The 57,671-nt window shown below is 52.1% G+C and carries 51 protein-coding genes and 1 riboswitch (1 of these 52 running past the window's edge); of the genes, 17 read left to right on the plus strand and 34 right to left on the minus strand.

Annotated elements, in window-relative coordinates:
* Positions 1-88 precede the first annotated feature (88 nt).
* The gene (gene trpS / locus ACI1P2_RS26165; RefSeq protein ID WP_355325090.1) at positions 89-1,078 is read left to right on the plus strand and encodes a tryptophan--tRNA ligase; all 990 of its coding nucleotides are present in this window, start codon (positions 89-91) and stop codon (positions 1,076-1,078) included.
* 414 nt (positions 1,079-1,492) lie between these two features.
* Here the strand turns inward: trpS and ACI1P2_RS26170 are convergent, their stop codons facing one another.
* The 3 genes from ACI1P2_RS26170 to ACI1P2_RS26180 form a co-directional block, all read right to left on the minus strand.
* Entirely contained in the window at positions 1,493-2,386 is an 894-nt protein-coding gene (locus tag ACI1P2_RS26170; protein WP_355325093.1) for a class I SAM-dependent methyltransferase, read from the minus strand.
* Between the two features lie 93 nt (positions 2,387-2,479).
* Positions 2,480-2,881, minus strand: coding sequence for an RrF2 family transcriptional regulator (locus ACI1P2_RS26175; protein ID WP_355325096.1), 402 nt, complete (start codon positions 2,879-2,881; stop codon positions 2,480-2,482).
* Positions 2,882-2,967: 86 nt separating this feature from the next.
* Positions 2,968-3,840 (minus strand): LysR family transcriptional regulator, encoded by an 873-nt coding sequence (locus ACI1P2_RS26180; protein ID WP_355325099.1) that lies wholly within the window; start codon positions 3,838-3,840, stop codon positions 2,968-2,970.
* A gap of 188 nt (positions 3,841-4,028) precedes the next feature.
* Between ACI1P2_RS26180 and ACI1P2_RS26185 the strand changes: the two genes are divergently transcribed.
* A complete protein-coding gene (locus ACI1P2_RS26185) occupies positions 4,029-5,426 on the plus strand; it encodes an MFS transporter (RefSeq protein WP_408976355.1) in 1,398 nt (465 codons plus the stop codon).
* A gap of 225 nt (positions 5,427-5,651) precedes the next feature.
* A complete protein-coding gene (locus tag ACI1P2_RS26190) occupies positions 5,652-7,685 on the plus strand; it encodes a Na+/H+ antiporter (protein ID WP_355325102.1) in 2,034 nt (677 codons plus the stop codon).
* Positions 7,686-7,788: 103 nt separating this feature from the next.
* Here ACI1P2_RS26190 and ACI1P2_RS26195 read toward each other — a convergent pair whose 3' ends face one another.
* The 15 genes from ACI1P2_RS26195 to ACI1P2_RS26265 all read right to left on the minus strand — a co-directional run bounded on the left by ACI1P2_RS26195 (position 7,789) and on the right by ACI1P2_RS26265 (position 24,159).
* The gene (locus ACI1P2_RS26195) at positions 7,789-8,181 is read right to left on the minus strand and encodes a sensory rhodopsin transducer (protein WP_355325105.1); all 393 of its coding nucleotides are present in this window, start codon (positions 8,179-8,181) and stop codon (positions 7,789-7,791) included.
* Between the two features lie 37 nt (positions 8,182-8,218).
* Entirely contained in the window at positions 8,219-9,253 is a 1,035-nt protein-coding gene (locus tag ACI1P2_RS26200; RefSeq protein ID WP_355325249.1) for a glycoside hydrolase family 88/105 protein, read from the minus strand.
* Positions 9,254-9,303: 50 nt separating this feature from the next.
* Complete coding sequence (locus ACI1P2_RS26205) at positions 9,304-10,566, minus strand: rhamnogalacturonan acetylesterase (protein WP_355325108.1); 1,263 nt, start codon at positions 10,564-10,566, stop codon at positions 9,304-9,306.
* 52 nt (positions 10,567-10,618) lie between these two features.
* Positions 10,619-11,458 carry a carbohydrate ABC transporter permease gene (locus tag ACI1P2_RS26210; protein ID WP_355325111.1) on the minus strand — a complete coding sequence of 280 codons (840 nt, stop codon included), beginning with the start codon at positions 11,456-11,458 and terminating at the stop codon, positions 10,619-10,621.
* 3 nt (positions 11,459-11,461) lie between these two features.
* A complete protein-coding gene (locus ACI1P2_RS26215) occupies positions 11,462-12,364 on the minus strand; it encodes a carbohydrate ABC transporter permease (RefSeq protein ID WP_355325114.1) in 903 nt (300 codons plus the stop codon).
* A 158-nt stretch (positions 12,365-12,522) separates the two neighbouring features.
* Entirely contained in the window at positions 12,523-13,815 is a 1,293-nt protein-coding gene (locus ACI1P2_RS26220; RefSeq protein ID WP_355325117.1) for an ABC transporter substrate-binding protein, read from the minus strand.
* A gap of 414 nt (positions 13,816-14,229) precedes the next feature.
* Positions 14,230-15,255 carry a polysaccharide pyruvyl transferase family protein gene (locus ACI1P2_RS26225; protein ID WP_355325119.1) on the minus strand — a complete coding sequence of 342 codons (1,026 nt, stop codon included), beginning with the start codon at positions 15,253-15,255 and terminating at the stop codon, positions 14,230-14,232.
* 240 nt (positions 15,256-15,495) lie between these two features.
* A complete protein-coding gene (locus ACI1P2_RS26230) occupies positions 15,496-17,049 on the minus strand; it encodes a response regulator (RefSeq protein ID WP_355325121.1) in 1,554 nt (517 codons plus the stop codon).
* Positions 17,027-18,805, minus strand: coding sequence for a sensor histidine kinase (locus ACI1P2_RS26235; protein WP_355325124.1), 1,779 nt, complete (start codon positions 18,803-18,805; stop codon positions 17,027-17,029). Before ACI1P2_RS26235 ends, ACI1P2_RS26230 begins: the two co-directional genes overlap by 23 nt.
* Before the next feature lie 132 nt (positions 18,806-18,937).
* Entirely contained in the window at positions 18,938-19,195 is a 258-nt protein-coding gene (locus tag ACI1P2_RS26240; protein WP_355325127.1) for a hypothetical protein, read from the minus strand.
* Positions 19,196-19,281: 86 nt separating this feature from the next.
* Positions 19,282-20,148, minus strand: a complete 867-nt coding sequence (locus tag ACI1P2_RS26245) for an inositol monophosphatase family protein (protein ID WP_355325129.1) — start codon at positions 20,146-20,148, stop codon at positions 19,282-19,284.
* A gap of 115 nt (positions 20,149-20,263) precedes the next feature.
* Positions 20,264-21,265: a UV DNA damage repair endonuclease UvsE gene (gene uvsE / locus ACI1P2_RS26250; protein WP_355325132.1), complete on the minus strand. Its 1,002-nt coding sequence runs from the start codon at positions 21,263-21,265 to the stop codon at positions 20,264-20,266.
* 83 nt (positions 21,266-21,348) lie between these two features.
* A complete protein-coding gene (locus tag ACI1P2_RS26255; protein ID WP_355325252.1) occupies positions 21,349-21,672 on the minus strand; it encodes a hypothetical protein in 324 nt (107 codons plus the stop codon).
* Between the two features lie 338 nt (positions 21,673-22,010).
* Entirely contained in the window at positions 22,011-23,102 is a 1,092-nt protein-coding gene (locus tag ACI1P2_RS26260; protein ID WP_355325136.1) for a D-alanine--D-alanine ligase, read from the minus strand.
* 55 nt (positions 23,103-23,157) lie between these two features.
* Positions 23,158-24,159, minus strand: a complete 1,002-nt coding sequence (locus ACI1P2_RS26265; protein WP_355325139.1) for an amidase domain-containing protein — start codon at positions 24,157-24,159, stop codon at positions 23,158-23,160.
* 202 nt (positions 24,160-24,361) lie between these two features.
* Between ACI1P2_RS26265 and acnA the strand changes: the two genes are divergently transcribed.
* The 4 genes from acnA (at position 24,362) to ACI1P2_RS26285 (ending at position 29,430) form a co-directional block, all read left to right on the plus strand.
* A complete protein-coding gene (acnA, locus tag ACI1P2_RS26270; protein ID WP_355325142.1) occupies positions 24,362-27,079 on the plus strand; it encodes an aconitate hydratase AcnA in 2,718 nt (905 codons plus the stop codon).
* Positions 27,080-27,199: 120 nt separating this feature from the next.
* Complete coding sequence (locus ACI1P2_RS26275; protein ID WP_355325145.1) at positions 27,200-28,150, plus strand: helix-turn-helix transcriptional regulator; 951 nt, start codon at positions 27,200-27,202, stop codon at positions 28,148-28,150.
* Between the two features lie 72 nt (positions 28,151-28,222).
* Positions 28,223-29,005, plus strand: a complete 783-nt coding sequence (locus ACI1P2_RS26280) for an effector binding domain-containing protein (protein ID WP_355325148.1) — start codon at positions 28,223-28,225, stop codon at positions 29,003-29,005.
* A 278-nt stretch (positions 29,006-29,283) separates the two neighbouring features.
* Positions 29,284-29,430 carry a hypothetical protein gene (locus ACI1P2_RS26285; protein WP_355325151.1) on the plus strand — a complete coding sequence of 49 codons (147 nt, stop codon included), beginning with the start codon at positions 29,284-29,286 and terminating at the stop codon, positions 29,428-29,430.
* A gap of 60 nt (positions 29,431-29,490) precedes the next feature.
* On the opposite strand, the gene thiC is transcribed toward ACI1P2_RS26285, so the two are convergent.
* Both thiC and ACI1P2_RS26295 read right to left on the minus strand, forming a co-directional pair.
* A complete protein-coding gene (gene thiC / locus ACI1P2_RS26290) occupies positions 29,491-31,269 on the minus strand; it encodes a phosphomethylpyrimidine synthase ThiC (protein ID WP_355325154.1) in 1,779 nt (592 codons plus the stop codon).
* A gap of 248 nt (positions 31,270-31,517) precedes the next feature.
* Positions 31,518-31,630: riboswitch (TPP riboswitch) on the minus strand.
* Between the two features lie 96 nt (positions 31,631-31,726).
* Positions 31,727-32,470: an IclR family transcriptional regulator gene (locus tag ACI1P2_RS26295; protein ID WP_355325157.1), complete on the minus strand. Its 744-nt coding sequence runs from the start codon at positions 32,468-32,470 to the stop codon at positions 31,727-31,729.
* Positions 32,471-33,097: 627 nt separating this feature from the next.
* On the opposite strand from ACI1P2_RS26295, the gene ACI1P2_RS26300 reads away from it, so the two are divergent.
* From ACI1P2_RS26300 to ACI1P2_RS26320, 5 genes are all read left to right on the plus strand, one after another.
* Entirely contained in the window at positions 33,098-34,111 is a 1,014-nt protein-coding gene (locus ACI1P2_RS26300) for an alpha/beta hydrolase (RefSeq protein WP_355325160.1), read from the plus strand.
* A 179-nt stretch (positions 34,112-34,290) separates the two neighbouring features.
* A complete protein-coding gene (locus tag ACI1P2_RS26305) occupies positions 34,291-35,985 on the plus strand; it encodes a spore germination protein (protein ID WP_355325163.1) in 1,695 nt (564 codons plus the stop codon).
* Between the two features lie 20 nt (positions 35,986-36,005).
* The gene (locus ACI1P2_RS26310) at positions 36,006-37,106 is read left to right on the plus strand and encodes a GerAB/ArcD/ProY family transporter (protein ID WP_355325166.1); all 1,101 of its coding nucleotides are present in this window, start codon (positions 36,006-36,008) and stop codon (positions 37,104-37,106) included.
* On the plus strand, positions 37,099-38,304 hold the full coding sequence (locus ACI1P2_RS26315; protein ID WP_355325169.1) for a Ger(x)C family spore germination protein: 1,206 nt from the start codon (positions 37,099-37,101) through the stop codon (positions 38,302-38,304). Before ACI1P2_RS26310 ends, ACI1P2_RS26315 begins: the two co-directional genes overlap by 8 nt.
* A gap of 105 nt (positions 38,305-38,409) precedes the next feature.
* On the plus strand, positions 38,410-39,543 hold the full coding sequence (locus tag ACI1P2_RS26320) for a superoxide dismutase (RefSeq protein ID WP_355325172.1): 1,134 nt from the start codon (positions 38,410-38,412) through the stop codon (positions 39,541-39,543).
* 24 nt (positions 39,544-39,567) lie between these two features.
* Here the strand turns inward: ACI1P2_RS26320 and ACI1P2_RS26325 are convergent, their stop codons facing one another.
* The 6 genes from ACI1P2_RS26325 to ACI1P2_RS26350 all read right to left on the minus strand — a co-directional run bounded on the left by ACI1P2_RS26325 (position 39,568) and on the right by ACI1P2_RS26350 (position 45,133).
* Complete coding sequence (locus ACI1P2_RS26325) at positions 39,568-40,407, minus strand: lipoate--protein ligase family protein (RefSeq protein WP_408976356.1); 840 nt, start codon at positions 40,405-40,407, stop codon at positions 39,568-39,570.
* A gap of 239 nt (positions 40,408-40,646) precedes the next feature.
* Positions 40,647-41,240, minus strand: a complete 594-nt coding sequence (gene folE / locus ACI1P2_RS26330) for a GTP cyclohydrolase I FolE (RefSeq protein ID WP_355325175.1) — start codon at positions 41,238-41,240, stop codon at positions 40,647-40,649.
* Positions 41,241-41,288: 48 nt separating this feature from the next.
* Positions 41,289-41,546: a YneF family protein gene (locus ACI1P2_RS26335; protein WP_355325178.1), complete on the minus strand. Its 258-nt coding sequence runs from the start codon at positions 41,544-41,546 to the stop codon at positions 41,289-41,291.
* 112 nt (positions 41,547-41,658) lie between these two features.
* Complete coding sequence (locus ACI1P2_RS26340) at positions 41,659-42,687, minus strand: HD-GYP domain-containing protein (RefSeq protein ID WP_355325181.1); 1,029 nt, start codon at positions 42,685-42,687, stop codon at positions 41,659-41,661.
* A gap of 79 nt (positions 42,688-42,766) precedes the next feature.
* On the minus strand, positions 42,767-44,533 hold the full coding sequence (gene queG / locus ACI1P2_RS26345; protein WP_355325184.1) for a tRNA epoxyqueuosine(34) reductase QueG: 1,767 nt from the start codon (positions 44,531-44,533) through the stop codon (positions 42,767-42,769).
* 174 nt (positions 44,534-44,707) lie between these two features.
* Positions 44,708-45,133, minus strand: coding sequence for a GNAT family N-acetyltransferase (locus tag ACI1P2_RS26350; protein ID WP_355325187.1), 426 nt, complete (start codon positions 45,131-45,133; stop codon positions 44,708-44,710).
* A gap of 645 nt (positions 45,134-45,778) precedes the next feature.
* On the opposite strand from ACI1P2_RS26350, the gene ACI1P2_RS26355 reads away from it, so the two are divergent.
* The gene (locus tag ACI1P2_RS26355) at positions 45,779-46,390 is read left to right on the plus strand and encodes a superoxide dismutase (RefSeq protein WP_355325189.1); all 612 of its coding nucleotides are present in this window, start codon (positions 45,779-45,781) and stop codon (positions 46,388-46,390) included.
* A gap of 114 nt (positions 46,391-46,504) precedes the next feature.
* Here the strand turns inward: ACI1P2_RS26355 and ACI1P2_RS26360 are convergent, their stop codons facing one another.
* Together ACI1P2_RS26360 and ACI1P2_RS26365 are read right to left on the minus strand one after the other, a co-directional pair.
* Complete coding sequence (locus ACI1P2_RS26360; RefSeq protein WP_355325192.1) at positions 46,505-46,915, minus strand: hypothetical protein; 411 nt, start codon at positions 46,913-46,915, stop codon at positions 46,505-46,507.
* A gap of 10 nt (positions 46,916-46,925) precedes the next feature.
* Positions 46,926-47,474 (minus strand): NAD(P)H-dependent oxidoreductase, encoded by a 549-nt coding sequence (locus ACI1P2_RS26365; RefSeq protein WP_355325257.1) that lies wholly within the window; start codon positions 47,472-47,474, stop codon positions 46,926-46,928.
* A gap of 196 nt (positions 47,475-47,670) precedes the next feature.
* On the opposite strand from ACI1P2_RS26365, the gene ACI1P2_RS26370 reads away from it, so the two are divergent.
* Both ACI1P2_RS26370 and ACI1P2_RS26375 read left to right on the plus strand, forming a co-directional pair.
* Positions 47,671-48,306, plus strand: coding sequence for an HlyD family efflux transporter periplasmic adaptor subunit (locus tag ACI1P2_RS26370; RefSeq protein ID WP_355325195.1), 636 nt, complete (start codon positions 47,671-47,673; stop codon positions 48,304-48,306).
* 10 nt (positions 48,307-48,316) lie between these two features.
* Positions 48,317-49,846: a DHA2 family efflux MFS transporter permease subunit gene (locus ACI1P2_RS26375; RefSeq protein WP_355325198.1), complete on the plus strand. Its 1,530-nt coding sequence runs from the start codon at positions 48,317-48,319 to the stop codon at positions 49,844-49,846.
* Positions 49,847-50,251: 405 nt separating this feature from the next.
* On the opposite strand, the gene mutY is transcribed toward ACI1P2_RS26375, so the two are convergent.
* From mutY to ACI1P2_RS26400, 5 genes are all read right to left on the minus strand, one after another.
* Positions 50,252-51,430 (minus strand): A/G-specific adenine glycosylase, encoded by a 1,179-nt coding sequence (gene mutY / locus ACI1P2_RS26380; RefSeq protein ID WP_355325201.1) that lies wholly within the window; start codon positions 51,428-51,430, stop codon positions 50,252-50,254.
* Between the two features lie 26 nt (positions 51,431-51,456).
* Positions 51,457-51,855: a holo-ACP synthase gene (gene acpS, locus ACI1P2_RS26385; RefSeq protein WP_355325204.1), complete on the minus strand. Its 399-nt coding sequence runs from the start codon at positions 51,853-51,855 to the stop codon at positions 51,457-51,459.
* Positions 51,856-52,133: 278 nt separating this feature from the next.
* Positions 52,134-52,943, minus strand: a complete 810-nt coding sequence (gene nadE / locus ACI1P2_RS26390; protein ID WP_355325207.1) for an ammonia-dependent NAD(+) synthetase — start codon at positions 52,941-52,943, stop codon at positions 52,134-52,136.
* Between the two features lie 148 nt (positions 52,944-53,091).
* Complete coding sequence (locus ACI1P2_RS26395; protein ID WP_355325210.1) at positions 53,092-53,526, minus strand: BrxA/BrxB family bacilliredoxin; 435 nt, start codon at positions 53,524-53,526, stop codon at positions 53,092-53,094.
* A 152-nt stretch (positions 53,527-53,678) separates the two neighbouring features.
* Positions 53,679-55,403: a two-component system sensor histidine kinase NtrB gene (locus ACI1P2_RS26400; RefSeq protein ID WP_355325213.1), complete on the minus strand. Its 1,725-nt coding sequence runs from the start codon at positions 55,401-55,403 to the stop codon at positions 53,679-53,681.
* Positions 55,404-55,570: 167 nt separating this feature from the next.
* Here ACI1P2_RS26400 and ACI1P2_RS26405 point away from each other — a divergent pair, with 167 nt between their 5' ends.
* Positions 55,571-56,824 carry a BaiN/RdsA family NAD(P)/FAD-dependent oxidoreductase gene (locus tag ACI1P2_RS26405; protein WP_355325216.1) on the plus strand — a complete coding sequence of 418 codons (1,254 nt, stop codon included), beginning with the start codon at positions 55,571-55,573 and terminating at the stop codon, positions 56,822-56,824.
* A gap of 99 nt (positions 56,825-56,923) precedes the next feature.
* On the opposite strand, the gene ACI1P2_RS26410 is transcribed toward ACI1P2_RS26405, so the two are convergent.
* The gene (locus ACI1P2_RS26410) at positions 56,924-57,334 is read right to left on the minus strand and encodes a hypothetical protein (RefSeq protein WP_355325219.1); all 411 of its coding nucleotides are present in this window, start codon (positions 57,332-57,334) and stop codon (positions 56,924-56,926) included.
* A 291-nt stretch (positions 57,335-57,625) separates the two neighbouring features.
* Between ACI1P2_RS26410 and ACI1P2_RS26415 the strand changes: the two genes are divergently transcribed.
* Positions 57,626-57,671, plus strand: the 5' end (the start) of a protein-coding gene (locus ACI1P2_RS26415) for a MarR family winged helix-turn-helix transcriptional regulator (protein ID WP_355325222.1). It continues 422 nt past the right edge of the window; only the first 46 of its 468 coding nucleotides appear in the window; it begins with the start codon at positions 57,626-57,628; its stop codon lies beyond the right edge, outside the window.

Genomic DNA, 57,671 nt, shown 5'->3' on the forward strand with positions numbered 1-57,671 from the left:
ATTTCAACTTATTCATTTTTCAAAGAGCAAAAGGAAAAGAGCAACCCCAAATCAGGAGATGCTCTTAACATACAAGGGAGGAATTGCAATGACAAGCGAAATTATTCTGACCGGAGACCGGACGACCGGCAAGCTTCACCTTGGCCACTATGTGGGAAGCCTGCGCAGCCGTGTCGAGCTCCAGCATGTGTACCCTACTTTCATTCTGCTCGCCGATGTGCAGGCGCTGACCACGCATTTTGAGCATCCCGGGCTGATTGCGGACAGTGTGAGACAGGTCGCACTCGACTATTTAGCCGTCGGGATTGATCCCGAGCGGGCCACCCTGTTCATCCAGTCCATGATTCCGGAAATTGCAGAGCTGACCCAATATTTCTCCATGTTCGTTACCGTCAATTCCTTGCGTCACAATCCGACGGTGAAGAGTGAAGCCAAGGAACGAGGCTATAATGACATGTATTACGGGTTTCTGGGCTATCCGGTGAGCCAGGCGGCAGACATCGCCTTCTGCAAGGCAACCCTTGTTCCGGCGGGGGAAGATCAGATTCCGCATATTGAGCAGGCTCGTAAAATAGTGCGCCGCTTCAACGAACTTTACCGACCTGTGTTCAAGGAGCCCCGCATCCTGACCGGCGGCAGGCTGACCGGCCTGGACGGAGGCAGCAAGATGAGCAAGAGCCTGGGCAACGCCCTGTACCTTGACTCTTCCCGTGAAGAGGTTGAGCTGAAGCTGGCCAAGGCCAAGACGGACCCGGCACGCGTTCGAATGGATGACCCGGGTCATCCGGATATTTGCCCTGCATATGAGTATCACCGGCACTTCAGACCGGAGCAATGCGCAGATATCCATGAGCTGTGCTCCAAAGGCGCGATCAGCTGCACGGACTGCAAAAAGCTTGCCTCCCAAGCGGTCAATGAGCTGCTGGAGCCCATCCGGGAGCGGCGCAGCAGCCTTGCCGGCAGAATGGAGCATATCAATGAAATCCTTGTGGAAGGCACACGCAAAGCACGCGCCGCTGCCCGTGAAACGATGCGCGAGGTGCGGGAGGCGATGGGGATCAATTATTTCGGGGATTGAAGCAACCTGGTTTGTTCGATGAAAAAATTCAAGGTCTGCCCCAAAAGTTATACAAGTACTTTTGGGGCAGACCTTTTTCGTCTACTTCCGCTGGCTGAGCATTAACTCTTGCACAAGATAACTTGTAACTCTGATTAATTCCAGGCTTTCCGCAACAGCCCGGATTTTCGAGCCATATTGCGCCCGCCAGAAATCTAACAGTTGTAGCAGCTGCTATTTTACGAAAATAGACCTGTTCTAAAATCTAACGGTTGTACACGCCGTTATTTGCCTTAATCCAGGCGAAAAATATCCGGGTTAAGGGCAATAAGCGCAATGGTGACCGTTATAATTTGAAATCAACGTTTTTGGAACCAATAGCGGACGTGGCAACCGTTAAAAACGTTTTGTGGTTAGAAATATCGCTTTGCCAACTTAGCCCCGCTTACTGTACATATTTTGATCACGGGTTTGAATAAGCACCTTGCCGAAACGCCCCCCCTGCTGGAAAACGACCTTGTTGTCCGGATAAGCCTGGTGCAGATAATCTGTAACGATACCCCGGGCACGTTGATCATTGGGCTGCTGGTGTACACGGAGCATGGCCATTGCCTCATAAATAGCCTCTTCTATGGACATTTCAACAGTTTTGGTTTCACGGGTAACAAGCGAGGTATAGGAATACCCCTTCAGATAAAGGAGCTGTAGCAGATAATACATCTCGGAATTCCCTTGCTCTCTTCTCCGGCCCGTAATAAGCGGTATGATTTCATCCAGAAGTCCATGCTCGGTGCCGCCTGCTGCCATGCTGATATAACAGAATCGGCTGGCACAGCTGATCAAGTTCTCTACTCTTTGCCAATCACCGGCGGCCGGGACCATGGAGGCAAACACGATATCAAATGCATTCCTCCAGCCCGCAGCTTCAAGATCAATCGCTTCAAAGGTGTCCCGCACCAAATTTACACTTCCGGATTCCAGCCTGCCCGCATTTTCCAGCAGTAAATCAGACAGCGGAATGTTGGGTTCCACAGCTGTAACTGTTGCACCGCGCTCGGCAAAAGGAATCGAGAAGCCGCCCGACGCCGCCCCTACATCCAGCACGGAAGCTCCCGCAAAATTGACACCCTGATTCTCCAGCCAACCGATAATCCTCTCTGTTCTCCGGATCCCCTCCTCGCTGAACACCTGCTTGTTAAATTCCTTGGCTTTGTGGTCAAAGCTGCGAGCGGGGTCCAACCCCGCTTTTTTCGTTCGATTGGCGAACGAGTTTGGATCGTTCTTCCATGCTTCTTCCCAGAATCGCGGGTCAAGTATATCCGTTGTCATAAAAATCATCCCTTCCTTATTTGAGTAAATCCCCATACATCACATCCATAAAAGATCGATTATATCCATGAAAAAATCAACAAAAGCGGCGGATTATGACTCCGCCTTGAATTGTACCGCCAAATCGGCGATTTTCTTGCTGCCCAAAAATTGCTCCAGCTGCTGCTCGGCCTCGGCCACAACCTGCTGAACGAGGCACTCGCTGCCATGATCCAGGCTACACTCAAACATGGAGGCTGTTCCTTCAATCGCGTGTATAACATCCAAAAAAGAGATATCATCCCAGTTGCTCCGCAGGCGATACCCGCCGTTTGCACCTGAAACGGATTGAATCAGCCCGGCCTTGACCAGCTTGGTGAGCATTTTGGACAGGTAAGTTTGGGAAACGCCCATCCTCTCGGCCAAAACAGCTACACCCACAGGTTTATCCGGCGCGGCCGCCACCAGATAGAGCATTACATGCAGCGCATAGTCGGTTGCTTGTGAGTATTTCATAGGTCACACCTTCAATAAAGACTTTATGAGTCTATAATAACTTCATTGTTCCTTATTTTCAAGTATCATGTTCAATAAGAGAGCATTTAATACTTTTTGTAATATTGAATCAAGAAGCGCCGAAACTCCCGGGCGGCGAGGGATAAGTAGCGGTTTTCGCATGAAGCTATAGTGAACGTTCGCTGCGAATCCGGTATCTGCAGCAATGCTACCGGCGATTCATCGCTTTTGCAGGCCGGGACCAAGGCAACACCCAGCCCTGCCTGCACCAGACTCATCAAAGCGGACGGCTCTTCCACCTCACAGACAATTTCCGGGCGTATTCCCGCCTTGCGGCGCAGCTCCTCATTCTTTTCCCTGAATGGATGGCCTTCCTTGTATTCGATGAACGATTCCTGTCCCGTCTCTTGCAGCGTGATGCTCTCTCTCCCTTCCAGCCGATGCCCCGGGGGAACGGCCAGATAGAGGTCGGCGTGCAGAACTGCTATTTCCTCTATACCAGGCTGGTTAAGCGCCGCTGCCGTAAAGCAGAGATCCACCTCGCCTTTATTCAGTAGATTCGCCATATCTGCAGTGGCCGAAGGGGCGATTTGCAAAATGCGAAAATTGACCTCCGGATGCTGCTCACGAAACCGCTTGATCGGACCGGTTAAACGGGGCAGTGCATTGGTTGCGACAGATATTTTCCCACGGTCCGCCCCCGCCAGATCGGATAGCTCTCTTTGGCCCTCCTCCAGCGCATAAAGCGCCTCATCTACCTTCATAAGAAACGATCTGCCATACTCATTTAATTGAATTTGCCGATTACGGCGGTCGAACAGCGGCATACCCAATTCTTCCTCCAGCTTGGCGATCGTCTTGCTCAGTGCCGGCTGGGCGATCCTTAGTTCCTCCGCAGCTTTAGTCATGTGTTCCATCCTGGCTACTTTTTGAAAATACCTCAGCTGCAGCAGTTCCATTCGACAGCCCTCCAATATCGATATACTAAAGGTTATGAATATATACATTAATATATATTTTTAATTATGTAAATTCAATTGTAATATAAGTGGCAGCAGAGCGAAAGATGCGATTTCACTTTTTTAAGTAGGAGATGTTTCAATATGCCTCAGTTCGAAAAAAAGAGGGTTGAATGGAGGACGATTCAATGAATACTATGGAAGCAGATATACAGGCAGGAATCAGATTAATGCGCGTTCTCGCCTTTACTTTGGTCATTTCGGTTATGAACGCGACCATGTTCAATATCGTACTGCCGCAAATGAAAGAGGAGCTGGGGATATCGGTGACGCAGGTAAGCTGGGTGTTCTCCTTTTACACGCTTTTTTATGCCGTCGGGGTGGCGATTTTCGGAAAACTGGCCGATAAATACAGCCTCAAGTCGCTGCTCACCTTCGGCCTGACCGTGCTGGCTCTCGGGTCGCTGATCGGCTTGGCAGCGCAGGCCTTCTGGATGGTGATTGTCGGGCGGATTCTCCAGGCAGCCGGCGCTTCCATCATACCGGTCATGGCCATGCTGATCCCTATACGCTACTTCCCGCCGGAGAACCGGGGAAGAGCACTCGGGATATCGGCCACCGGACTCGCACTGGGCAACGCGGTAGGACCGGTCGTTTCTGCGCTGGTGGTCGGCGCCTTCCATTGGCGATGGTTGTTCGCCATACCGCTGCTAATGATATTCATGCTGCCTTTTTACCGTAAGTATCTGACAGATGAACAGCCCAAAGGCGGACGGGTGGATTGGCTTGGGGGAAGCCTGCTTGCAGTTTCAATCGCCTCCTGTGTTCTTGCAGTGACGCAAGGCAGCTGGGGATTAGGGGCAGGAAGCGCCTTGTTGCTGGTATGCTTTATCTTGCGCGTTCGGACAGCAGCGGAGCCTTTTATCCAGCTGGATCTGTTCCGCAACAAAAGTTATACGTTGGGGTTGATTACTGCCGTCATCGTGATGAGCATCGGTTTTTCCCTGCCCTATCTTACACCCCAGCTGTTAGCTGATGTACAGCAGCTTTCTCCGGCTTGGATCGGTTTTGCCATGGTGCCTGCGGCACTTGTTACCGCCCTCCTGGGAAGACAAGGCGGCAAGCTGGCGGATACGAAGGGCAATGCATTTTTATTTACCGCCGCATCGCTTCTTTTGCTGTCGTGTTTTGCGCTGCTGGCGTTATTTACGGGTGCGCCTGCGCTCCTGATCGCCTGCTTTCTGATCTTCGGCACGCTGGGGCAGGCTTTTATGCAAATCGCCTTGTCCAATACCATTTCCGGAACGCTCTCACGGGAAAGAGCCGGAGTCGGCATGGGCCTCCTGTCCATGATCAACTTTCTTTCCGGAACCATCTCAACGCTGATTTACAGTAAAGCACTTGACCATGGAGCCGGGACGGCCTGGAATCCGTTCAATTCTTTTACCGGCACATTTGTGTTCAGCAATATTTATCTCTCCTTATTCGCTCTGTATGTCGTGCTCCTCGTGGTCTATCGGCTTTATCTAAAAAGACATCTGATTGCCCCCGGACAGATGAAAGAAGGGACACTATCCAGGCCTTAGCCAGCGAGACGATCCGGTACAGATATCAGATTGAAAAATTTAGAGACCCTCGCAAATGAGGGTCTTTTTTATGGTTATAGAATTACCGGCCCTCATGTTCAGTTCATATTCAGTTCATAATAGTTCCCTATCCTTACCTCGTATAACAAAGATAAACTTCCATACAATAAAACTCCCACCAAATAAATTAAGATTTCCAAGAAGAATTCGCTTAGGAGGAACAACGTGGAAATATTAATGACCATCATGTTGCTGCTTGTGTGTTTGGTGATTTCAAATATCATCAGCCACTATGTGCCTTTCATACCTACCGCCTTGACTCAGATTGTCTTAGGCATCGTCATCGCACTCATACATCAAGATTTCCATCTTGAGATCGAAACCGAATGGTTCTTGCTGCTCTTCATTGCTCCGCTCGTGTATAACGACGGCAGACATTTTCCGAGAGACGAGCTGTGGAAAATGCGGGCGCCGATTTTCGGAAATGCCATCGTTCTGGTGCTGTTGACGACGATCTGCGGGGGATACTTTATTCATTGGATCATTCCCGGCATTCCAATTGCGGCAGCCTTTGCCTTAGCCGCCATTCTGTCCCCCACAGACCCTGTTGCGGTGAATGGCATCGCCAAGCGTGTTCATCTTCCAGGTGAAGTGTTGAATCTGGTGCGAGGAGAATCCCTCATCAACGATGCTTCCGGGCTTGTGGCTTTTAATTATGCGGTAGCTGCGGTTGTCACGGGTTATTTTTCGCTGCGTGAAGCGATTTTCAACTTTACATATATGTTTATCGCCGGGGCTTTCTTGGGCTTCGCGCTCAGCTTACTGATGACGTGGGTCCGGTATGCCTTGCGCAAAAACGGGATCAGCGATGTCACTTTGCATTCTTTACTTCAATTATTGACACCTTTCCTTATTTATATTGTTACTGATGAGATGCTGCACGCTTCCGGAGTCATTGCGGTCGTTGTAGGTGGGATTGTTCATTCTTTGCTCCGGGAGAGAGCGGAACCTATGCAAGCGGAGGAACAGGTTCTAACGGAAAATACATGGACAACGGTGTTGTTTATCTTGAATGGAGCGGTATTCCTATTGCTCGGCTTAATCATTCCTCCGTCTATTCGTTCAACATTCGAGAATCCAAACATTCATAATGTTCTTGCGATCGGGTATGTCCTGGCGATCGGGACAGCGATATTGGCCATCCGCTTCATCTGGTCGTACTTATTTTCTTGTTATGAGTATCGTTTCAAAAGAAAGGAACACGCAGCCAAACCAACGGTCAAAATGACACTATTGGTTAGTTTCACAGGTGTTCGAGGCGCTGTGACGATGGCCGCAGTATTGTCTATTCCGTTTATGATCGAAAGCGGGGAAGCATTCCCTGAACGGTCCCTGATCATCTTCTTGGCGGCAGGTGTTATTTTGTTTACTTTGATCGCAGCCACCGTGTTTCTCCCCTTGATAAGCAAAGGAGAGACATCCGAAGGGGAGTTATCCAATTATTTGGATATAAATGCAGCCAAGAGCAGACTGCTGCTGGCGGCGATGAAGAAGATCCGCTTAGAAACGAACGAAGACAATGAAACCGCGGCATATCAATTGATGGATGAGTATAAAAAGTCCTTCAAGCAAACGAGTTTCGAGCAAAATTCGAAGGATAAAGACAACAAAGAGTTTGTGCAAAAAATTATGGAAATCCGGTTGATGGCGCTAAAAGTAGAGAGAAAATACATTGAAGATGCGATGGCTAAAGGAGAAATGGACGAGGAGTTATTCCAATTCTTCATGAAAGCTTTCGAACTTCGTGGAGAGGCTCTTTCCAGAAATGCAAGATCAAGGTTTAGATTCCTCGTCGGGAACGTCTTCCGAGACTGGAAGCATTCGACCGGCAAGGATCGTCGAAATCGTGGTAAGGAACGAATGGCCCAACGTCTGGCAGGAAAGGAAATCCAATTAAGAGCCTCGCAAGCAGCTCTGGAGCATCTGGAAGTCATGGCGAAAGAACGCGAGGATGCCAATATCATTTATCCCGTCATTTTCGATTACAAGCAAATGATCGATCGTTTAAAAGGGCCATCCCAATTTAATGAAGCTGTTGAAGCGCAAAAAGAAGAACTGCGAATCGGTGTGATGGACGTGGAACGTGCGGAGATTCACCGCATGTACAAGGACGGGGAAATCAGCAACGAACAAGCAAAAGACTTGAGAAGAATGATAAATTATATCGAGAGCGCAACGCTTCACGAGCATGCGGAATAAGAAAATTTATCCATTCGTAACCGGCACGTCTCAAAACATACAGAGGAGCCCTAGGGCAGTAGGCCTCTCGGGGCTCCCCTCATGCTTTTGCAGCTATATGATTTCACTTGTCCGCCGGATAGGCCATCACGCTCATCAACGCCAGCTCCGGCTGGGTCGTGTCGAGCCTGCTGTACTGGACGAACACCGGCACGTCGCTCTCAACCGTGATCGCATAAGGCACTGCCTCCGGAATCCGTTCGCTGTTCTTTTCCAGCGAAGCGGTCCGGATATGGCGGGTCCGTCTTCCCTCGACTACCTCCTCAATCCCTTCCAGCGGCTCGCAGTCCTCGAAATATATATTAATTCTCAGCTGTGCCGCCTCATCCCCACAGTTCAGAACACAGATGCTCTCGTGGCTGACCAGCTCTCCGCTGCTGTCCGGCGGAATATAACCGTCAGGAATGACCCAGAAGCAGCTTCCCCTGTTATGCTTGTTTAACTCTCCAGCACTCATTGCCCAACCTCCTTTGCCTCACCAAAATACCCTTCCGTCATCCAAAAGGATTTTCTTTCGTGCGCAGCAGCTCAGCCAGGAATGCCAGCGTAAGCCCCTGTCCCCAGCCTTGAATCCGTTTGTAAGGTACTTCCCGGTAGCCATCGATATCGTTCATGACGGCCGTGCCTGCCGATACGCCTGTAACTGTACCGTCCTCCTTGATGGTGGACAAAATGCCGTCAATGGCCTTCTGCGAATATTTATTGTACAGTCTGCCCTGCATCAGCAGCGCCGTTGCAATGCCCGCCGAGCCCGACGTTTCCAGATAGGAGGTTTCGTCATCCAGAACCGTATGCCACAGACCTTCCGGCGACTGCAGACGGACAAGGGCGCTCATTTGATCGCGCAGAGACCCGGCGATGATCATATAGGACGGATGCTGCACCTCGATCAGCTTCAACGCTTTGGCCATCGTCAAGGCCGCCCAGGAATTGCCGCGCGCCCAATAGATGCCGGACATATGATTCTGGTTCACATGGTCCCAGCCGTGATAATACAGATTTGTATCCGGGTCCTGCAGAAATTCCTCGTGGCCGTGATACTGCTTCAAGCCATCGTCGAAGTACTCCTTACTCCCCAGCAGGTGACCGATTCTGAGCAGGTAATAGCCAGCCATAAACATCGTATCCACCCACGCCTGCTGTGGAAATACATCATGAAGCGAATTGACGGTATGCTGGAAAATGCCGTCCGCGAACCGCTCCGCCTTATGTGCCAGAAATTCGGCCATTTCCTTAGCAATATTCAGATACGTCTCGTCATTGGTCGCCTGATACAGCGTCAGCAGGCAGTGTCCGATGGACACTCCGTTCACCGACAGCTTCGGCAGCCCATCCTCGATATTTTCATCCACCCAAGCCTTCAGCTTGTGCAGATATTCCTCCTTCCCCGTGGCATCATATGCTTCGCACACCCCGTAAAATGCCACTCCACCGGGCCAGTCCCAGCTGAAATCCATATTAAAGGTTCTTTCAACTACCCGATCAATGACCTGTCTTACATGCTCCTCATCAAAAACAAGTGCCGGCATTTCCAACAGCTCCTCCCGTTCATTAATCTGCATCAGTGCATAACTCCCTGCTATCTCAAATACATCAGCAAAGGCTGAAGACGAAGCTCGCGCACGGCCTCCGCTACCAGCGCTGCAATCCTGACCGCACCCGTCTCCTGAAAATGGGTGTTATCCTCCGTCCCGGCGGGAAAATTCAAGTATTCTCCCGGCAGCGTCCACATAAACAACTCCTTGCTGCCCTCCGGTCCGGCTTGTTCCAGCAGGGCGCGTGTTTTCTCCGCCAGATCGATCAGCGGCACGCCGCATTCCGCGGCCAGGTCTCGCACAGCAGGTATGTACTCCCCATGTGTGTCCAGCAGACGTCCCTCTTCGTCAAAATATCTCCGCTGTACCGGCGTAATCAGCACCGGCTGGCCCTGCACAGCCCTGGCAGCGTCAATATACCTGCGTAAATATTCCTTATACGTCGTATGCGCATCCGTGCTCCGCTGCGGGTCGGCCTTCTCATCGTTATGCCCGAACTGGATCAGCAGAAAATCGCCCGCCTTCATGCGGGTCAGCAGCGCATCCAGCCGCCCTTCTTCAATAAAGCTGCGCGAGCTCCTGCCTGATACCGCGTGATTGTCCACACATACATCATGCTTGAACAGGGCGGGCAGCATCTGTCCCCAGCCTGCGTACGGATAGCCGGAAGCCGGCTGATCCGTGACGGTGGAGTCACCTGCCAGAAAGAGAGTCAGCGTCTGCGGGGCGGGCGTGATCTCCAGCGCATTCACACGTGGCGCCTTGCCCGAGAAGGCCAGCCGCAGCATGCCTCCATATACCGGAACGGAGAAGCGATGCTCCACGAACTGCCCTGCTGCCGTCCGGATGGGCGGAAGCATGCGCTTGCTTCCCCCCGCTTTGACCACCGTATGCGTATCTGCCAGCTCATCTCCGGTGAGCATGTTCACCATATAGGTGCCATCCGGCAGATCGGCACGGAAAACGGCGCCAAGCGGGATACAGAAGCTGCCCCGCAGACGTGTTGAAACGGCATCTCCTGCGGGGGCAGCAATACTGCCTGCTTCTCCCGTCTTCCCATCGTCTTCCTGCAGACGCCGATCCCGGCCATAGACACTGCCGCCGACTTCAAAGCCATACCCTTTATCTGCATCATACCGGCAATCCAAACCAACAGCCGTATAACCCTCTGCTGCATCCCCCGGCCCGAAATCGAATCTCCAGCCTTCTGCCCGGGCCAGCTCCTTATCCCTATCCACCTGCTTTCCAGCCTGCTGCGCCTGCCCGCTGTCCAATGCCGGCAGGCCTGCCGCTTCAGCATTTTTCATTTCTGCTCCCCTTCCTTCACCCATATTCCTTCCAGATTCAACCGTTTCCCTATTACCCCTTCAAGCCGCTGGTGCTCATTCCTTCAACAATCTGCTTTTGGAATAAGAAAAATACGACAATAACCGGAACCAGACTCACGATGGACATGGCGAACATCCCGCCCCAGTTGGAGGCAGCTTCACTGTCGAGGAACATTTTCAGTGCCATGGATACCGTATATTTTTCCGGAGAGTTCAAATAGAGCACCGGTCCCAGCAGATCCTCCCATCTCCAGTAGAAGGAGAAGATAGCCGCTGTGGCGAGCGATGATTTCAGCAGGGGCAAAATAATTTGCGCATACAGCCGGAATTTTCCACACCCGTCAATGGTGGCCGCTTCATCCAGCTCGCTTGGGATCGTACGGATAAACTGGATCATCAGGAAGATGAAGAACGGCATCCCGAAAAATGCGGGTACAACGATGGGCAGGATCGTATTCAGCCAACCCAGCTTGGAAAAGATGATATACTGCGGCACCAGTACCACGTCATGCGGCAGCATCAAAGTCACCATCATGAGCGCAAACCAGAAGTTTCGCCCCCGGAAGCGGAGACGGGCAAAACCGAATGCGATCAGTGAAGAGGATATGACCGCTCCGATGGTCGAAATGACAACAAGCACAAGCGAGTTATAAATATACTTGCCAAAGCTGTAACCGGAGACGCCCTGCCAGCCAACCGGGTAGTTCTCCCACTTCCATTCTGCGGGCCACAGCGTGCCTGCCGTAACGAAAATGGTACGGCTTTCCTTGAACGAACTGAACAGCATCCAGATCACCGGATAGAGCATCGCTATGGCCAGCGCGGCTACAAGCACATGGTAAAGAGGCCATTTGACCGTTTTCCAGACCATAATTTAGCGCCCCCTTTCCGCTTCGTAGAACACCCAGTATTTCGATGTCACAAACAGGACAGCCGTCAAAATCCCGATAATGATCAGCATCACCCAGGCCATGGCGGAGGCATAACCCATGTTGTTAAACATAAACGCCTGGCGGAACAGATACAACGAATAAAGCATCGTCCCATCCAGCGGACCGCCTTCGCCTTTGGAAATGATATATGCAGGCACAAAGGTCATGAAAGCGCTGATCGTCTGCATGATCAGATTGAACAGAATGATCGGGCTGAGCAAGGGCAGCGTGATGCTGAAAAACTTGCGCACCGGACTGGCACCGTCCACACTGGAGGCCTCGTACATCTCGTAAGGAATGTTTTTCAGACCTGCCAGAAAAATAAGCATGGAGGACCCAAACTGCCATACAGACAGCGCGATCAGCATGACCAGGGCGGCGTCAGGATCCCCGAACCAGCGCACAGGACCTGCACCGAACAGCCCCAGCAGCTTGTTGATAATACCCTCATTGCTGAAAATATTACGCCACATAATGGACACAGCCACGCTGCCCCCGATAATGGAAGGCAGATAATACATGGTCCGGTAGGCCCCTACCATACGGGATTTCGTATTCAGAATCATGGCGATGAATAAAGCAAATATCAGTCGTAATGGCACCCCGAGGAATACGTAAGTAAAAGTAACTCTAATAGAAGTCCAATACTTCGGATCGCCAGTAAACATTTTTTCGTAATTGTCCAGCCCTATCCAGCGGGGCGAGGTGAACAGATTGTAGCTCGTAAAGGAAAGATACAGTGAAATGAACATGGGAATGAACGTAAAAGCCAGAAAGCCGATGATGAACGGGCTGATAAAAGCGTACCCCGTCAAATCCGCCCTGAGCGTAGACTTGAGCCTCAAAAGGACCAACCTCCTTAAAATGCGTCCGGCTCCCCGCGTAAGCCGGGCACACGGTATATCACGCTGTTCGTACGGCGGGCGCATAAGGGACAGACAGCGGACGCCTGTCCCCAAAGCCTGCCCTTTATGCGGAGCCGTGCTGTTTTTTATCCGTCCGACTACATATTGTTGGCCAGGATGGCGTTCGCGTCCGCGCGGAACTTGGCTGCCGCATCCTCAGGCGTCATTTGTCCGAAATTGACCTGTTCCACATAGTCTGCCAGGGCTGCGATCACTTCAGGCGATCCGACCGGAGGCGGAGGGCTCATTGGCGAAGCCTTTGGTTCCATTGCGGCGACAAAGTCAAATACCTGCTGTGTCTGTTCACTCAGCTCAGGCGCGATTGCTTCCTTGATCTTGCTGGAGATCGGCACACCCCGCTCCCCCTTGATCAGCTTGTTGGCTTCCACGTCATTGATGAAGAAGTCGATAAACTTGGCCGCCTCTTCCTTCACTTTGGAGCTGGAGGCAATGGACCAGTACATCGACGGCTGCATGTAGATCCCTTTTTCCATATCCGGACCGAACATCGGAGCCAGCTCCATCGGTTTGTTGGCTACCTGCTGCAATGCCACATATTGGTTGGACCACTGCCATTCGCCGATGCCTTTGCCCTTCACAATCTGGTTCTCTTCCAGAATGCCTTTGGTCTGGCTTGTAATTTCCGGTGATGGTGTACCGCCGTTCTTAATGTTTTCAGCCATAGCCCCGAAGAATTCTACGAATAGCTGGTCGTCATCGTATCCCAGTGCGTTGCCTTTCGCGTTGTACAGTGACAGCCCTTTGGTACGGAGGAAGTAATTGAAGAAAATATCCGGCTGCATGCCGTTGTCGAAATATACACCTTTTGCCCCTGCCTGTTTGTTCAGCTCTTTGTACTGATCCCAGGTCCAGTTCTCCGGAATTTCCAGCCCGGTCTCCTTGAGCTTAGCCGGATCATATTGATAGCCAAGCACATTGACTCCGGTAGGAATTCCATACTGCTTGCCTTCGACGATACCTGTTTTCAGAACGTTTTCTGCTACATCTCCAAGCTGAACCGATTGGTTTACATAAGGTCCCAGATCCTCAAGCTGCCCGTTTTTCGCATACTGGGTGATATAAGACACGTCCATCTGGATGATGTCAGGCAGCTGATTGGCTGCCGCCTGCGGCGCGAGCTTTTTCCAGTAGTCGTCGAACAAGGCGTATTCCACGTCGATTTTCACGTTCGGATGCTTTTGCTTATACAGGTCGATGACCTGCTGTGTGTATTCATTTCGCTTATCCGACCCCCACCAGGCAATGCGCAGCGTAACCTGTCCATCACCTGAATTTTGCCCGGCATTATTGCCGCTTCCTCCCCCGCCACCGCAGGCTGCAGTCAGCATGAGCATGAGAACCATGACCGCCAAGAGACTCTTTTTCTTCATGTAGCTCTCCCCTTTTCGCCATAATTGTGGAGCCCAACCGATGTATCCAATAATTTATTGTTAACGCTTTCATTTGCTCCTGGGTGTATTGTCTCAAATCGTCCCGCTGTTTTGAATACACAAATCCGGCCTCGAATCTTCAAAAAACAGAGGAACCGCTGCTGCGGATCAAATGCTCCGCCGCTTCCAGCTCCCGTTCGCTTGGCTGCAAACGATCCACACAATGTACACGCTTTCAAAAGAAGGACTCCTCATAATCGAAGGCTTCCCCCTCGACATCCTGTTGTGGCAAAGGTATCCGCGAGGGAAGACGTATGACAGAGAAATTTTGGAGCAAGAACCCTTTCATGTTTGACAACACTCATCCGCATTTGTAAAATGCCCGCGCCTAGCGCACACATGCTTTGATTTATTTTAAGATTCAAAAGCATCTTTAAGAAATTGAAGTGAATTATTACGATATGCACTTGTTTTTGATTCGTCTATATGATGAAGAGTAACATCATCAATATTTGGAATATTTGATGTAGCATAAACATAGCAAGAAGATAAGTCAAACGCATCCAGCAGAGCTATCAGTCTTGAATCCATTGATTTGGGGTCATGTGGATTATCAGATACCGGGAAAACCAAAAATGGAACCTTATATAAAATGGCAAAAACAGCCCCATGAAAAGCACTAGTAATAAAATACTTAGCGTGTTTTATGTACCCTACAAATTCCTTCGGACCAACCGTAGCTGCTCCAGCAGTTGCAAGAGATATAATCTCGTATCCGTACTTTTGTGAAAGTGCTTCAGCATATTCCTGAACCCCTGTATCTCGTAAATCATAAGTGAGTATATAGGCTTTTTCTGGCGGAGTGGCAGCTATATCATCCCATTCGGATTTATCAAGAAGCATTACAGGATCCAATACATGAGTAACATCTCCATTTTTCATCGTTTTCACAAAAGGGATTGCACTTTTTTCACGAACAGAAACAAAGTCTAAGGAATTAACGTGTGGAGCAAGGATATTTTTTCGATGGGGCTCTATTTCTGCTCCTCCCATGCTTGCTGCGTATGCAATTTTCGTTTTTGATGCTGGAACAAAAGAAAGTGCCATACAGGGTAAATTGTCATCGGAAAGAACATGCGGAATACCCCATATTTGGTCGCTACCGCAAACAAAAATATCGTAATCATCAACACATTCTGCAATATCAGATACTGTATATAAACGTTCGCTGTGGGGAATGCTTTCGGAAAAAATCCTAAAATGTTCAGCACTTTTAGCACTTTCACATGCTTGTAAGTAGTATTCGTTTTGCCACTTGAATGTAATTTGCTCACAATGAAATCCTAACTTAGCTATAGCTTTTTGCAGTGCATAGGCTCCAAGTTGGCCACCGTAATTATAGTTTTTGTAATAAACAGTAATAATTCCAACTCTTTTCATAATAATCTCCATTCCGACTAAGTCGGCACAAACAGGAATGAAAGAAAAGTGCCGAAAAGTCTACATAAATTTGAATGCCAAAGCCCAAGCGAAGGCGCGGGAGGGGAACAAAGTTCCCTCCGTTATTCGCTTGTGGATACCAGGAGATACATCTCGTTGTATTTTAGGCTGCGAGTGTATTGTCTCGAATCTTCAAAAAACAGAGGAACCGCTCTTGCTTGAGACGGTTCCTCTGTTTTGCTAATCATGAGATTTAATGTATTCGGAAGGTGTCATGCCGGTCCATTTCTTGAACACCTGGCTGAAATACTGCGCATTGCCGCCAAACCCGAACATTTCGGCCAGCTCGAACACCTTCACATCTCCGCTGCTGCGGATGTACTCTGCTGCCCGTTCAATCCGGAAGCGGTTCACGTAGTGGGAGAAGGTCTCTCCCGTGACTTTTTTGAATATTTTGCCGAGATAATCGGAATTCATATACAGCATCTGGCTGGCGACCCCATTCAGCGAAAGCTCCGAATTGGCATAGTTCTCCTCGATAATGACGAGCATCTTCTCTACCGTGGAGGATTGGCGGTGAATGTTCCGCTTGTAGTACATGGACGTCAGCCTCTCCACCGCGTCTTTCACAAAATCCTGCAAAGCCGGCAGCGTGCCGATCTCCGCAAGCTCCGCCATTCGCGCCGTAAAGAGCGGACGTTCCTCCTCCGGACAAATGCGGATCATCGCCGCGTACAACTGCAGCACATAGGAACGGGTGACCATGATTTCATACCTCTGCTGCGCCATGATGGTGAACAGGCGCTCCACCTCGGCGGCTGCTTCCTCCACATTACCCGCCTTGACCAGCAGGCAAAATTTGTCCTCATCCATCTCAAAATCCGCATTCTCCCTGGCCTCCGCCGGGGCGATATCCTCCTTGGTGATCAGGCTGCCTTTGCCCGTATAAAAACGGTGATTCATACAGTGCAGCGTCTCCCTATACAATCGCCTCGCATGCTGCATTCGGTCCCCTTCGCTGACAGCGGCCGTCACCTCCAGCTTGTAAAACCTGCTGAATGTGGCCCTGACCGTCTCAATGTCCCGGATCAGCCCTGCCGAATCGTGCGGATTCTCCACGACGATCAGCAGCTGGCCTTCGATGCCAGTGCTGAACAGAACATCCTGCAGCAGATCGGCGGCAATATTCTGCAGCGCAAACAAATGCTCCGGCTCATGCGCTTCCTCCAGCCTGAGCAGCAGCATCCTGACCTCTCCCCCGCCCAGCTCAAGACCGAACAACTGCTGGTAATATTCCAGCTCGCGGCTGCCGTAGGTTTTATTAGTGACCAGCTCCCTGAGAAACTGCTCTTTGACATGTGGCAGCATTTTCCGAAAATCCTGCTTCATGCGGCTGACGAAGCTCGCCCGCTCTTGCTGCTCCTTCCGTTCTAACAGCAGCTCCGCCAGCGCTTCCTGAATCTGCTGCTCATTGCATGGCTTCAGCAGATAATGCTTGACACCGTATTGCATCGCCCGGCAGGCATAATCAAAATCCTTGTAGCCGGACAGCATGATAAACCGGATATCCGGGAATTGCTCATGCGTCTTGGCGACAAGACCGATGCCGTCCAGGCCGGGCATGGAAATATCGCTGATCACAATATCGGGCTGGACTGCACGGATCTGGTCAAAAGCCTCGATGCCGTTGCGGGCCGTTCCGACAAGCCGGGTGCCGGTCCCGCTCCAGTCCACGACCTGTGAAATGCCGTCCAGAATGACACGTTCATCATCAACCAGCAGCACTTTGTACATGCTGTTCTCCCCCTTCGATTAAAGGAATCCTTATCGTGACCGACGTTCCTTCATCCGGTCGGCTGTCAAGCTCAAGCCCCCACTGCGGTCCAAAGGTCAGATGGATGCGTTCCTGAATATTGTTCAGACCGATGCCCTGCCCGCGCGTCCGGACCTGTCCGCTGCGCAGCCTGGCAAGGAACTCGCCGCTCATGCCGGGGCCGTCATCCTGTACGCTGACGAGCAGCACACCATTTTCCTCATACGCAGTAATTGTGATGGTACATGGATCAATATTGGGCTCAAGCGCATAATGAATGGCATTTTCAACCAAAGGCTGCAGTGTCAGCTTGGGGATAAGAGCTTTATCCAGCCCTTCCGCGATATCCAGGCTGAAACGGAGACGTTCTTCAAACCGGGTCGTTTGGATCGTGACATAGCTGCGGACAATGTCCAGCTCCTTTTCAAGCGGGATCAGCTGCTCCCGGAAGCTTACGGCACTGCGCAGCAGAAAGCCGAGCGCCTCCACCATTTCCGATATTTTATGCTGCTTGTTCACCTTCGCCAGCCAATTGACCGATTCAAGTGTATTGTATAAAAAATGAGGGTTAATCTGCGCCTGAAGCGCTTTCAATTCCGTTTCCCGCAGCAGCAGCTGTTTGGCATAATTCTCGTTAATCAGCTCGCGAATGCGCCTGATCATCTTCCTGTAGGTCCGGTGCAGCAGCCGCACTTCGTCGTGAGAGGTTGAAGGAATCATCCCGAGGGCTTCTTCCTCAAGTCTGTCCAGGTCGCCCTTCTCAATATTGCGCATTTGCCCGATCAGCTGGTGAATCGGTCTCGTAATGCTGCCTGACAATCTTGCTGCCAGAGCCAGTGCAATAACAAGCAATAGAATAAAAATTACAGTAATCAACTGCTTAATGATTGAGATACTGCGAAACATATCGTCAAACGGGGTTGTATGCAGGTAAGTCCAGTTTGTGTAGGAAGAGCGTGCCTGTGCCGTAAAATACGTTCCTCCCGCATAAGTGCCGATTCCGTACGGCTGCTCCCTCTCCAGCTCGGCTTTGAGCTCGTCCGGGTGAAGCAGGGGTTTTTCCGGATAAATGATTTGCGTCCCGTCCGTGATGATGAGCTGACCGGTATCCTCATCATGCACACGGTCGTTGACGATCCGATCAATCCGGATGCGCACAACCAAAGTCCCCAGACCTTCCAGAGAAAAAGAGGAGTCCGTGAAGGATTTGATCTGCCGGACCGCAAACAATGAAGATTGCCCACTGGCATACCAGGCGTTGGAGCCGCTTTTTCCCTCCGCCAGCCTGGTCAGGTCTGACTGCAGCCGTTCGGACATGTCTTCCCGGTTCCCGGCAGACATGACATAACGCTGATTGTCGATCAGCATCATGGAATAGACATATTTCTCCGATCCTGCGAACGCAATCAGCCGGTTGGTAATCTTCTTGCGCAGCACCAGCTTCTCATAAGGAGACGTCTCTCTCTTCAGCTGCCGAAGATATTCCTGCAGGGGCTCATCGGACACCACCTTGAAGGTGAGCTGCTCCATGTCCTTGAGCTGATTCTCTATCCCGATGGAGGACATATTGAGCACTTCAGACGTCTTGAGATACATTTGTTCATCATAAATCCGAAACACATAACCCAGCACCGCCGCAAAAATAATAAAGCTGACGAGCATCAGCATTGAAATGAGCAGCATCATCTTGCGATGAATCCCAGCGTGTATGAAAGCGTTTTTAAATATATGCGCCATCATATCTCCTCCTTCACGTTTCGTGCGGTGCGGGGGCAGGAGCTTCGGATAACTTGAACATCCTGATCTTAAAAAAATACCCCATGCCCTGGACTTCGGCAAGAGGTATTTTCACAAAATGTACCATATTTTTCATTTTTGATCCCGCTCATCCACGGGCTTCGAGTGCTGCGCTCGTTTCATGTAATCATCGTAGCGGCCGTCCAGCTCCTTGGCCATGCTGCGGTACTTCAGCGTATGCTCAACAATCGGGTCAAGCCGGGTCTGGATGCGGACCTCGTACTTGGGCGAGAGCCTCGCCCGTTCCCGCTCTTTCTCATCCTCCGTGTGCATCTCGCCTTCTGTCAGCATATCGCGCAACCTGCGTTCCAGCTCTTCCGGGTTTTCCATAACTTCATTCCTCCTTCTGCCGCAGCCTGCGGCCGTGAATTCAGTATGGGCAGTTATTGCCGCAGCCATGTATCCGCCAGGCCGGATTACTCCTGCCCGGTTGCACCCGCTTCCTTCAGGACGGCAGCCAGCTCCTGGTGAATCGCGCCGTTGCTGGCAATTACATGCCGGACGCCGAGATCATAAGGCTGGCCCAGCGTATCGGTGACGGTGCCGCCCGCTTCCTGCACCAGCAGCGCGCCCGCGGCCAGATCCCAGGCGTTCAGGCCGACCTCCGTATACGCGCTGAGTCTTCCCGCCGCCACATATGCTAAGTGCAAGGCAGCGGACCCGACAGCGCGCAGGCTTCTGACCTGCGGAGCCAGGGCCTGAACGGCCCGCATGTTGACAGGCATGGCAAAGCCGGGGTCCGGCGGAAAACCGATAGCCACCAGACTGTCAGAGAGGCGGTCTTCGCCGGATACGGTCATGGGATTGCCATGAACATAGACGCCCTTGCCTTTCTCGGCCACAAACATCTCATCCCGCGAAGGGTCATAAATAACACCCACGATGACCTCACCCTTATGAGCCAGGGCGATCGATACGGAATAGAAGGGAAGTCCGTGCACAAAATTGGTTGTTCCGTCCACCGGATCGACAATCCAGAGATACTCCTCTTCAAGCGCGGCGGCAAGCGCTTTGGCAGACGCTTCTGCTCCAGGCTTCACACCTTCTTCACCGAGGATGGCATGATCCGGAAAATGGGTCAGGATCAGCCGGCGAATCATCTGCTCGGCCCCTTTATCCACCTCAGTTACAAGATCCTGCGGCGAATGCTTCGTGCTCAGCTGCTTGACGGTGCCCAGCCTGCTCTTGATCCATTCTCCCGCCTTGGAAGCGGCGTTGACCGCCACTGCAGTATAACTTTTGCTTGATACGACATAGGGAACCTTTTCTTCACCATTCTCCATCAAAACGCTCACTCTACTTTCTATATCAATCTATCGAGCAATACTATGATGCTTTAACAGGATACGCCATGCCCGATGCAAAGTTTCGCCTAAATCCGAATCCGATGTTCTTCGTCTATGGCTCAATGTCGACGGCTGCGCCGCCGGCCATGGTAACGCCGTCCCCTTCATACCTGGATAGCTTTCTCATTAGATTAAAGAGCGCTTCGTCCTTGCGCTTGGCCTCAATCATGACATCCAGGCAGGGAGTTGAACCCGCGACTGCCCGTAAAAACTCCAGCACCGGTCCGGGCTCCACGTCATCGGCATGTCCCCGCGGATCACGCTCGCTTTTTGGGCTGGAGATATGAATTTTGGGAGGCAGCGGCTGGTCAGCGGAAGATCCCGCCTGGGCAAGAGGGGATTTCCACGTCTCCTGAATAGCCGGCCACAGCTCCCACGGCCGCTCTCCGTCATTGTTCACCCATTGATGATGGAGATCGAGTACCATCGGCAACCCCGTATGCCTGCATACCTCCAGCGTTTCGACCGCATTAAAGGTTTTATCGTCGTTCTCAAGGGTGAGCCGTTCCTGTAAAGCCCGCTCCAATCCAGCAAAATGCTCCTCAAACCGTTCCGCTGAAGCACGCTTGTCCCCATATGCACCGCCAATATGAATGTTATTCTTCGCTGCAAAGCCAAGCCCCATGGCATTCAGCATTCTGCCGTGATGCTGAAGATCGCGGACCGAACTGGCCAGCACCTCCGGGCGTGGGGTACTCAGAACGGTAAAATGATCCGGATGAAATGATACCCTCATATGATGAGCCTTAACATAATCCCCCACCTCGGCGAATGCCGCACGGAGCGCCGTGAACGGGTCCCAGTCCTGCAGATCGGCATGCGTAGCCAACGGGATCAGCTTGGAGGAGAACCGGTATACCTCAATGCCGTTCGCCCTGTTATGCCTTAGCAGCCTAAGCGTGTTATGCAGATTCTCTTCCGCAATGCGCTCCAGCTTGCGGATGGCCGCTTCCCTGTCCGCAAGCTTGTTAAAACTCGTCAAGGTCATTGTTTTTGACGGCGAGGCATTTTCAATCACCATGGACATCGCCACATATCCGAACCGGACCCTCATACTGCTTCCTCCCGCTGTAGCTTTTAGCCGTGACTGGCTTCCTTACCAATCTTACCCGGAAAAAGCCGCTGCGATTCAACCCGTCAGGAGGATGCCTGCTCCCCGAAAAACATTTCATAAGCCAGGGCAGTCTGTACCCGCGACTCTTCTTCGTTCAGCTTGCGGACGAGCACCATCTCAACCTCCGTGACTTCCTCTCCCTGAAAATTGATCTCCGCTATGCAGCCCATAATTTTGACGATCGCCACCGCCGTATTATCCGGGCTGTACGCAATCACCTTCTGGCCGGTCGGAAATACGCGCAGACCGCTTTTCACCATTTTGCCGCGGCCGTATTCCAGCAGTTCGTACAGCTCCTGCTCGCTTTTAAATTTGCATACAGAATTAAATTCAGTCTGGAAGCCCATGGGCGGCACCTCTTTTCCATAAAAATGAGTGTTCAAAAAGTCAGGTTTTCAGCACCGAAGCCTATGCTTCCGAAGTGCGTTTTTTCAAAACGCTTGAATTGGATGAAGCAAGGGACTGAGGAGCGGAGCGTACTTGGGGTACGTGAGCCCCTGAAATGTTTCCGCAGGAAACATGCTTCGGAAGCATCCACTAGGCCCGGCTGAATTCAAGATTCGATGTGAGTCCGCTCCCTGACTTCCTTCGTGATCAAAAGATGACTTTTTGAACTACCTCTAAAAATAATTCAGGAAGCGGAAAAAGGGAGCCTACACTCCCTTCATCCGGCATATTCCTGCAGTTAAACGTTCTCGTAATTCAGTTCCGCTCTGCGTTCATAACGCTCCAGCCCCAGGCTGATCATCCGGTCCAGAAGCTCCGCGTAGGACAGCCCGGTCTCACGCCACAAAAGCGGGTACATACTATAAGGCGTGAAACCCGGCATCGTATTGACCTCATTGATTAGGATCTTGCCATCAGACCTGCGCAGAAAAAAGTCGGCGCGGGTTATTCCGCAGCCCTCAATGGCGCGGTAAGCAAGCAGTGCCGCCTCACGGAGCTGTTCCGCCTTCTCCGCGTCGATCGGCGCGGGAATCAGCATCTCGGATTGGCCGTCCGTGTATTTGGCCGTGTAATCGTAATACTCCGCCGAAGACACGATCTCGCCCGGCACTGACGCGACCGGCTCTTCGTTGCCGAGCACGCTCACCTCGATCTCACGCGCATCGACAAACTCCTCGACAATCACCTTCAAGTCATAGCGGAACGCATATTCCACGGCCTGCTCCAGCTCTTCCCGGTTGCGTGCTTTGGAAATGCCAACGCTGGAGCCCAGGTTCGCAGGCTTTACAAAGGATGGATAACCCAGCTTATCTTCCATTTCCTGTACGAGGCCATGCCGGTCGTTCCTCCACTGTGCCTGACTGAAATAGCTGTACTTCACCTGCGGAAGCCCCGCCTGGGCAAACAGCTTCTTCATGACGCCTTTATCCATCCCGGCGGCTGAAGCCAGGACGCCGGCGCCAACATAAGGCATGTCGGCCATTTCGAACAGTCCCTGGATTGTCCCATCTTCGCCAAAGGTGCCGTGCAGCAGCGGGAACATGATATCCGGTCCCGCCGGACCGCCGTAAAGTCTGGAGAACAGGGAATCCATGGCCTCTTTCGTGCCGCCGAAGGCGCTCTCCAGCTTAAGCTCCTCGACTTCCGCAAACGGCGTATCCATCTCCTCTCCCTTTCTCCACTCCCCCTGCTTCGTAATATAAAAAGGAATAATTTTATATTTACTGAAGTCAAATGCATTCATAACGGCAAATGCGGTCTGCAGCGAGACCTCGTGTTCGCCCGATTTTCCCCCGTATACCAAGCCTACGGTCAGAACCTTCTCAACCATGTGTACCTCCGCTTTCCTTCTTCAACTTTAAAACAGGCCGATAACGGCCAGTCGGTTAAAACTGGTCCGCTATATGGTAGAAGCGATAGACCGTATTCTCCGTCCACGCATAGGAATCTCGATAATCCCAATATCGGTGGCGCGCGCTTACCGTTTGGGCATTCACGAGCGGCATGCCGCCCGCGTCAAAAGCCGTCACAATCGTGCTGTGCTGAAATCTGCCCGTTCCGTCCCAGTCATACAGAATCACATCTCCAAGCGTCAGCTGATCGGGCCTTGCTACTTCACTGGCGGTAAGCCCCCAGGTGCTTGACCGCAGATACCTTTCCAGACTGTTCGACACTGCCCAGCTGTAGCTCCACAATTCGCGTCCGCCCGCCATTCCTTTATACCACCAGCCCGATTCTCTTTTACCAGTATAGTGGATCGGCGCTCCCCCTGCAAAGAGACATTGGGAGACAAAATTGGTACAATTCACTTCAAAATTTTCAAACTCGGGGTTGGCGCCGTTCCACCACCGGTCCGCATAGGCGGCGGCTTCCTCGCGGCGGTATCTGCTCGGCCTTGACGCAGTGCCGAAGCCGAGCACGTTGTGATTGAGCAGCGGCATGTTCTCGGCATGGATGTACGCCGCTGGCTCAAACGGTGCTTCCACGCCGGACAACCGCTGCTCACCGGACGCTCTCTCAACCTGCCTGACCTTCCATTCCGCCCCTTCCCGTCCGAAGGTCAGACGCTCGCGTTCCACCCGTTCCTCCCGGTGAGTCATGCCAGCCTTGTCATAAAAAAGGCGGACATAGAGAAGGACGTCGGCCACGACCTCCGCTTCCGTCTCGCGGATCATGCGTTCCGGCTTGACCCTCGTCTCGGCGTGAAGCGGAGTGGTGCCGCGTTCACGGTGCCAATCCTTCATTCTGGCCATGCGCTCTCCTCTCTTCATCAGAAAGTACAGGTCCGTAACCACATTCTCCTCCTTGAGCGGACCGTATTCGACCTCGCATCTGTTGAACTGGTTTACATATGTGAATAATGCCTGCTTCCAATCCGGGTGCAGCATGCCCTCTCCCCCTTTTCTGACCTGGCTCGCCCGACACACGGGACACATTCCTATATTATCTGTATGAGGGCAGAAGGAATCCTATGAAGAGGGGTTTAAAACCCTTTACGAACAAGCATGAAAACGGTATACTTATAACAAAAGCACTGATTTTGAAATAGAGTTTCACCAAATGAAACAACTCTGCCAAGGAGGTACTTTAATGTCAGGAAAAGACCAGTTTTCAATTGCCCGCAGCCTGGATGTTAACGGCAAGTCTTACCGTTACTACAGCCTGAAGGTTCTGGAAGAGCAAGGTGAGGCGGGGGTAGCCAAGCTTCCTTTCTCCATCAAGGTATTGCTGGAAGCGGCGCTGCGTCAGTTCGACGGCCGCGCCATTACGGAAGAGCATGTCAAACAGCTGACGAAGTGGGCGGAAGATCGGGACGCCAATAAAGAAATTCCTTTCATCCCTGCACGCATCGTGCTGCAGGATTTCACCGGGGTTCCGGTTGTCGTCGATTTGGCGGCCATGCGGGACACCGTGAAGAAAGCCGGCGGGGATCCGAAGCAAATCAACCCGCTCGTGCCGGTTGACCTGGTTATCGACCACTCCGTTATGGTCGACGCCTTCGGCTCCAAGGATGCGCTGGATTACAACATCGGCGTCGAGTTCGAGCGCAACGAGGAACGCTACCGTTTCCTGCGCTGGGCACAGACGGCATTTGATAATTTCCGCGCCGTTCCTCCTTCCACCGGTATCGTGCATCAGGTGAACCTGGAGTATCTGGCCTCCGTGGCCGCGACCAAAACTGTGGATGGCGAAACGGTTGTATTCCCGGATTCCCTGGTCGGAACGGACTCCCATACCACCATGATCAACGGTCTTGGCGTTGTAGGCTGGGGTGTCGGCGGTATCGAGGCTGAAGCAGGCATGCTTGGCCAGCCGCTCTATTTCGTAACGCCTGATGTCATTGGCTTCAAGCTGACAGGCAGCCTTGCGGAAGGCTCCACTGCGACTGATCTTGCGCTTACTGTTACGGAAATGCTGCGTAAGAAGGGCGTAGTCGGCAAATTCGTGGAATTTTACGGACCTGGCCTGGCGAACATCAGCCTCGCAGACCGCGCGACAGTCGCCAACATGGCTCCAGAGTACGGCGCAACGATCGGCTTCTTCCCTGTGGATGCCGAGACGCTGGCTTATCTGCGCAGCACCGGCCGCAGCGATGAGCAGGTTGCGCTTGTTGAAGAATATTACAAAGCCCAAGGCATGTTCCGTACGGCGGACACTCCTGATCCGGTATTCAGCGACACGATCGAGCTGGATCTCGCATCCGTGGTGCCGAGCCTTGCCGGACCTAAGCGTCCGCAGGACCGGATTGAGCTTACCCATATGAAAGAAAACTTTGAAGGCGTCATTCGCACGCCGGTTGATAAAGGCGGTTACGGCCTGAGCGACGAAAAAATCGCGCAAAAGGTGCCGGTTACGCACAAAGACGGCTCCAAAAGCGAGCTGACTACAGGCGCGGTTGTCATTGCAGCCATCACAAGCTGCACCAACACCTCCAACCCGAGCGTTATGCTGGGCGCGGGCCTGCTTGCCAAGAAAGCCGTACAGCGCGGCCTCACAAAGCCTGGCTATGTGAAGAGTAGCTTAACACCAGGATCACTTGTTGTAACCGAGTATCTGCAGAAGGCCGGTCTGATCGAGCCGCTTGAGGCGCTTGGCTTCCACGTAGCAGGCTACGGCTGCGCAACATGTATCGGCAACTCCGGTCCGCTGCCAGATGAAGTCAGCCAGGCCGTCGCTGATAACGATATGACGGTTGCAGCCGTTCTGTCCGGCAACCGTAACTTCGAAGGACGTGTCCATGCACAGGTTAAAGCCAACTACCTGGCTTCTCCTCCGCTGGTTGTCGCTTATGCGCTGGCAGGCACAGTCAACATCGACCTGCAGAACGATCCAATCGGTTATGACCAGGAGAACCAGCCGGTGTACTTGAAAGACATCTGGCCTTCCTCCGAGGAAATCAAGGAAGCGATCAGCCTGTCTCTCAGCCCGGATATGTTCCGTAAGAAATATGAGAATGTGTTTACAGCCAACGAGAAATGGAACGCAATTGACGTTCCGGAAGGCGAGCTGTATGAGTGGGATTCAAACTCCACGTACATCCAGAACCCTCCATTCTTCGAAGGGCTGCAGGACGGCGTGAAGGATATTCAGGAAATCCGCAACGCACGCGTACTCGCGCTGCTGGGTGACTCTGTAACGACCGACCATATTTCCCCGGCGGGCAATATCGCGGTGAACAGCCCGGGAGGCAAATATCTGACGGAGCATGGCGTGGAGCGCAAGGACTTTAACTCCTACGGTTCCCGCCGCGGCAACCATGAGGTCATGATGCGCGGCACGTTCGCGAATATCCGTATCCGCAATCAGGTTGCCCCTGGCACGGAAGGCGGAGTGACCAAATATCTGCCTACGGACGAAGTTATTTCGATCTACGACGCTTCCATGAAGTATCAGGAAGCCGGACAGAATCTGGTAGTCATCGCTGGCAAGGAATACGGCACAGGCAGCTCCCGTGACTGGGCGGCCAAAGGCACCTTCCTGCTTGGCGTGAAGGCCGTCATCGCGGAAAGCTTTGAACGGATCCACCGCAGCAACCTCGTCGGCATGGGCGTACTTCCGCTGCAGTTCCAGGAAGGCAATGGCTGGTCCAGCCTTGGCCTGAACGGCCACGAGACCTTCGATATTCTTGGACTCGATAACGAAGTGAAGCCGGGTCAGACTCTTACCGTTGTCGCCAAGCGCGAAGACGGTACGAAATTCGAGTTCCCGGTAACGGCTCGTCTCGATAGCATGGTGGATATCGATTACTACCACAACGGAGGCATTCTGCAAACCGTATTGCGTCAAATGATTCAGAGCAGCAAGTAATATTTGTCCGTTATCCCGAGCCCATCAGGACACCTAAACGTCCTGATGGGCTTTTTGCTGTGCTTCCAAAGCCTTATAATCATGTACAACAGCATTTATAACCCAAGGAGCGGATAAATCGTGAAAATAGATCGCCTGCTGGCCATTGTCATCCTCCTGCTGAATCGGCGCATGATCCAGGCCAAGGAGCTCTCCCAGCGGTTTGAGGTATCGGTCAGAACCATTTACCGGGACATTGATGCGCTTGGTCGTGCAGGCATCCCTGTAGTGACCTATCAGGGCGCTGGCGGGGGAATCGGACTTAGCGAAGGCTACCGTCTTGACCGGGCTTTGCTTAACGATGAAGAGCTGGCCGCCATTGTTACCGCCCTGCGCAGCCTGGCAACCTCAGATCCGGAGACAGACCGTTCCTCCTTACTGCTGGAGAAAATACAGCAAATTATCCCCACATCCAGGGCGGAGCATTTTCGTTTCCGCACCGAGCAATTTATCGTCGATTATTCCGACTGGGGCGGCCGCGGGGAATTGCAGGAGGTCCTCTCCCTGCTTAAGCAGGCCATCAGCGGACTTCACCCTGTTCACTTTCGCTACAAGGACGCAGAGGGACGGATAAGCTCGCGCTGCTTTGAGCCTTATACGCTGGTGCTGAAGCATCATCAATGGTACGTGTACGGCCGCTGTATGGCACGTGAGCAGTTCAGGATGTTCAAGCTGATCCGGATGCGTGAGGTCAGTATTGCCGAGGACTCCACATTTGTCCGTGAGCCGATTGTGCTTGAGGAGCTGCCCTGGCAGCAAAGCTGGAACAAACCGGATAACCGGATAAGGCTGGTGCTTCGTTTCAGTCCTGACGGGGCCCATCTTGCCGAAGAATGGTTTGGCCATGAGACTTTGGAGGAGGAGAATGACGGGAAAATCATCGTAACATGCTTCTTCCCGGAGAACGAGTGGCTGTACGGCTTTATCCTCAGCTTTGGCAAACACGTGAAAGTGCTTGAGCCTCCGCACGTACGGGACCGTATTCGCGCTATGGTGCAGCAGATGCAGCATAATTACGATGGCGCCACCTGAACATGACAGTAGGCTGTCACGTTCGCCTCTATATACTGTAGGAGCATATACAGTGCAAAGGAGGCAAATGAAATGAGAACTAATGAACAATGTCAAAGCTGCGGCATGCCTATTCACAGTGAAGAGCTGGCTGGTACGGCTGCAAACGGAAGCCTGGTCTATGACTACTGCAAATACTGCTATCAGAATGGGGGCTTTGCCCAGCCTAACATCACGATGGAGGATATGATCCGGTTGAGCATCCCTTTTCTGCTGCAGGAAGGCTGGGAAGAGGAAGCTGCGAGAAACATGCTGCACAAGTCTCTCCCCTTATTAAAACGCTGGGCCGATCAGGAAAAGGAGACTCCTGTATCTCCTTCCATCCAGCCTCTAGAGTTTGTTGAAAAAGAAGCCTTTACACTGTCGGGGAAGGCGGTCCGCACAACCAACGCCGCAGAAATGTCCGGACAAGGCCTCATTCCCGGTCTATGGGCTTCCTTCTTTCAGGAAAGCACGGAGGTTAGGCCCTCTGATCCCATTTACGGATGCTACACTGACTACGAAAATGCAGTGTTCGGACAGTATACCTTTCTGCTGGGAAGTGCCGTGTCTCAGGGTGAAGAGATTGCGGATGAGCTGAATTCAGTTACTCTGCCTGCCGCCAGATATGCTGTCTTCCGGACCGAATACGGACCGCTTTATCAAGTTGTAGCCGAAGCCTGGCAGCACATATGGCAGTGGTCTGCGTCTGTTCAGGGGCTGGAACGAACCTTTTCCGGAGACTTCGAGCTGTACAATGAGTTCGCCGGAGATGCCGGGAGCGGACAAGCGGACATTTATATTGCAGTGAGAGAAAGCACCGTTCGACAGTGCTAAAAAATGTTGCATAAATCTGATAATTCCGATCCATCCAACGGGGCCTGCAGGTCCCGTTTTTTTATAGGCAATTTTGCATGCATTAAGCCGTTTTTACCACCATGATTATCCTAAACACAAGACCTTACTACTGTTTTTGGCAATTGCAGTTTTAAACCCTGTAACCTTCGGGTATTATTGAACATCTAATAGATAACCAACCCCAAACGATCTCTGAATTAGGCTCAAATACCTGCATACCTACTATACCTACTGTACCTGAAGAGGAGGAAGCGAAAATGAACTATAATGTGACGATACATACACTGATGCCGTTTAATCCCCAATACCCGAGACCCACAACATCGGCCAGCAAGAAAGAAGACAGCAATGAGAAAAAGATCAGCTTCCAGGATGTTTTAAAAGAGAAAATGATGCAAAAATAGGCGCCACTTAAAGGGCGCCCTTTACATTTACAGCAAAGCTTTTATCTATCCATTATGGTATTACCTGCTCCGTCCTTCGCGATATTCCAGCGCCTTTTCCTCCAGGCCTGCAGTAATCGCCTCTTTCTCGCTGATTCCCTTCTCTGCGGCAAATGCCCGGATATCCTGTGTGATGCGCATGCTGCAAAATTTCGGGCCGCACATCGAGCAAAAGTGCGCGTTCTTCGCTCCCTCGGCCGGCAGGGTCTCATCATGATACTCAAGCGCGCGCTCCGGATCGAGGGACAGATTGAACTGGTCGCGCCAGCGGAATTCGAAGCGTGCCTTGGACAGCGCATCATCCCGCTGCTGCGCTCTTGGATGGCCTTTGGCGAGGTCCGCGGCATGGGCGGCGATCTTGTAGGCGATCACCCCTTCACGCACATCGTCCTTGTTCGGCAGGCCAAGATGCTCCTTCGGTGTGACATAACAGAGCATGGAGGTTCCAAACCAGCCAATCATGGCAGCACCAATCGCCGAGGTAATATGGTCATACCCGGGAGCGATATCCGTCGTAAGCGGACCCAGCGTGTAGAATGGCGCTTCCTTGCAGATTTCCATCTGCAGATCCACATTCTCTTTGATTTTATGCATAGGCACGTGACCAGGCCCCTCAATCATCACCTGTACATCATGCTTCCAGGCAATCTGTGTCAGTTCGCCCAGCGTCGCCAGCTCAGCCATTTGAGCTTCATCGTTGGCATCATAAATGCTGCCCGGACGCAGGCCGTCCCCGAGTGAAAAGGCGATATCATAGGTCTTCATAATTTCACAGATCTCTTCGAAATGTGTGTACAGAAAGTTCTCCTGGTGATGGGCCAGGCACCATGCCGCCATGATGGACCCGCCCCGCGAAACAATGCCCGTCATTCGCCTGGCGGTCAGCGGAATATAACGGAGCAGCACGCCGGCATGAATCGTAAAATAATCCACGCCCTGCTCCGCCTGCTCAATCAGCGTATCGCGGTATACTTCCCAGGTCAGCGCTTCGGCCTCCCCATTGACCTTCTCCAGTGCTTGATACAGCGGCACCGTTCCGATCGGCACAGGAGAGTTACGGATGATCCATTCGCGCGTCGTATGGATGTTGCGGCCTGTCGACAGGTCCATCACCGTATCCGCCCCCCATCTTACGGCCCAGGTCATTTTCTCCACCTCCTCCTCAATGGAGGAGGTCACCGCCGAGTTGCCGATATTTGCGTTGATTTTGACATGAAAATGGCGTCCGATCAGCATCGGCTCACTCTCCGGGTGGTTGATGTTGGAGGGCAGTATGGCCCTTCCGCTGGCCAGCTCCTGGCGTACGAATTCCGGCTCAACCCCCTCCCGGATCGCCGCAAATTCCATCTCCGGTGTTATCATTCCCCGGCGGGCATAGTGCATCTGGGTGACATTACGTCCCGACAGCGCACGCAGCGGCCGGCTGACAGCGCCCGGAAACTCCTCGGCAGTGCGAGTCCCGGCCCGAAGTCCGTTATCCTCCGGCTTCACAGCCCTGCCCTCATAGCGGGCAGCATCCCCTCTCTCTTCAATCCACGCCCGGCGCAGCTTAGGCAGTCCCTTGCGGATATCCGCCTGATACGACGGATCAGTCATGGGACCGCTTGTGTCGTACACACGCAGCGGGGCATTATGCTCAATCCCCTGCGGTGTATGGGTGTCATGCAGTGTTATCTCTCTTTCAGGCACGAGGATACCCGGTCTTGAGCCCTGGATATAGACCTTGGTGCTGGCCGGGAAGGCCCTGATGGCCGTGTTGACGCCGCCCACTGCTGCTGTTTTCCGTTTGCTCTCTGTCATTTGTTTGTTCCTCCCGAGTCGTCATATTCCTCATCGGGATCATACCGGAGAAAAACCGATGCTGTCGGCCTGCTGCAAAATACGGACCAAGCCCGCTTCCTTGTCCTTGCGGCGGGCGGCGGTATAGAGCGAATTTTGCAGTTAAATGAAAAAGCCGGTTCCCGAGGGAACCGGCTTTATGCAAACAGGCCTGCATGCAAAGCAATGGCATATACCATGGCTACTGAACATGCTGCCCACTTCTATGATTCATTGGCCGGTTACTTCCCTACGCTGGTATGATCCAGATCAGGTGCAAAGGGTCCGGAACCTGGAACGGTTCCATCTCAGCCCGGTATTACGGGCCCCCCCAGTAACTTCGGCAGCTTCATGCCGCCGATCAAAACTATGCTGTTCACAGACGGATGGCTCCGCCTTCCAATTCAGGTTAGCCTAAAAGGAACGGTTTGGCAACCCCTTAAGGAAGCAGCATGCCCATTTCCTTGCCTGCCTCCACGATAACAGGAGCAAATTCATGCAGGGTCTCGGGCGACAGCCTGCTCACCGGCCCGGAGACGGAGAGGGCCGCTGTGATCTCCCCGCGATGATTCATAATCGGGGCGGATACGGCCGCGGCTCCGGGCTCGCGCTCTTCATAGCTTGTGGCATAACCCTTGGCCCGTATTTCCTCAAGCTGCTTCCAGTACGCTTCATCTCCAGCCAAAGCCTGCAGCTCGGGGCCCTTCTTCAACTGCTCCAGCTCCTCCGATGAAGCGAATGCCACCAGCACCTTGCTTGACGCGCCTACGGACAGAGGCATGCGGGCTCCGACGGTAGCTACGCGGCGTATGGCTTGCGTACTCTGTACAGCCTGAATACGGATACGTTCATCTCCATCCCGTATATACAGGCTCACCGTTTCCCCCAGGCGGTCGCGCAGCTTCTCCATCAATGGCAGGAGCAGCACCGCCGGGTCCTCATTGCGCGACATATGGGTCGATAGCTCCCAAATCCGAATGCCCAGCCGGTATTTCTCCGTAGCTGCATTGCGGATGACAAAACCTCTTTCCTCCAGCGTCGTGAGCAGACGGTGAACCGTGCTTTTGTGCAACCCGATCTTTGCCGCAATTTCCGTCAGCCCCAAATCGGTAGCCTCCGTAAAACACATCAAAATGTCCAGGGCCCGTTCGACAGCGCGGACAGTCAGCTTCCGGTCCTCCACGGCCATCCCCCCCTCTCTTCCTCGTATTAAGCAATATTTGGGACTCAATCTAGAAACCGGTGCTTGACCAATCGGGTTATCTCTAATAATCGAGTCTATCCGGTACAATCTTTACTAACGGTCGTCATAGCGGTTATTCGGCTGAGAAAGGCAAAGCTTCTTTTCTAACGGTTGTGCATGCGCTTATATAAAGCGAAACACCCCTTTACCTGTGGAAAAACGGGAAATAAGCTCGCTGGCAACCGCTATATCTTCTAATCCCCCGTTTTTCCCCAAATAACGTCGCTCATAACCGTTAGCATTTTGCGCTTTTATACACTCTCACACCTATTCCCCGGTTAAGCATCGCTTTCTGTTTTGATCCCTTTTCAACAGACTAAAAGTGTCTGCAGACAGTCATTTTTTCAGCTTATTCGTTTCACCCAATGAAACTTGGTTACATAAATTATATAAAATTTCAGGACACACTGTAAACTGTTTTAACAGCCACGCGGTATATTAATAAAGAGGAAAATATTATCATTTGCTGTCGAATTGACTTTGTTGCTGCGGCCTTTTACGATTAAGTATGTGGCGTTGTTACAACAAGCCCGAATGAACTCTATCAATGATCAAGGAGGCTCTTCCATGATTGCGACACCCCAGGGCGGCACATCCGTGCAGCCTGCTGTCAACGAGCCGTCCGCCCAGCTGTCACCCCGGTTAATCCGGTTCAAGCATATCATTATCGCGCTTGTATTGTCGGTTGTATTCTTTTTAATGTTTTGTTTTATCGCGTTGCATGCGTATATCGTCTGGTTTTTGTCCAATCCGACCGTAGCCCCGCTGTATTCCAATCCGCTGCAGGCCAAGGACATGGCATACGAGGAAGTCACCTTTCCCGCCAAAGACGGCAGCCGCATGATGCAGGGCTGGTATATCCCTGCGCCGAATTCCAATAAAACGATTGTCTTTAGTCATGGGTATGGCGCAAACCGCGAGGAAAGCTGGATTCCCATGTATGATCTGGCCCATTATGCGCACAGACAAGGATTTAATGTCGTAATGTTCGATTACGGTTTTGCCTCCCAAACGAGCAGGGAAGTCGCTACCGGTGGCCGGGCCGAATCCCAGCAGCTGCTCGGCGCCATTCAGCTTGCCAAGCAGCGGGGAGCCCAGGAAATTATCGTCTGGGGCTTTTCCATGGGGGCAGGCACCGCTCTGCAGGCCGGCCTGCAGACCAAGGACGTGAATGCCATGATCCTGGACAGCTCGTTTCTGCTGGAGCCGGATACGCTGTATCATAACATTCATAATCAGATAGATCTTCCCCGGCATCCTTCACTTGAAATTCTGGAGCTGCTGTTCCCCGTTCTGAACGGAACAGGTCTGCAGCAAATTCCTTACCAGCAGGTGAAGACGGAGGATTACCCCTTCCCGATCTTCTTCATCCACGGCACCATGGATGAGAAAGCCCCGTATCCGATCGCGGAAGCGCTGGCTGCGAATCAGACCAATCCCGCGTCGGATGTCTGGATTGTGGAGAACGGGCTGCATGAGCTGATTTTCCGGGAGCACCCGCGCGAATATTTGCGCAGAGTATCCACATTTCTGAGTAATGTACAGCAGCAGCTGCAGCATTCCAAAGAGAACAAATCATAAGCTTTTCAAGGCGAACCTTTACGATCCCCTCACGACGGACAGTGACTTGAGCTCATCGCAAAATGACTCAGACACTGGATGCCTGAGGGGATTTTTCAATGTTTAGAATGAATCTTGCATGTTTTTTTCATATTGGCAAAAGATATGTTTTACCCTGTTTACCAAGCGGAGGTGAGACCATGTGGCAGCTCATCTTAAAGCATGTCCCCGAATGGAGCATTTTTCTGCAGGCCATTTTACTCACCCTGATCCCTTTACTCATTTGTCTGTTCGTCAGAAAAATAAAAGAGATCGACGGGAGAACAAGCGGGCGAAAAGAGAAGCTGGAGCATTTCAGGTCACACCCGGATGCGGAGCGGCCTGTTTCCGTGTCTACTGAGCAAGGGGAGAAGGCTCGTTGTTTTACCGGGAACTATAAAGAGAATATAGAGCTGTTCAGAAACACGGCTGCTGATATGTCCGATGTGAATGAACGCAGAATTTTCCTGAAAAGTGCCAGCATCGAGGCAATGCTATTTTACGTAGACGGGCTCATAGACAAAACCGAATTGGAGGAGCACACCATTAGACCCCTGCTGGAATGGGGAAAATCGATACAGGAGTATGAGCTTCCGCCGCAGGGCAGAGAACTCGGGAATCTGCTTGTCGAGGAAGTGCTGCTCGTTTCCGAAGCCAGGTATACGGAGGATGTGAAGGTCTCCCTGAGAAAAGTGCTGTTCGGCTCAGCCCTGCTTCTCGTTCAAGGGGTACCGGGTGCGATTCTGCTCGGGGGACCCAGCGGGAAAACCCGCGCGATCGAGGAGCCCGTATCAGAGTCTGTGCTGCGCGGTCCCCGTATTGGCTTCACGGAGACGCTCAGCGATAACACGGCCATACTGCGCAGGCACGGTGAAAGCGGAGAGCTGGCGATGCTGTCCTATAAAATTGGCACCAGGGTCGAGAAGGAGCTTAAGGTGGTCTACTTCCGGGATATCGCCGATCCTGAGCTTGTTGAGGAGGTCAAACGCCGCGTAAGCGCCATCGATGTGGATGAAGCCCTGGAAACAGGCTATGTGGAGCATCTGATCGAGGACAACTTTCTCAGTCCTTTTCCACAAATTCAAAACACCGAAAGGCCGGACCGCGTCATGGCCGCTCTGCTGGAAGGGCGTGTGGCCATCCTTCTGGATGGTTCCCCTTATGCGCTGCTGATGCCGGTAACGTATTCCATGATGCTGCAATCCCCCGAGGATTATTATGATCGCTGGATTCCCGGCTCACTTATACGCTCCCTGCGCTTTTTGGCTGCCCTGATCTCTTTGTTCGCTCCGGCTCTCTATATCTCCTTTATCTCATTTCACCCGGGGTTGATCCCGACAAAGCTGGTCATCTCTATTATCAGCACAAGACAGGGAGTTCCCTTTACTACATTGATTGAAGCTCTGATCATGGAAATTTCCATCGAGATTTTGCGTGAAGCCGGTTTGCGTCTGCCCAAGCCCATTGGCCCGGCCATGGGCATTGTCGGGGGACTGATTATCGGTCAGGCCGCGGTCAATGCCGGAATCGTGAGTCCCATCCTGGTCATTATCGTTTCCGTCACAGCAGTCTCCTCTTTTGCGGCACCGATGTACAGCACAGGTATTTCCTTTCGGCTGCTCCGCTTTCCGATTATGATTGCAGCCGCGGTGTTCGGTCTGTATGGCGTGGTCATGTCTTTCCTGCTGCTGTGCATCCATATGTTAAAGCTTAAAAGCTTCGGCGTCTCCTATTTGGAGCTGGCTGCCCCCCGTTCCTACAGCAACTGGAAGGACTATCTCATCCTTGTACCGCTGCAGTTCATGAGAAAGAGACCGGCTCTCCTGAACACGATCAACCCTAAGCGCAGAAAATAACCCGTCAGGAGGAATTCGAGGTGACGATCTGTAAATCCAAAACCGATCGACTGACCACCGTACAGGCAACAGCCATCATAGCCTGTTTTATGATGGGGGCCGAAATAATCACCCTCCCCCGCCAAGCGGTAAGCTTGGCCCATACGCCGGATGTCTGGCTTTCGATCCTGTTCACCGGATGTATAACCTTTCTTGTGATGTGGATTGGAATCAAGCTGAGTCAGCGGTTTCCGTCCTCCTCCCTCTATGAATATATTCAGCAGATTACAGGCAAAGCCATCGGGAAAGGACTTGGACTGCTGATCGTCATTTATTACCTGTGCATAGCCAGTTTTGAGCTACGTTCCGTCAATGAAGTGACCTCCTTCTTTTTGCTCGAAGGAACGCCTGTCTGGGCTTTGTCCTCCTTGCTGCTGTGGATATCGCTGTACCTTTGCCTGGAGGGGATATATGTCATAGGAAAGGTGCTTCAGATAATCTTTCCCATTATTTTTCTCGTTTTTTTATTAATTTGCTTTCTGGGCGTGAATCTATTTGAGCTCGACAATTTGCGGCCTGTGCTGTCGGAAGGATTTCCCCCGGTTTTCAAGGCCATGCAGAGCACCCCGCTGGCTTTTGCGGGAAGCGAGTGCTTTCTGTTTATTTTATGCCAAATGGAAAAACCGCAAAAAGCAGCCAAGGCTGCGGGAATGGGGCTGGGGGTTGCCGTATTTTTTTACACTGTGTCGAGCATTGTCTGCATCGGTGTGTTTGCGGTTGAGGGAGTGATCACACGAATCTGGCCGTTTTTTGATCTGGTCCGCAGTGTGGAGGTGGACTATCTTTTACTGGAACGTCTAGAATCCCTGCTGTTTTCCATCTGGATTTTGCAGATTTTCGCGACGTTCACGTTGGCTTATTACTGCACTGCACTCGGAATATCACAAATTTTACATGTCTCTTATGCCAAAACTCTTTTTGCTCTACTCCCGCTCATTTACATCATATCCAACCTTCCCGCGAACATGAATGAGCTGGATGCCTTTTCCGATATCCTGGGGATTCTGGCTATCATTTTATTTGCAGTCATTCCGCCGATCCTACTGCTAATATCCCGCTGGAGGAGGCTGGGCCATGATTAAATCCCGGTCAGGGCTGGCCGTAATAATTGCTATTCTGCTCTGCTTAACACTGACGGGCTGCTGGAGCAGCATTCCCATTGAAGAACGTAATCTGGAAGTCGGAATTGCATTGGATACGGGCAAAACATCACACAAAGAAAACGGAATACAGAAGAAGGGAGGGGGATATCCGAAAAAGAATCTTATACGCAGAACCGTCCAATACCAACTGCCTGAATCCAGACAAGGCCCCGGTTCAGCACAAGGTCCCAGTCAAGCGAAAAATTATTATAATCTTGCGGAAACAGGGGATTCGGTCATGGAGATCACCCGTGAAACCTATCTGAAAACCAAATCCCCTGCCGGATTTCATCTGAAAACCCTGATCATCAGCTCAAGCCTGCTAAGCCGCATTCCCCTGTATGAACTGCTGGACTACTATCTGCGGGACAACGATATCCGGCTCAGCCTGGAGGTCCTGATCAGCACCGGGACTGCAAGTGATGTGCTGATGAAAACAACAGTTCCGGAGCAGACACCTGCCTTTGAGCTGAAGGATCTTTTTGCCAACCGCAGCCGCAACTCGCGCATGGCCAAGCCGCTTCCGCTGGCTAAAATCATTGCTCCCTTAAAGGCTAACAGAAGCTTCATTCTCCCGAATGTCATTACCACAGACCAGGAAATAAAGATAGCGGGAGCCGGAGTTATTAAAGGCAAAACCCAAAAATATGCGGGCTTCCTTACCGAAACCGAGGTCGAGGGCCTGCAGTGGATCAGAGGCGATATCCGTGGAGGAGTCGTAAAGGAAACGGACCCGCAGTCCCGCAAAAAAATTGAATATGAGATTAAATCAGCCAGCAGCAAGATTCAAGCCATAATCGATGGAAATGACATTTCCTTTCATGTCAACATGAGATCAGAAGGAAGGATCGCAGAAAGCTTCAAGCCAGCTAAAAACATCGGGAACAACAGGCTGACTGCCCAGGAAACGGAATTAGTTAAAGAGAAGGTAACTGAGCTTGCCCAAAATGCCGTTGCCAAAATGCGCAAGCTGCGCGCTGATGTCGGAGGCTTCGGTGAGGCTTTGCATATTCAGCACCCGGAAGTGTGGAAAAAGGTCAAGGATGACTGGGACAATACCTTCGCCAGCATTCCCGTCACGTACAGCACAAACATACAAATTGAGGATTATGGAGCCTCCACTATGACCGTAAATTAATCGCGGTTCGTTCCATGCTTTCCCGAATAAGACAGGCCTCCTCCCGAATATAATACGCTGTCACATCCTTGGGAGGAAAGGATGCCGGAAGGGAGGTTCTGTATAATGACAGATGCATTCGGTTCGCTGCCGTCTGTCCGGATACTGGAACAAATCGATAGCTGGAAGAGCAGCGAGAAGAGCTATATAAAAGCATTGCAGGAAACTGTGCCCGGACTGGAGCCAGTCTATGCCCGACTGCTGGAGGACTGGGGGCGGGTATTCGATGCAACCCGGAAAATTGCCGCCGAAGCGCTTGACGAGACATGGGAACGGTCGGGATTGCAGGCTGAAGAGAATGCTGAAGATACTCGCGAAGATCCGGAGACGGCCCGCACATTGCAGTATCTGCTGCGTGAGTCCGTCAGACAGTCCCGTGAGTTCCGGCGCCAGATGTCCCTGCTGCAATCCACCAGCACCGTGCTGCGCGACTCATCGGCCGCAGCAGAGCTGCTGCAGCGGGCGGAGGAGGATAGCACCTATTATCAGATGGCTGCAGAAGGCTTCCATGCACCGGGAGAGCTGACCCGCTCGGGGGAAGAGGACGAAGAACGCAAAACGTCCAAGGCACGTCCCGTGCCCATCGGCGGCCACACCCTCCCCCCACTCCCCTATCCTTATGATGCACTGGAACCTCACATCGATGAAGCAACGATGCGGCTCCATCATGACAAACATCACAAGAGTTATGTAGACGGGCTGAATCAGGCTGAAAAAAAGCTGGAGGAAGCGCGTAAAACGAATGATTTTGCACTGGTCAAGCACTGGGAACGGGAACTCGCCTTCCACGGGGCGGGACACTATCTGCACACCTTATTCTGGACCACGATGAGCCCCCGCGGCGGCGGAATGCCGGGCGGAACTATCGCCGGGCAAATCCAGCGCGATTTCGGCAGCTTTGATGCCTTCAAGAGGCATTTCAGCGAGGCGGCCGACAAGGTGGAAGGCTCAGGCTGGGCCATCCTGGTGTGGGCCCCGCGGGCCGGTCACCTGGAAATCCTGCAGGCCGAGAAACACCAGAATCTCTCGCAATGGGATGTGATTCCCCTGCTGCCGCTGGATGTATGGGAGCACGCCTATTATTTAAAACACCAGAACGAACGGAGAAAATACATAGACGACTGGTGGAACGTGGTCAACTGGCCTGCGGTCGACAGACGGTTCGCATATGCTTCACAGCTCAGATGGACGCCTTACTGAGCGGCTCCTTCAGGGCCTCTTCAGCTAGCTTCTGATCTCACGGTCATAACGCAAGCGCAGTGATTCCGCCTCCCGCTCCAGTTCTGCGGGAGATATGATATGCGGAGCGGCGGAATCCAGCAGCAGATTCCTCCGCTTCAGCATGCTGCTTAATGAATGGGCATAAGCCTCCACAGACGGCACTCCGGCCAGCTCCTGCAGGCTTCCCATCGTTCCCCGCTTGACTTCAGGATAGCCGGTATCTGTATCCTGTACAGCCATGCTGTAATAACGCCTTACCTCATCCGCACGGGCTTCACCGCTGCCTTCTACAATAATAAAAGCGGTAATGATATATGCCCTGGCCTGCCTCCGCTGGGCAATCCCGCAAAATTTACGCCCCCCGATGGCGATATCATAGTCCCCCGGGCAAAAGGAGCCGACGATTTCTCCGGCTGCAGCCGCCGTGGACCACGGAGCCAGAGCATCGCTTATGAGCCCGGCCATCAGGCGAAAATCATCATGGATGTTGATGGAATGCTGCGGATTCGGAAGAATGAGCGACAGATTCAGCACGCCTTCATCCAGCAGCACTGCTGCTCCACCTGATGGTCTCACACACACGGGAATGCCTTCTCCGCGCAATTCAGCCATCGCCTCCTCAGCCGCAGACAGCCTGCGGTCTCGGTGGCCGATGACGAGCGCCTTGGAGCAGCGCCACATATGAAGCACAGGTGCCGCCCCCTGCCCCACTTGCCGGCAGGCGAGCTCCTCCCAGGCGAATGGTCGCCAAATATCCCCCTGCAGGTCCCACACGCCTCTGTCCACGATATGTAATCCGGTCAGGTCATCGCCCGGTTTCCGGTCTATAGTCTGTTCAGGCACACATATCCCTCCTTGAGACGCACGTCTCAACCGGTCTTTTTATACGGATGAAGTTAATTGACTCCGCTTCCGTATTGTATCACGTTAGCCGTCAGCGCCGCACCAGACAAAGCGCTGCGGAGTACCCGCATCATCCTGCGATTTTTGATTGTAAAGGTCAATGCAAAGGAAAAAGAGCGAGTATTGATGGTAGCCCAGACCACCAAATACTCGCTCTTTTTAATCAAACAGCCCCGGTCTTATTCCTTGATCAGTGACAGGAACTCGGCCCGCCGTGCCACGTTCTCGCGGAACGAGCCGCGAACGGCCGAGGTGACTGTCTTGCTGCCTGGCTTCTTCACGCCCCGTGAGCACATGCACAGATGCTCCCCTTCCACAACCACCATCACGCCATAAGGCTCTACCGCCTCCATGAGCGTGTCCGCAATCTGGGAAGTAATGCGCTCCTGCACCTGCAGACGGCGCGATACAGCTTCCACGAGGCGGGCAAGCTTGCTCAGACCTACAATTTTGCCGCTCGGTATATACCCAATGTGCACTTTTCCGAAGAATGGAGCCATATGATGCTCGCACTGGCTGTAGTACACGATGTCTTTAACGATTACCAGCTCTTCATGGTTCTCGTCAAACGTCACACCCAGCACTTCGCGCGGATCGACTTCGTAGCCGGCAAAAATCTCCTCATACATGCGAGTCACGCGGGCCGGGGTTTCGAGCAGCCCCTCACGGTCCGGATCCTCGCCGATCAGCTTCAGAATCTCGCTGATATGGTACTCAATTTTATCGCGGTTATCCGCCACTTTGCGGTTCGTATAATCTTTGACTCCAGCCACATTAACCCTCCTACGCAGCATCAGGTAGTGGTTCTGTCTGTATGCTCGTTATTTTCTGCGCCCCTGATTTCTGCGGTTGCCGGGTTGATTTCTGTTGAACTGCTGGTTTTTCATCATCTGCTGTGCCTTCTGCATCTGTTTGCCGTTCAGGTTGTAACCCATCTGCTTGGCCATTTTTTGCAGTTGCTCAGGATCACTCTGCATTTTCTCAAGCTGCTTGCGCAAGTAGAAAGCCCCGATGAAAAATCCCCCGACCAATCCGAGAATCAGAGTAACAATCGGAATAACAATATTCCACCATTCCACGAAGACGTCACCTCTGTATATTTGCTGTCTTTTTATGAAAATATGCTGATTTAAAGCACTAGCATATAATAGCATTTTCACAAGCTGCGGGCAAACGAAACTTTACGGAAAATCAGGCCATGACCGCATCGATAAAAACGGTGGTATGCCGGGCCAGATCCACTTCCTTCACATCAAGATCACGCCCGCTTTCCTTTACGAGTCTCACGACAGGCCTGCCTGGAAGCCCGCGGTGCTGACGCACGACGACACCTGTTTCCTTCGTAGACAATCTCACGGCCGTACCGTTTGGATAAACGGAAATAATACGGGTGAATTCGACCAGTGCTTCACGGTCAAGCGCCGTGCCCGACATGGCCATCATTTTCTCACAGGCTTCGTGGGGCAGCATCCGTGCCCCGTTGAAATCATTCACCAGATTGTCGTACGTGTTGGCAACGGCCACAATTTTGGCATTCAGATGAATTTCCTCCGCTGACAGGCTACGGGGCATGCCCGTCCCATCGATCCGTTCGTGGTGCTGCAGGGCGACATGGGCGACCATGAGGCTGAATTCCCGCTTGTTCTTCAGGATTTCAAAGCCGGACCAGGTGTGATGGGATTTCAGAATATCCTGCTGCTTGGCAGTGTCGGCCGTGCTGATCTTGCCTATATCATGCAGAAGCGCACCGATCGCAAGATCCTTTAGCTGCCCGTGATTCAATCCCATATTAACGCCAATCAGTGTTGACATCAGACACACATTGACCGCATGCACATACTGGGCATTATCGGCTGTGCGGATATCAGTCAGCTGCACAAGCGTTTCCTTGCCGTTCATGACATCCTCCAGAATGCGGTCCACGCTGACGTTGACCTTCTTGGTGCTCCACTCCTTGCCGGAGCGGATGGCTGAAAAGGCGTCATTCATTTCCTGAATCACCACCTGTTTGGTGGCCTCTGACAGAATGTCCTCCGGCTCCACATCCTCAAAGTCCGGGTCCTGTATATACAGCATCGTAACGCCGATACGATTCAGCGTGTTAATCATAAAAACCGTCAACTGTACCCCGGCGGACAGCATCACCGTACCGTTGGATGAATACACTGTTTTGCCAAGATACTGGCCTGGCTCCACGTTTTCAATACTTACGTATTTCATCTGAATCCCCCTGGCGGTTGACGCCTGAAAGCGGGAGCCTCAATGGCATCCGGCTTTACTCTCGCGCCTGCAATATTTTTTAGGGAGTCTTCCGTTCGATGGACAGCAAGTGCGCCTTCGCCTGCAGACCGCCGGCATAACCGACAAGACTTCCGTCCTTGCCGGAGACGCGGTGGCATGGTATGACAATCGGCAACGGATTCTTGTTGTTGGCCCCTCCGACGGCCCGTACGGCCATCGGTCTGCCGATCGCTTCCGCAATCGTTTGGTAGGAAACGACATCCCCATAGGATATATCGGCAAGCGCGCCCCATACTTGTAATTGGAAAGGCGTTCCCCGCAGATCCAACTGCAGATCAAAGTTTGTCCGCGTACCTGCAAAATATTCGCGCAGCTGCCGCATGGCTTCCGCCAGGCGCTCAGGGTCGCGGGCAAATCCATACTCGCCCACCCATGTCCGGGCCCATTGCTGCAGCACGGCCTGCTTCACTTCAAAAGCCCCGAATTCAATCAGGCAGATTCCCTGCTCCGTACTGCAGACGGTCAGTACGCCTATGGGTGAATCGAGCTCGTCATAATAGATCGTCTTCTGATCCGGCCGCACCTCATGAGGAAAAACCGTCCCCTGCAACTCACGCGGACCAGATAAAGTCTGCTGTTCATTCTTGTTTTCCTTCTGATTCGCCAAAAGCGTGGAAGCCGCCTGTCCGATCATTTCCTTCACTTTCTCATGCTGTTCTTTCTCAGATGCCTCTTTGATCGCTTTCATCGCGTCTTCCCCTCCAATTCGGCTTAATGCCCATGCGGCCGTTCCACGCAGTTCAGGGCGGGGGTCTTCATGCAGAACCTCCGCCAGCTTGGGAACGGCTGTAACGTCTTTAAAGTTGCCGAGCGCTATAACCGCATTGCGCTGAATCGGCTTTTTTCCCCTCCAGGCCGCGGCACTGCTGCCAAAACGCTCCTTGAATTCACGATTGCTCATATCAAGCAACGGCAGCAGCAGCGGTTTGACAATTTCCGGATCCGGCGTCAATTCGGGATGCAGATCCCAATTCAGCCCCCTGTTCTTCGGACATACAATTTGACAGGTATCGCAGCCGTACAGCCGATTGCCGATTTTCAGCATAAACTCCTCATCCAGAAAACCCTTGGTCTGCGTCAGAAAAGAGATGCAGCGCTGGGCATTCAGTTGACCCGGCCCCACAAGTGCTCCCGTCGGACAAGCGTCAATGCATTTGGTACATTCTCCGCAGCCGTCGGTCACCGGCTGGTCCGGCTGAAACGGAATGTTCGTCACCAGCTCCCCCAGATAAATCCAGGAGCCGAGCTCCGGAGAGATGATGGAACAGTTTTTCCCGCTGAATCCGATGCCCGCGCGCTCCGCTACAGCCCTGTCCACCAATTCGCCGGTATCTACCATGTTTTTGATGATTGCTTCCGGCACACGTTCCCGAATAAACGCTTCGAGACGCTCCATTGCCTCACGCAGCACCAGATGGTAGTCCCGCCCCCATGCGGAGCGCGCCAAAATACCGCGGTAACGGCCAGGCTCCGATTTGGGCGGGTTCTTCATCTTGGACGGATAAGCAACGGCTACCGCAATTAGCGACGCGGGCTTGGCCCCATCCAGCGCCGGGTGTATCCGTTTCTCGATATCAGGCTCCTCAAAGCCGGATTCATAACCTTTAGCCCTGTGTTCCTCAAGAATAGACTTCAATGATAAAAAGGGGTCTGCGCTCGCAAAACCGATGGAATCGATTCCGAGCGACGGCGCAGCCTCCTGAATTTCCTTTTTGAGTGTGTCCCAATACGAAGCGGTCCCGGAGACACAAGCATGTTCGTGCATCTTTCCGAGTCACCTCTCCTGATTCATGAATTTTCGTGAAACCAAACGGGCTGTTTGCCCGTACAATTAGAAAAGCATATCTCCCACTGGATTGCAATGGTTGGGGAGATATGCTTCAATGGTAAATTTCACAAGCTGCAGCGTGTTTGTGTTATGTGTACGTTAAGAATGGAATTAGTTCGGAGCCAATATACTCAGTTTTTGGAAAGCCTGCAGAATCTGGCTGGCGCCATAGCCCATCGCTTCATAAAGCGGCATGGCAGCCTGGTTATGCTCATCTCCGGCTACCCAAATCCGGCTAACCTTGCGTTGATGGAAACGCTGCTCCATCAGTTCGATCAATGCCTTGCCGATGCCTTTACGACGATGGTCCGGATGGATGGCAATACGGTAATAGCAGCCGTGATTTTTGTCGATTGTTCCGATCAGAGTGCCTACCAGCTCCCCGTCTTCTTCAGCCACAAGAATCAAATCGGAATCCCAAGACAACTGGCGGGCAAATGCCTCAATGGTCTCTTTGTAACACTCTTCCGACAAGGAAATTTGCATCAGTTCAGTTACCTCGCTTGCATCACCCAACTGAAAAGTACGAACACGCATACTACTATCCCCTTCATGTTAGCATTGAAATCACAGAAAAACCGCAAAGACACCGGTTAAACCGGCGCAATTCCAGTCGATGGCCGCTCCCAAGGGCCATTTTACACAAATCATGAAGATAATTATCATGAAGATAATAACGGCCGCATACAATACATATGATATGCTGCAGCTTTATATTTCTCTATCTGTTCTCTCTCTAATTTTCTCGAAAATGTGTCCTGCATCCAAAACGACAAAAAAGAACACAAATTAGCCGGGTTTACCGCTCCTTGACCATTAAACCACAATTTACTCCGTTTTTCACCCATTTTCTTTTGTAAACGCTTCATATTAAGCGTTTACATTCATTATTTCCTATAGTCAGGTATAAACATAATGGAACAGGATAGGCTAAATTTAGCTGATTTTTTCAAGCTTTTTGAAGCTTTAAATTTTAATGGAGCTCAACAATTTTATCACCGCAGAGTAAACGTTCGTCAAGAGCTAATTGCTTCTTGGCAGTGGTGATGATCGAAACTTTTCCCGCCGCCGATTTTCTAAACAAAAAAGTTGATTAAATAGGCAAAAAGCGTTTAATATAGTGGTTGGGGGTTATGTAATATACATACAACAACAACCACTAATTTCAGGAGGGATTTTATCATGGCATTTACATTACCAGCACTTCCTTATTCCAACGATGCGCTTGAGCCTCACATTGACGCGCTGACTATGGAAATTCACCACGACCGTCACCACAACACTTATGTGACCAACCTGAATGCTGCACTGGAGAGCGCTCCTGAGCTGCAAAACAAGAGCCTTGAAGAGCTGATTTCCGACCTGAACAGCGTACCTGAAAGCATCCGTACTGCTGTCCGCAACAACGGCGGTGGACATGCCAACCACTCCCTGTTCTGGGAAGTCATCGGACCAAACGGCGGCGGCGAGCCTACAGGCGCAATCGCTGAAGCGATCAACAACGAGCTGGGCGGTTACGACAAGTTCAAAGAAGACTTCACCAAAGCGGCTACTACCCGTTTTGGCAGCGGTTGGGCATGGCTCGTTGTCGGCAAAGACGGCAAATTGGCAATCACAAGCACTCCTAACCAGGACAACCCGATCATGGAAGGCCAAACACCTGTCCTCGGTCTTGACGTATGGGAGCATGCTTACTACCTGAAATATCAAAACAAACGTCCTGACTATATCGGCGCATTCTTCAACGTGATTAACTGGGACGAAGTGAACAAGCGTTACGCTGCAGCGAAGTAAGACCTGCTCAGCGGCTATGATCGCATTAGAAAAGCTGGCCCACCGGCACAATGCCGGGAAGCCAGCTTTTTTTTAAATTGCTCTTCGGTTCAAATATCATGTACGCCGCACCGACTACTTGTCCTTGCCGTCCCCTTCAGCCCCGGATTTGGACATGGAACGAAGCGCCTCACGGTAGCTGAGATCGGAGCTCCGCCTTTCCTTTTGAGCGGACTCCTCATGACGGGCCGCCTCTTTTCCCTGCTCCGCAAAGCTCCGGATAGCTTCCCGGTAGGCGTTGTCCTCTCCCGTTACCTTAGTCCGTTCAGCGTTTATCGCAGTATCCTTTACAGGGGCGGGGCTTTCTTGTTCCTTCTCAAGCCTTGAAGCTTCCTGCAGCTGCTCCCGTGCTTCCTGCTTGCGTCTTGGCTTGTCAGGCTCCGCTTTCTTTCCGGAATTTCTTGCGGCAGACCGGGCATTGCGGGTGTTGTACACAAACAAAAATATCAATGCCGCCGCAGCCAGTACCAAAAAAGCGATAAACATGCCGAACCTCCTATTCTGCGCGCCGCCCGGAATATTTCATGGCCGTTTCCGCGATTCGCTTTCCGAATGCCCGGCCAAGAGCCAGATCGGCTGCGCTTGGCAGATTGGGCGGGTCCTCCGGCGAGGCCTCCACAGGGCATGTAACCCCGACACCGTAGTAGGATCCATAAAGCGCGTTCTCTGGAGTGTTGGACGGCATTCCGACAATAATCATGCCTTGATGAAGCATCGGTGTAATCAGGTTGAGAAGTGTAGATTCCAAGCCTCCGTGAACGGTTGCCGTAGTACAGAAAACACCGCCTATTTTATTGACCAGTTTGCCTTGCGCCCACAATAAACCCAACTGGTCAATCCATGCCTTCAGGCCGCTGCTGATGGTTCCGAAATGGCCCGGGCACCCCCAAATAATCGCGTCCGCATCCACGAGCTCCTCCACCCTGGCTGACCGGACATGCTCCAGGCGCACATCGGACCCATTAATTCTGGCACCCTCCGCAATGGAGCCGGCCAAAGCCTCCGTATGGCCATTCTCGCTGTCATATACCACCGTTATTTTTATCAAATGTCCTCATCCTTTATATATATCATTTCGTATCGCTTTGCTTTTACTATCCCCAATACATAAAAAAACATGTTTATTAATTTCAGGCATAGTTACACCTTCATCAGGGAAGCTTAACAGCAACAATACGGAAGCCCTGGCGGAATCGGGGTTGGGAACAATCAAGATTCAACTAATATGGAGGGGACAGTTCATGTATCCACGCGCAATACTTGTCAATCTGCTGGTGATCATCATCATTCTGGCTGGAGTGGCAGCAGCAGCTTATTACTACTATCAGGCTGCCAACTACATAAAAACCGACAACGCTCAGGTATCAGGCCAGCAAATTTCAATCGCGCCCCCTGTGGCCGGAAAGCTGGTAGACTGGAAGGCTAACGTCGGGGATAGCTTTAATGCCGGGGATACCCTGGGAAGTGTTGTGTCGGGAGGCACGCGGACCAGCATTACTATTCCGGCGAACGGAACCATTGTTCAGGAAACAGCCGTCAATAATTCCATTGTCGGGGCGGGCACACCCGTCGCCAGAGCTTATGATATGCACAATTTATGGATTACGGCGAACATGGAGGAGACATTAATCCGTGATCTGCAGGTCGGGCAGTCGGTGGATGTGTATATTGATGCTTTTCCGGACACAGTGCTGTCGGGCAAGGTAAACCGCATCGGCATGGCGACATCGGGCACCTTCTCCCTCCTGCCATCGAGCAATACGACCGCCAATTACACCAAGGTAACGCAGGTTATTCCCGTTGAAATCACCATTCAGGGGTATGAAGGGCTCGGTATCGTTCCCGGAATGAGCGCCACTGTCCAGGTGCATAAATAGGAGGCGGCCCATGGCGGAAAATATGTCCCTCGGAAGGCTGCTGACCGTCCTGCTCCTTGGAGCTTTTATTGCGATACTTAACCAAACCTTGCTAAATGTGGCGATCCCGCATCTGATGAATGATTTCAACGTTTCGGCCACCACGATCCAGTGGCTGTCCACCGGATACATGCTTACAAACGGCATTTTGATTCCGGTAACGGCGTTTCTGATTGAATCCTTTGGCACACGGGTTCTGTTCATTACAGCCATGGGACTATTTACAGTCGGGGCATTGATTTGTGCCATGAGTACAGGCTTCACGCTTATGCTTATTGGCCGTATTATCCAGGCCAGCGGGGCCGGCATAATCATGCCTGTCGTCATGAACGTATTTCTGACCGTCTTCCCTCCGGAACGGCGCGGTGCGGCAATGGGGATGATGGGCATCGCCATGATGTTCGCGCCCGCCGTCGGTCCTACATTGTCAGGCTGGATTGTGGAAGAATATACATGGCGGCTTCTGTTCATCATCGTCATTCCCCTTGCTGTGATCGATATTCTGTTTGCGCTCCGCTGGCTCAGAGACGTCTCAAAGCTGACCTATCCCAAATTTGATTTGCCTGGTACAGTTTTCTCAACGATAGGCTTCGGGACCCTGCTGTACGGATTCAGCTCCGCGGGGGATAAAGGCTGGGACAGTATGATTGTCATTTTGAGCCTGGCCATCGGAATCCTGTTCATTTTGTTTTTTATCCTGCGTGAATTAACAATGGATCAGCCTATGCTGGAATTCAGGGTGTTCAAATATGATATTTTTGCGGTATCCACTCTTGTTGGATCTGCTGTGAACATGACTTTGTTTGGCGGCATGCTGCTGCTTCCCATGTATTTGCAGAATATCCGGGGCTTCACCCCGCTTCAATCAGGGCTGCTCCTGCTTCCCGGAGCATTGCTGATGGGTGTCATGTCGCCCATCTCGGGGGCGATCTTCGACAAGATCGGAGCGCGCCCGCTGGCCATTGTCGGCCTGATCATCACCGCTGTGACAACGTTCGAATTCAGTACGCTGACCGATGCCACACCGTACAGCCATATTCTTCTGATCTATACGATCCGCAGCTTCGGCATTTCCCTGCTCATGATGTCCGTACAGACCGAAGGGCTTAATCAGCTCCCCGCCCATTTGGGCAGCCATGGGACGGCCATGTCGAACACGATACGGCAGGTCGCCGGTTCCATCGGTACGGCCTGGCTGATCACCGTGATGAGCAGCCGGTCCGCGCTTCATCTGGCCGATTATGCCAATACCGCCTCCGCGATGAGCGGCTCCGCCGCCGGATTGGAGCAGCTGGGCCAGGGAATTGCCGCTTCCGCTGGAGTACCGGCCCAGACCGGCCAGTCTCTCGCTCTGATGCAGGTCTATCAGACCGCCGTTACCGAATCCACAATAAAGGGCATTAACGACTCGTTTATTGTCGCGGCAGGCATCGCCGTGGCAGGGCTGGTATTTTCCCTGTTTCTACGCAGAGCGACCCCGCGCAAAAAAGCCGGTCATTAGGACGTACAAAAGGCTGTTCCCTGGCATGATAAGCCGGAGAACAGCCTTTTTTTCAGATATAAGAGTGGCCAAAACTAGAGCTCGACCGGGGATAGGTTGTCTGAGCTATAAAGCGTCAAAACTCTAACGGTTGTAGAGGACGCTATTTGGGTAAAAACGGGAGGTTACAAAATGTAACGGTTGCCGGCGAGGCTATTTCCCGTTTTCCCCAGATAAAGGGGCTGTTCCGCTTAAATAAGCGAGCGTACAACCGTTAGACAAGAAACCTCGTTCTTCTCAGCCGAATAACCGCTATTGCGACCGTTAGCAGAGAAATGTACCGGATAGACCGACCCTTCAAGGCAAATCTATGGGTCAAGCACCGATCTCCAGATTAAAAATGTATAAGTTTTCAGCAGAGACCTCCTATTTGCTGTCAAAATAATCACGGAGAATATCAAGAAACACCTTTGGAAAGGCCAGAGTCTCCATATCGCTGCGATTAATCCAGCGTACAGCTGCTGCCCCTAATGTCTCTTCCGCGGATGCAGCCTCTGCTCTGTACTCGGCCCGGGACTCTGCCGCCAGATTCTGCTTCAGCCCGGCACCCTGCCCCCCTTCCAGACAGCGGAATACCCGCAGATTCCAATGGATATGGCTGAACGTATGCTCCGCTTCGCGCAGGAAGCCGACCGGTGAGACCGGTATGCCCTCATCCATCAGCGCCCCGGCCAGCCGGTCCATAGCGGGCCCATCGGGCACAGGGCCTTCCATTCCGGATGGGGACGATGTTACGTGCGGCAGCTCCCACATCCGCGCAAGCAACCCCGTGGCCGGACGCTGGCGGACCAGTACCCGTCCCGCATGGACGCCCTGCCCTTCAATCAGAGCAACGGAACGCTGCTCCAGACGCGGCTTCTTGGCCTTGGTTTTGACCGGCAGCGTCTCTTCCCTGCCGGCCAGCCTGCCCGCACAATGCTCCATGACCGGACAGGTCAGGCAGTGTGGTGACTTCGGAGTACATACGAGCGCGCCAAGCTCCATCAGCGCCTGATTGAAGTCCGAGGCTCTGCCCTCAGGAATCAAATCACGCACCAATTCCTCCATGCCGGCACGCGTGCTCCCCTTCATAATGTCCTCTTCGATCAGAAAATATCTGGAGAGCACCCGCATCACATTGCCGTCCACAGCTGGCTCCGGGCGGTTAAATGCGATGCTCATAATCGCTCCGGTTGTGTAGGGTCCGACTCCCTTCAAGGCCGCGACCGCGCCGCGGTCATCCGGAATACGGCCACCATGCAATTCCACTACCTGTCTGGCCGCCTGCTGCAAGTTTCGCGCCCTTGAATAATAGCCCAGGCCTTCCCAATGCTTCAGCACATCCTCCTCGGGGGCTTCCGCCAAAGCCTGCAATGTGGGAAAACGTTCTATAAAACGGTTGAAATATGGAATGACCGTATCCACTCTTGTCTGCTGCAGCATAATCTCTGACACCCAGATAAAATAGGGGTCCCTGTGTCTGCGCCATGGCAGATCGCGCCGGTTCTGCATATACCATGCCAGCAGTTCCTTGCTGAAAAAGCGTCTTTGCTCCAAATTATTCATTGCGTTGAATTCTCCTGTACAGCTATTTACTTCGACATGAGTTCCACCACAGCAAAGGCGGATGCAAGCTCTGTCTGATGAGTAATGCTTAAATGAATGTTATAAACCCCGTTGTCCGGCAGTGCGAGCCTTTCCCAGGCCGCCTCCGTAAGCTGTACGGCAGGGCGTCCGCCCGGCAGAGGCAGAATGGTCATGTCCTGAAAGCCAATCAGCTTTCCTATGCCGCAGCCGAAGGCCTTCGACACGGCTTCCTTCGCGGCAAACCGTCCGGCGGCAAATTCGCTCAGCCTGCCTGCACGCTCTTGCGCAAAGGCCAGCTCGTCCGAAGTGAGGATGCGCTGCAAAAACGCCTCCCGATGGCTTCCCTCCATAATCCGGTTAATCCTTTTAATTTCCACCACATCATGTCCGATTCCATAGATCACAGCACTTCACCTTCCTCACGCAGCGACTTCTGACCGCCATAAGAAAAACGTCTATCGACGTACATTCAAAGAAGCCAGACCGCGTTTAGCAGTGGTTTTTCTTGCGATTTCAGGAATCTTATACCAAGAAGTTTATACTTTCTGAAATCTTAAACCAAGCTTTCACGCTCCGGCATAAAACCTATTGTAACAGGTGGCCTGGGCCATTGCGAGAGTGGAAAGAAAGCTGATAGCAAAAAAAGCAGCGGCCTTCGCCGCTGCTCATTTATGACCATATATCAGATGCCCGGAATCGCATTCCGTTTGTGGGCAGTCTTTTTGTAGAAGCTTTCCAGCCGCTCGCGGACAGCAGGATCGATTTCCTTACCTTCGAGATAGTCGCTGTTGTCCTCATAGGAAATTCCCAGCTCCTTCTCATCTGTCTGTCCTTCCCATAATCCCGCGGTTGGAGCTTTATCCAAGATCTCCTGCGGCACCCCGAGATAACTTGCAAGCTGGCGTACCTGGCGCTTATTGAGACTGGACAGCGGCGTAATGTCCACCGCTCCGTCACCCCACTTGGTGTAAAAGCCCGTAATCGCCTCCGAAGCATGGTCGGTTCCGACCACCAGCAGATTCAGCTCATTGGCCATTGCGTACTGGACTACCATACGGGTTCTCGCCTTTACATTGCCCTTGCCCTGCGGCGTCATCGTGCGGGAAATATTCATGGCCGCGAAGCTCTTGTCCACCTCGGCTGCAATGTCGTCAACCGGAGTTTGAATGTTGGTCTCCGCCGTGTACTTTAACTCAAAAGCCTTGCCCACCGCATAGCTGTGCTCAATATCCGACTGGGTTCCATAAGGCTGGAACACCCCTAGGGTCATGTACTCCTCCCCACGCTCCTGCGTAAGCTCGTCCGTCGCGCGTTTGCAGAGCCCTGCGGTCACCGCGCTGTCAATTCCGCCGCTGATGGCGATCAGCAGCCCTTTCGCCTTGGCTTTTTCCACATATTCCTTCAGAAAATCCACACGCTTGCGGACCTCAGCCTCTGCATCAATAGCGGGCTTGACATTCAATTCGGCAATGATCTGCTCCTGCAATGTCATCAGATATACACCTCTTCTACTGGAGTTTGTGACAAATACTTTTTAAACCATATATCCCTGTTAGAACATTCCGGGCCGCAAAAAATGAGGACAAACGAAACGCCCCGGCACTTCGCGGAAACCGAAAGATGCGGGGCGCTATCCTGTATTAACGGCAGAAGCGGTCAAATGCGCTGGTCAAATCCTCCGCAATCTCCTCGGCGGAACGGTTCTCCACCTGATGACGTTCAATAAAATGAACCAGTTCTCCATCCTTCAGCAAAGCGATGGAAGGGGAAGACGGCGGATATGGGGCAAAGTATTCACGCGCCTTGGCAGTGGCTTCCTTGTCCTGTCCGGCAAAAACGGTAAACAAATGGTCAGGTGTTATATCATGCTGCAGCGATTTAGCAACACCTGGGCGGGCTTGACCTGCCGCACAGCCACATACGGAATTGATAACCACAAGCGCTGTTCCCTTGGCCCCCGGCAAATTGGCTTCAACCTCCTCAGAAGTCCGAAGCTCCCGGATACCGATGGATGTAAGTTCGTCTCTCATCGGTTGAACCATATCCCTCATATATTGGTCAAAAGACATAGACATTACCTATTCACTCCTTTATGGATAATTCCTAACTTGTAAAAGAATTCAGCCTGCAATATTACCTTATGCTGAAGAACGATACCTAATATTATACATTCATCAAGCGTGAAAGCAAAGCTATCATCTTATCCTGAATACAGGATACAGAGAGGCTACGCCTCTTTTGAGCTCTTCATATCAGGCACGGCTGCCGGAAAGTCCGCAAGCCTGCTCAGCTTTATGATAAAGGAGGTACCCTCACCTTCAATCGAATGGACTGAGATCGTGCCATGATGACGCTCAACGATTCTCTTGCACAGTGAAAGCCCAAGTCCCGTGCCCTTCGCCTTGGTGGTGAAGAACGGCTCAAACAGCTTCCCGATTCGCTCCGCTGGAATGCCCTGCCCCGTATCTCTCACCTCCACCTCGACATACTCTCCATCCGTCCGGGTAAGAATGGTCAGTACACCTTTCTCGCCCATTGCCTCCATTCCGTTGCGGGCCAGGTTCAGGATCAGCTGCTTGATCTCTTTCGGATTCAGATACAGATTGGGCACGCAGTCATCCAGTTTGAGCTCGATGCTTTGCCCGCGCAAATTGGCGTCGGCCCACAGCAGAGGCTCAAGCTCCTCTACAAGGCTGTGCAAATGACTCTCTTCCTTCTCGACAATCCGGTTCTGGGCGAGAGAGAGGAAGTCGTTAATGATGCCGTTGGCCCGGTCCAGCTCTTCCATAACAATCCGGTAATAGTGATCAAGAGATACCGGGGATTTTTCCCGCATCAGCTGAAGAAAACCGCGGACAACCGCCATCGGATTACGTATTTCATGCGTAATTCCCGCTGCCATTTGTCCAACAAGGCTCAAGCGCTCCACATTGCCCATCTCGCTCCGCAGCATTTCCAGCTCCGTCATATCCTGCACTACGTACAGAGCCTCCGAAACCTCGCCATTAGGCTCATAAATAGGTGAAATACTGGACATATAGACATAAGGTCCTGATTTAAAAAGTCTTGTATCCCGCTCGCCTTGCAAGGCTTTATCAAAGCTTGAGGCCATCTCCTGAAAGCGGTCAGACTCGGCAAACATTGAAAAATGCATGCCCACGACATTTTCTTTGTAAAGATCGGGAATCCTAAGCCTATAATATTCCAGCATGGTTGTGTTAATATGTATAATGTTGCCCTGCCTGTCCAGAATTTCTGCCGCCAGCGGCATATATTCCAGATAAGCCCTGAGTTTGCCGGATTCCAGCTGCAGGCGGGCAGTGGCCTGCTTCAGGTCGGAACGCATTATCCTGTTGTTCAAGGCCCTTTCGATCATAAGTGAGATCATGCATGCAGTCAGCACGGAGAGCAAGGCCAAGCACAGATATAACGGCACTTCCGATAAAATGAAGCCGTCGGGCGTACCTCCCGCCACCAGCACAGTTATGTAATGAAGCGCAAATTGGGCCAGGACCAAAGCCGAAATGACTGTAAGCTTGAAGGGCGGCTTCCCGCGTTTATAACGTGAAGAAAGCACCACAGCAGCCGGAGCAAGCAATATGCCCGAATCAATCAGCAGCGCCATCCAATCCGAATCGGGCGTAAACAGGATACTCCCGATTGCAGTAAGCAAAGTAAGTATAAAAGCGGTGGAAACATTGGCATACAATAAGGCTGCCGTCAGTGGTATGAAGCCTGAATGCGGAATCAGCGGAGCCCGGGCTGATTGGAACAGCAGACAAAGGAGTATAACAGGAATGCAGGAGCCTATCAAAATCCACTCATGTCTCCGTTCTTTAGAAGCAAGCAACCCTTTGGTCAAGTCGTCAACCCTGTCCGCGAGCAGTGAAAAGAGGCCCGCCATCATTCCGGCCAAAAGCAGCTGCAGCACTTGTTCCCTAATCTCGGTCAAAATGGCTCTCCCCCTTTTCTCATCTGTCGCCTGATAGTTCGATTAAAACATAGGCAACAATATATTACAATATATGTGTTAGTTCCCGGAATATGACCCCCTTACGCCAAAAGTTGTCGAGGACGATTACCGGGAACATGAAACTATAAATAAAGGAAGATAAATAAATGAAATATGACATTATCGTGATTGGAGGCGGTTCCGCAGGACTGATGGCGGCAGCAGCTGCCGGTGAAGCGGGCGCAAAGGTGCTTTTGGTTGAAAAAGGAGCCAAGCTCGGACGAAAGCTTGGTATTTCCGGCGGCGGGCGCTGCAACGTTACCAACGCCAAGGAGCTGGACGAGCTAATCAGGCATATTCCAGGCAACGGACGATTTCTGTACAGCGCCTTGACCACCTTCAGCAACAAGGACATCGCGGCCTATTTCGAAAACCTCGGCATCCGGTTGAAGGAGGAGGATAACGGACGCATGTTTCCCGTTACGGACAAGGCAAAAACCGTTGTGGACGCACTTGTAAAAAAAGTCCGCTCCGAAGGTGTGGAGATCCGTCTGAACTCTCCGGTTGCAGAGGTGCTGTATGATGAAGAACATGCATGCGGAGTCAGACTCCGTTCCGGAAGCATCATCCGCAGCCGCAAGGTGATTATTGCCGTGGGCGGCAAATCGGTCCCTCATACCGGCTCCGAAGGAGACGGCTACGCATGGGCGGAAAAAGCCGGGCATACGATCACAGAACTCTACCCTACCGAGGTTCCTCTGGTATCCAACGAACCTTTTATACAGGATAAAAGCCTGCAGGGCCTCTCTCTCCGCGGCGTCGGTCTTACCGTCTGGAATCCGAAGCACAAGAAAGTCATAACCCACGAGGGGGACATGATCTTTACCCATTTCGGAATTTCTGGCCCTACCGCCCTGCGCTGCAGCCAATTTGTCGTAAAAGAGCTGAAGAAGCACGGAACAGGAAAGGTTCCTCTTACACTGGACCTGATTCCCCACAAGCATGAGGATGAAATATACACTGAGACGTGGAAGCTGGCAGAGGAAGATCCCAGAAAGGCGGTCAAAAATACGCTTAAGGGTTATCTGCCGGAAAGGCTGATTCCGCTTCTGCTTGATAAGGCAGGGCTGCGGGAGGATTTGACCTTCGATCATATTCCGAAGCAGCAATGGAAAGAGCTGACCAGGCTGATCAAGGCGTTCCCGGTCTTCATCAGCGGCACCCTCTCCATTAAGGAAGCCTTTGTTACGGGGGGCGGGGTTAACCTGAAGGAAATCGACCCCAGAACGATGGAATCCAAGCTGATGCCCGGACTGTACTTCTGTGGCGAAATTATGGATATTCATGGCTATACCGGGGGATACAACATCACCGCCGCCTTCACCACCGGCTATAACGCCGGTCGAAGCGCTGTGCTGTAGTTCCCCCAAGGTAAGGAAGGTGCTTTCCCGGGAAAGCACCTTCCTTACCTTCCTGCACCCGCAGAGCCGGGTTAGTCAGCATGTTGAAATTTCATTACCCTATGCCTTGACACTGCCCGGAAACCCGTCCATATCCTCCGCAGCCGGGGCGTCTTCCGTCACATTGCGCAGGGAATCCCCGGCGTTAAAATCATTGCTTGCCCCGGTCAGATAGCTCTCATTCCAATCCTCATTTATAATATGGGCCGGTATGACTACCTCGTCCAATCCGTAGGCGCTCAGCCCGCTTCCCTGATGATATCTGTCGCCGCTCATATTCAGGCGGCCCCCATGCACCTGGCAAATTTCCAGCGCTGACTCCACATCCTGGTTCTCAATCCGGACATACAGGTCCCCGTCTCCGGAACGCACCGCATCATAACCGATTTCCTGCAGTGTGCTGCAGGCCGAATCGGCTGCAAAGGATTCGCTGAATTCAAACTTTAGTGGAGCATTTTCCATATTCATCATCTATGTACCTCCTTATCTACTGGCTCATTTTGAGCTGCTTAATAGTTAATATGCCCAATTCCTTCCGGTTTTAAGAACAGAACTTAAGACCTGATTGGCCCCAGCCTTGTGCGCATACATGAATCCACCCAAGCATTTTTATAAAAATTAAGTAATTAAAAATGCAATTACTGTGACAAACGTCATATAACACAAGACCCATGTACTGTAAACTGTTCCCATGGGAATAGCCGCCCGTTCGAAGCAAATGGGCGTTCAACCCCAAATCCATAACATAAAGGCGGTATGAATATGCTGGATTCAACCTCGCTTCTTACCCAAAAATCTATGCATCTTC

Origin of the sequence: Paenibacillus jiangxiensis, from assembly GCF_046098255.1 — a bacterium.
Classification (GTDB): Bacteria; Bacillota; Bacilli; order Paenibacillales; family Paenibacillaceae; genus Paenibacillus; species Paenibacillus jiagnxiensis.

What these genes read in the sequence shown, in the direction of transcription:
- ACI1P2_RS26260 (WP_355325136.1), bottom strand. Translation starts at nt 23,102, where the DNA reads ATGGTTGAGAAGGTTCTGACCGTAGGCTTGGTATACGGGGGAAAATCG.
- ACI1P2_RS26285 (WP_355325151.1), top strand. Translation starts at nt 29,284, where the DNA reads ATGAACTATAATGTGACGATACATACACTGATGCCGTTTAATCCCCAA.
- ACI1P2_RS26355 (WP_355325189.1), top strand. Translation starts at nt 45,779, where the DNA reads ATGGCATTTACATTACCAGCACTTCCTTATTCCAACGATGCGCTTGAG.
- ACI1P2_RS26210 (WP_355325111.1), bottom strand. Translation starts at nt 11,458, where the DNA reads ATGGTCTGGAAAACGGTCAAATGGCCTCTTTACCATGTGCTTGTAGCC.
- ACI1P2_RS26375 (WP_355325198.1), top strand. Translation starts at nt 48,317, where the DNA reads ATGGCGGAAAATATGTCCCTCGGAAGGCTGCTGACCGTCCTGCTCCTT.
- ACI1P2_RS26410 (WP_355325219.1), bottom strand. Translation starts at nt 57,334, where the DNA reads ATGATGAATATGGAAAATGCTCCACTAAAGTTTGAATTCAGCGAATCC.
- trpS (WP_355325090.1), top strand. Translation starts at nt 89, where the DNA reads ATGACAAGCGAAATTATTCTGACCGGAGACCGGACGACCGGCAAGCTT.
- ACI1P2_RS26200 (WP_355325249.1), bottom strand. Translation starts at nt 9,253, where the DNA reads ATGCCGGCACTTGTTTTTGATGAGGAGCATGTAAGACAGGTCATTGAT.
- ACI1P2_RS26305 (WP_355325163.1), top strand. Translation starts at nt 34,291, where the DNA reads ATGTGGCAGCTCATCTTAAAGCATGTCCCCGAATGGAGCATTTTTCTG.
- queG (WP_355325184.1), bottom strand. Translation starts at nt 44,533, where the DNA reads ATGCACGAACATGCTTGTGTCTCCGGGACCGCTTCGTATTGGGACACA.
- ACI1P2_RS26255 (WP_355325252.1), bottom strand. Translation starts at nt 21,672, where the DNA reads ATGGGCTTCCAGACTGAATTTAATTCTGTATGCAAATTTAAAAGCGAG.
- ACI1P2_RS26245 (WP_355325129.1), bottom strand. Translation starts at nt 20,148, where the DNA reads ATGGAGAATGGTGAAGAAAAGGTTCCCTATGTCGTATCAAGCAAAAGT.
- ACI1P2_RS26280 (WP_355325148.1), top strand. Translation starts at nt 28,223, where the DNA reads ATGAGAACTAATGAACAATGTCAAAGCTGCGGCATGCCTATTCACAGT.
- ACI1P2_RS26230 (WP_355325121.1), bottom strand. Translation starts at nt 17,049, where the DNA reads ATGTACAAAGTGCTGCTGGTTGATGATGAACGTGTCATTCTGGACGGC.
- thiC (WP_355325154.1), bottom strand. Translation starts at nt 31,269, where the DNA reads ATGACAGAGAGCAAACGGAAAACAGCAGCAGTGGGCGGCGTCAACACG.
- ACI1P2_RS26340 (WP_355325181.1), bottom strand. Translation starts at nt 42,687, where the DNA reads ATGAAATACGTAAGTATTGAAAACGTGGAGCCAGGCCAGTATCTTGGC.
- ACI1P2_RS26225 (WP_355325119.1), bottom strand. Translation starts at nt 15,255, where the DNA reads ATGAAAAGAGTTGGAATTATTACTGTTTATTACAAAAACTATAATTAC.
- mutY (WP_355325201.1), bottom strand. Translation starts at nt 51,430, where the DNA reads ATGAATAATTTGGAGCAAAGACGCTTTTTCAGCAAGGAACTGCTGGCA.
- ACI1P2_RS26240 (WP_355325127.1), bottom strand. Translation starts at nt 19,195, where the DNA reads ATGGAAAACCCGGAAGAGCTGGAACGCAGGTTGCGCGATATGCTGACA.
- ACI1P2_RS26395 (WP_355325210.1), bottom strand. Translation starts at nt 53,526, where the DNA reads ATGTCTATGTCTTTTGACCAATATATGAGGGATATGGTTCAACCGATG.
- ACI1P2_RS26235 (WP_355325124.1), bottom strand. Translation starts at nt 18,805, where the DNA reads ATGGCGCATATATTTAAAAACGCTTTCATACACGCTGGGATTCATCGC.
- ACI1P2_RS26170 (WP_355325093.1), bottom strand. Translation starts at nt 2,386, where the DNA reads ATGACAACGGATATACTTGACCCGCGATTCTGGGAAGAAGCATGGAAG.
- acnA (WP_355325142.1), top strand. Translation starts at nt 24,362, where the DNA reads ATGTCAGGAAAAGACCAGTTTTCAATTGCCCGCAGCCTGGATGTTAAC.
- ACI1P2_RS26300 (WP_355325160.1), top strand. Translation starts at nt 33,098, where the DNA reads ATGATTGCGACACCCCAGGGCGGCACATCCGTGCAGCCTGCTGTCAAC.
- ACI1P2_RS26370 (WP_355325195.1), top strand. Translation starts at nt 47,671, where the DNA reads ATGTATCCACGCGCAATACTTGTCAATCTGCTGGTGATCATCATCATT.
- nadE (WP_355325207.1), bottom strand. Translation starts at nt 52,943, where the DNA reads ATGACATTGCAGGAGCAGATCATTGCCGAATTGAATGTCAAGCCCGCT.
- ACI1P2_RS26320 (WP_355325172.1), top strand. Translation starts at nt 38,410, where the DNA reads ATGACAGATGCATTCGGTTCGCTGCCGTCTGTCCGGATACTGGAACAA.
- ACI1P2_RS26205 (WP_355325108.1), bottom strand. Translation starts at nt 10,566, where the DNA reads ATGAAAAATGCTGAAGCGGCAGGCCTGCCGGCATTGGACAGCGGGCAG.
- ACI1P2_RS26315 (WP_355325169.1), top strand. Translation starts at nt 37,099, where the DNA reads ATGATTAAATCCCGGTCAGGGCTGGCCGTAATAATTGCTATTCTGCTC.
- uvsE (WP_355325132.1), bottom strand. Translation starts at nt 21,265, where the DNA reads ATGAGGGTCCGGTTCGGATATGTGGCGATGTCCATGGTGATTGAAAAT.
- ACI1P2_RS26175 (WP_355325096.1), bottom strand. Translation starts at nt 2,881, where the DNA reads ATGAAATACTCACAAGCAACCGACTATGCGCTGCATGTAATGCTCTAT.
- ACI1P2_RS26265 (WP_355325139.1), bottom strand. Translation starts at nt 24,159, where the DNA reads ATGCTGCACCCGGATTGGAAGCAGGCATTATTCACATATGTAAACCAG.
- ACI1P2_RS26220 (WP_355325117.1), bottom strand. Translation starts at nt 13,815, where the DNA reads ATGAAGAAAAAGAGTCTCTTGGCGGTCATGGTTCTCATGCTCATGCTG.
- ACI1P2_RS26360 (WP_355325192.1), bottom strand. Translation starts at nt 46,915, where the DNA reads ATGTTTATCGCTTTTTTGGTACTGGCTGCGGCGGCATTGATATTTTTG.
- ACI1P2_RS26180 (WP_355325099.1), bottom strand. Translation starts at nt 3,840, where the DNA reads ATGGAACTGCTGCAGCTGAGGTATTTTCAAAAAGTAGCCAGGATGGAA.
- ACI1P2_RS26405 (WP_355325216.1), top strand. Translation starts at nt 55,571, where the DNA reads ATGAAATATGACATTATCGTGATTGGAGGCGGTTCCGCAGGACTGATG.
- ACI1P2_RS26185 (WP_408976355.1), top strand. Translation starts at nt 4,029, where the DNA reads ATGAATACTATGGAAGCAGATATACAGGCAGGAATCAGATTAATGCGC.
- ACI1P2_RS26195 (WP_355325105.1), bottom strand. Translation starts at nt 8,181, where the DNA reads ATGAGTGCTGGAGAGTTAAACAAGCATAACAGGGGAAGCTGCTTCTGG.
- ACI1P2_RS26350 (WP_355325187.1), bottom strand. Translation starts at nt 45,133, where the DNA reads ATGCGTGTTCGTACTTTTCAGTTGGGTGATGCAAGCGAGGTAACTGAA.